57 protein-coding genes are annotated in these 51,759 nt (G+C 69.0%); 23 read left to right on the top strand and 34 right to left on the bottom strand.

All coding sequences use genetic code 11. The features are described 5' to 3' along the window. Positions 1–288: 288 nt before the first annotated feature. Positions 289–1,089: a hypothetical protein gene (locus AC0VX0_RS12130; RefSeq protein WP_475452141.1), complete on the bottom strand. Its 801-nt coding sequence runs from the start codon at positions 1,087–1,089 to the stop codon at positions 289–291. A 260-nt stretch (positions 1,090–1,349) separates the two neighbouring features. Here AC0VX0_RS12130 and AC0VX0_RS12125 point away from each other — a divergent pair, with 260 nt between their 5' ends. The 8 genes from AC0VX0_RS12125 (at position 1,350) to AC0VX0_RS12090 (ending at position 10,496) form a co-directional block, all read left to right on the top strand. Then, the gene (locus AC0VX0_RS12125; protein WP_356972856.1) at positions 1,350–1,601 is read left to right on the top strand and encodes a hypothetical protein; all 252 of its coding nucleotides are present in this window, start codon (positions 1,350–1,352) and stop codon (positions 1,599–1,601) included. Between the two features lie 179 nt (positions 1,602–1,780). Beyond that, positions 1,781–2,644 carry a conjugal transfer protein gene (locus tag AC0VX0_RS12120; protein WP_356972858.1) on the top strand — a complete coding sequence of 288 codons (864 nt, stop codon included), beginning with the start codon at positions 1,781–1,783 and terminating at the stop codon, positions 2,642–2,644. 25 nt (positions 2,645–2,669) lie between these two features. Continuing rightward, positions 2,670–2,954 (top strand): hypothetical protein, encoded by a 285-nt coding sequence (locus AC0VX0_RS12115; RefSeq protein ID WP_356972860.1) that lies wholly within the window; start codon positions 2,670–2,672, stop codon positions 2,952–2,954. 19 nt (positions 2,955–2,973) lie between these two features. Then, positions 2,974–3,501, top strand: a complete 528-nt coding sequence (locus tag AC0VX0_RS12110; protein WP_475452138.1) for a hypothetical protein — start codon at positions 2,974–2,976, stop codon at positions 3,499–3,501. Then, entirely contained in the window at positions 3,498–6,062 is a 2,565-nt protein-coding gene (locus AC0VX0_RS12105) for an ATP-binding protein (protein WP_475452136.1), read from the top strand. Before AC0VX0_RS12110 ends, AC0VX0_RS12105 begins: the two co-directional genes overlap by 4 nt. After that, complete coding sequence (locus AC0VX0_RS12100) at positions 6,059–7,930, top strand: hypothetical protein (RefSeq protein WP_475452134.1); 1,872 nt, start codon at positions 6,059–6,061, stop codon at positions 7,928–7,930. Before AC0VX0_RS12105 ends, AC0VX0_RS12100 begins: the two co-directional genes overlap by 4 nt. Further along, complete coding sequence (locus AC0VX0_RS12095) at positions 7,927–9,693, top strand: peptidoglycan DD-metalloendopeptidase family protein (RefSeq protein WP_475452132.1); 1,767 nt, start codon at positions 7,927–7,929, stop codon at positions 9,691–9,693. The genes AC0VX0_RS12100 and AC0VX0_RS12095 overlap by 4 nt, the downstream gene beginning before the upstream one ends. Before the next feature lie 257 nt (positions 9,694–9,950). Next, on the top strand, positions 9,951–10,496 hold the full coding sequence (locus AC0VX0_RS12090; protein ID WP_475452130.1) for a hypothetical protein: 546 nt from the start codon (positions 9,951–9,953) through the stop codon (positions 10,494–10,496). Between the two features lie 93 nt (positions 10,497–10,589). On the opposite strand, the gene AC0VX0_RS12085 is transcribed toward AC0VX0_RS12090, so the two are convergent. After that, a complete protein-coding gene (locus AC0VX0_RS12085) occupies positions 10,590–11,504 on the bottom strand; it encodes a LysR family transcriptional regulator (RefSeq protein ID WP_036316261.1) in 915 nt (304 codons plus the stop codon). Positions 11,505–11,520: 16 nt separating this feature from the next. Here AC0VX0_RS12085 and AC0VX0_RS12080 point away from each other — a divergent pair, with 16 nt between their 5' ends. From AC0VX0_RS12080 to AC0VX0_RS12045, 8 genes are all read left to right on the top strand, one after another. Then, complete coding sequence (locus tag AC0VX0_RS12080) at positions 11,521–12,462, top strand: EamA family transporter (RefSeq protein ID WP_475452143.1); 942 nt, start codon at positions 11,521–11,523, stop codon at positions 12,460–12,462. Continuing rightward, positions 12,459–13,112 (top strand): NAD(P)-dependent oxidoreductase, encoded by a 654-nt coding sequence (locus AC0VX0_RS12075; RefSeq protein WP_036316262.1) that lies wholly within the window; start codon positions 12,459–12,461, stop codon positions 13,110–13,112. The genes AC0VX0_RS12080 and AC0VX0_RS12075 overlap by 4 nt, the downstream gene beginning before the upstream one ends. Before the next feature lie 86 nt (positions 13,113–13,198). Further along, positions 13,199–14,185, top strand: a complete 987-nt coding sequence (locus AC0VX0_RS12070) for an IS481 family transposase (protein WP_475452127.1) — start codon at positions 13,199–13,201, stop codon at positions 14,183–14,185. Positions 14,186–14,725: 540 nt separating this feature from the next. After that, entirely contained in the window at positions 14,726–14,977 is a 252-nt protein-coding gene (locus AC0VX0_RS12065; RefSeq protein ID WP_036314761.1) for a hypothetical protein, read from the top strand. 83 nt (positions 14,978–15,060) lie between these two features. Beyond that, on the top strand, positions 15,061–16,053 hold the full coding sequence (locus AC0VX0_RS12060; RefSeq protein WP_475452125.1) for a hypothetical protein: 993 nt from the start codon (positions 15,061–15,063) through the stop codon (positions 16,051–16,053). 83 nt (positions 16,054–16,136) lie between these two features. Continuing rightward, complete coding sequence (locus AC0VX0_RS12055) at positions 16,137–16,445, top strand: hypothetical protein (protein ID WP_152634141.1); 309 nt, start codon at positions 16,137–16,139, stop codon at positions 16,443–16,445. Positions 16,446–16,547: 102 nt separating this feature from the next. Then, positions 16,548–17,171 carry a hypothetical protein gene (locus AC0VX0_RS12050; protein ID WP_036314755.1) on the top strand — a complete coding sequence of 208 codons (624 nt, stop codon included), beginning with the start codon at positions 16,548–16,550 and terminating at the stop codon, positions 17,169–17,171. A 110-nt stretch (positions 17,172–17,281) separates the two neighbouring features. Next, on the top strand, positions 17,282–17,818 hold the full coding sequence (locus AC0VX0_RS12045; RefSeq protein ID WP_051995253.1) for a hypothetical protein: 537 nt from the start codon (positions 17,282–17,284) through the stop codon (positions 17,816–17,818). Positions 17,819–17,906: 88 nt separating this feature from the next. Here the strand turns inward: AC0VX0_RS12045 and AC0VX0_RS12040 are convergent, their stop codons facing one another. The 8 genes from AC0VX0_RS12040 to AC0VX0_RS12005 form a co-directional block, all read right to left on the bottom strand. Then, positions 17,907–18,377, bottom strand: coding sequence for a hypothetical protein (locus AC0VX0_RS12040; protein ID WP_143739919.1), 471 nt, complete (start codon positions 18,375–18,377; stop codon positions 17,907–17,909). A 94-nt stretch (positions 18,378–18,471) separates the two neighbouring features. Next, the gene (locus AC0VX0_RS12035; RefSeq protein ID WP_475452122.1) at positions 18,472–19,077 is read right to left on the bottom strand and encodes an HNH endonuclease family protein; all 606 of its coding nucleotides are present in this window, start codon (positions 19,075–19,077) and stop codon (positions 18,472–18,474) included. A 286-nt stretch (positions 19,078–19,363) separates the two neighbouring features. After that, positions 19,364–19,801 carry a helix-turn-helix domain-containing protein gene (locus tag AC0VX0_RS12030; protein ID WP_036314730.1) on the bottom strand — a complete coding sequence of 146 codons (438 nt, stop codon included), beginning with the start codon at positions 19,799–19,801 and terminating at the stop codon, positions 19,364–19,366. 3 nt (positions 19,802–19,804) lie between these two features. Next, positions 19,805–20,074, bottom strand: coding sequence for a hypothetical protein (locus AC0VX0_RS12025; protein ID WP_036314728.1), 270 nt, complete (start codon positions 20,072–20,074; stop codon positions 19,805–19,807). Positions 20,075–20,372: 298 nt separating this feature from the next. Continuing rightward, on the bottom strand, positions 20,373–21,359 hold the full coding sequence (locus tag AC0VX0_RS12020; RefSeq protein ID WP_475452119.1) for an IS481 family transposase: 987 nt from the start codon (positions 21,357–21,359) through the stop codon (positions 20,373–20,375). 100 nt (positions 21,360–21,459) lie between these two features. Then, on the bottom strand, positions 21,460–22,272 hold the full coding sequence (locus AC0VX0_RS12015; RefSeq protein WP_475452117.1) for an NAD(P)H-binding protein: 813 nt from the start codon (positions 22,270–22,272) through the stop codon (positions 21,460–21,462). Between the two features lie 29 nt (positions 22,273–22,301). Then, positions 22,302–23,066 (bottom strand): ABC transporter permease, encoded by a 765-nt coding sequence (locus AC0VX0_RS12010; protein WP_475452115.1) that lies wholly within the window; start codon positions 23,064–23,066, stop codon positions 22,302–22,304. Beyond that, positions 23,063–24,034: an ABC transporter ATP-binding protein gene (locus AC0VX0_RS12005; RefSeq protein WP_475452113.1), complete on the bottom strand. Its 972-nt coding sequence runs from the start codon at positions 24,032–24,034 to the stop codon at positions 23,063–23,065. The genes AC0VX0_RS12010 and AC0VX0_RS12005 overlap by 4 nt, the downstream gene beginning before the upstream one ends. A gap of 82 nt (positions 24,035–24,116) precedes the next feature. Between AC0VX0_RS12005 and AC0VX0_RS12000 the strand changes: the two genes are divergently transcribed. The 4 genes from AC0VX0_RS12000 (at position 24,117) to AC0VX0_RS11985 (ending at position 26,172) form a co-directional block, all read left to right on the top strand. Further along, positions 24,117–25,091, top strand: coding sequence for a helix-turn-helix transcriptional regulator (locus AC0VX0_RS12000; RefSeq protein ID WP_475452110.1), 975 nt, complete (start codon positions 24,117–24,119; stop codon positions 25,089–25,091). A gap of 244 nt (positions 25,092–25,335) precedes the next feature. Continuing rightward, positions 25,336–25,599: a hypothetical protein gene (locus AC0VX0_RS11995; protein ID WP_143739926.1), complete on the top strand. Its 264-nt coding sequence runs from the start codon at positions 25,336–25,338 to the stop codon at positions 25,597–25,599. Next, positions 25,596–25,772: a hypothetical protein gene (locus AC0VX0_RS11990; RefSeq protein WP_161664791.1), complete on the top strand. Its 177-nt coding sequence runs from the start codon at positions 25,596–25,598 to the stop codon at positions 25,770–25,772. Before AC0VX0_RS11995 ends, AC0VX0_RS11990 begins: the two co-directional genes overlap by 4 nt. Positions 25,773–25,917: 145 nt before the next feature. After that, a complete protein-coding gene (locus tag AC0VX0_RS11985) occupies positions 25,918–26,172 on the top strand; it encodes a hypothetical protein (protein WP_475452108.1) in 255 nt (84 codons plus the stop codon). Here the strand turns inward: AC0VX0_RS11985 and AC0VX0_RS11980 are convergent. The 23 genes from AC0VX0_RS11980 to AC0VX0_RS11870 all read right to left on the bottom strand — a co-directional run bounded on the left by AC0VX0_RS11980 (position 26,169) and on the right by AC0VX0_RS11870 (position 48,575). After that, positions 26,169–26,456, bottom strand: coding sequence for a hypothetical protein (locus tag AC0VX0_RS11980; RefSeq protein ID WP_406891718.1), 288 nt, complete (start codon positions 26,454–26,456; stop codon positions 26,169–26,171). The two genes, AC0VX0_RS11985 and AC0VX0_RS11980, sit on opposite strands and share 4 nt — an antisense overlap. Further along, the gene (locus AC0VX0_RS11975; protein WP_406891720.1) at positions 26,453–29,218 is read right to left on the bottom strand and encodes a class I SAM-dependent DNA methyltransferase; all 2,766 of its coding nucleotides are present in this window, start codon (positions 29,216–29,218) and stop codon (positions 26,453–26,455) included. The genes AC0VX0_RS11980 and AC0VX0_RS11975 overlap by 4 nt, the downstream gene beginning before the upstream one ends. 79 nt (positions 29,219–29,297) lie before the next feature. Continuing rightward, on the bottom strand, positions 29,298–29,984 hold the full coding sequence (locus AC0VX0_RS11970; protein ID WP_406891722.1) for a DUF4145 domain-containing protein: 687 nt from the start codon (positions 29,982–29,984) through the stop codon (positions 29,298–29,300). Beyond that, positions 29,981–30,433: a hypothetical protein gene (locus AC0VX0_RS11965; RefSeq protein WP_406891725.1), complete on the bottom strand. Its 453-nt coding sequence runs from the start codon at positions 30,431–30,433 to the stop codon at positions 29,981–29,983. Before AC0VX0_RS11965 ends, AC0VX0_RS11970 begins: the two co-directional genes overlap by 4 nt. Continuing rightward, on the bottom strand, positions 30,424–31,215 hold the full coding sequence (locus AC0VX0_RS11960) for a hypothetical protein (RefSeq protein WP_406891726.1): 792 nt from the start codon (positions 31,213–31,215) through the stop codon (positions 30,424–30,426). Before AC0VX0_RS11960 ends, AC0VX0_RS11965 begins: the two co-directional genes overlap by 10 nt. Beyond that, complete coding sequence (locus tag AC0VX0_RS11955) at positions 31,208–32,962, bottom strand: hypothetical protein (protein ID WP_475452104.1); 1,755 nt, start codon at positions 32,960–32,962, stop codon at positions 31,208–31,210. Before AC0VX0_RS11955 ends, AC0VX0_RS11960 begins: the two co-directional genes overlap by 8 nt. 146 nt (positions 32,963–33,108) lie before the next feature. Further along, positions 33,109–33,957 carry a glutaredoxin domain-containing protein gene (locus tag AC0VX0_RS11950; protein WP_475452102.1) on the bottom strand — a complete coding sequence of 283 codons (849 nt, stop codon included), beginning with the start codon at positions 33,955–33,957 and terminating at the stop codon, positions 33,109–33,111. Positions 33,958–34,032: 75 nt separating this feature from the next. Further along, positions 34,033–34,674 (bottom strand): hypothetical protein, encoded by a 642-nt coding sequence (locus tag AC0VX0_RS11945; protein ID WP_406891734.1) that lies wholly within the window; start codon positions 34,672–34,674, stop codon positions 34,033–34,035. A 14-nt stretch (positions 34,675–34,688) separates the two neighbouring features. Next, positions 34,689–35,297 carry an A24 family peptidase gene (locus tag AC0VX0_RS11940; protein ID WP_406891735.1) on the bottom strand — a complete coding sequence of 203 codons (609 nt, stop codon included), beginning with the start codon at positions 35,295–35,297 and terminating at the stop codon, positions 34,689–34,691. After that, positions 35,284–38,610, bottom strand: coding sequence for a BTAD domain-containing putative transcriptional regulator (locus AC0VX0_RS11935; RefSeq protein WP_475452100.1), 3,327 nt, complete (start codon positions 38,608–38,610; stop codon positions 35,284–35,286). The genes AC0VX0_RS11940 and AC0VX0_RS11935 overlap by 14 nt, the downstream gene beginning before the upstream one ends. Before the next feature lie 94 nt (positions 38,611–38,704). Continuing rightward, the gene (locus AC0VX0_RS11930) at positions 38,705–39,772 is read right to left on the bottom strand and encodes a hypothetical protein (protein WP_475452098.1); all 1,068 of its coding nucleotides are present in this window, start codon (positions 39,770–39,772) and stop codon (positions 38,705–38,707) included. Positions 39,773–40,206: 434 nt separating this feature from the next. Further along, positions 40,207–40,440: a hypothetical protein gene (locus AC0VX0_RS11925; RefSeq protein ID WP_036314654.1), complete on the bottom strand. Its 234-nt coding sequence runs from the start codon at positions 40,438–40,440 to the stop codon at positions 40,207–40,209. Between the two features lie 55 nt (positions 40,441–40,495). After that, entirely contained in the window at positions 40,496–41,458 is a 963-nt protein-coding gene (locus tag AC0VX0_RS11920; RefSeq protein ID WP_475452096.1) for a hypothetical protein, read from the bottom strand. After that, on the bottom strand, positions 41,452–42,168 hold the full coding sequence (locus tag AC0VX0_RS11915; protein WP_396752207.1) for a hypothetical protein: 717 nt from the start codon (positions 42,166–42,168) through the stop codon (positions 41,452–41,454). The genes AC0VX0_RS11920 and AC0VX0_RS11915 overlap by 7 nt, the downstream gene beginning before the upstream one ends. A gap of 2 nt (positions 42,169–42,170) precedes the next feature. Further along, positions 42,171–42,599 (bottom strand): hypothetical protein, encoded by a 429-nt coding sequence (locus AC0VX0_RS11910; protein WP_051995245.1) that lies wholly within the window; start codon positions 42,597–42,599, stop codon positions 42,171–42,173. After that, a complete protein-coding gene (locus tag AC0VX0_RS11905; protein WP_475452093.1) occupies positions 42,599–43,057 on the bottom strand; it encodes a TadE/TadG family type IV pilus assembly protein in 459 nt (152 codons plus the stop codon). Before AC0VX0_RS11905 ends, AC0VX0_RS11910 begins: the two co-directional genes overlap by 1 nt. Next, entirely contained in the window at positions 43,054–43,455 is a 402-nt protein-coding gene (locus tag AC0VX0_RS11900; protein ID WP_036314650.1) for a hypothetical protein, read from the bottom strand. The genes AC0VX0_RS11905 and AC0VX0_RS11900 overlap by 4 nt, the downstream gene beginning before the upstream one ends. A 35-nt stretch (positions 43,456–43,490) precedes the next feature. Beyond that, positions 43,491–43,673 (bottom strand): hypothetical protein, encoded by a 183-nt coding sequence (locus AC0VX0_RS11895; RefSeq protein WP_036314648.1) that lies wholly within the window; start codon positions 43,671–43,673, stop codon positions 43,491–43,493. 88 nt (positions 43,674–43,761) lie between these two features. After that, a complete protein-coding gene (locus AC0VX0_RS11890) occupies positions 43,762–44,631 on the bottom strand; it encodes a hypothetical protein (RefSeq protein WP_095347661.1) in 870 nt (289 codons plus the stop codon). Next, a complete protein-coding gene (locus tag AC0VX0_RS11885) occupies positions 44,628–45,494 on the bottom strand; it encodes a type II secretion system F family protein (RefSeq protein ID WP_475452090.1) in 867 nt (288 codons plus the stop codon). Before AC0VX0_RS11885 ends, AC0VX0_RS11890 begins: the two co-directional genes overlap by 4 nt. Continuing rightward, a complete protein-coding gene (locus tag AC0VX0_RS11880) occupies positions 45,494–47,077 on the bottom strand; it encodes a CpaF family protein (protein ID WP_475452088.1) in 1,584 nt (527 codons plus the stop codon). The genes AC0VX0_RS11885 and AC0VX0_RS11880 overlap by 1 nt, the downstream gene beginning before the upstream one ends. After that, a complete protein-coding gene (locus AC0VX0_RS11875; RefSeq protein WP_475452086.1) occupies positions 47,074–47,877 on the bottom strand; it encodes a hypothetical protein in 804 nt (267 codons plus the stop codon). The genes AC0VX0_RS11880 and AC0VX0_RS11875 overlap by 4 nt, the downstream gene beginning before the upstream one ends. A 2-nt stretch (positions 47,878–47,879) precedes the next feature. Then, entirely contained in the window at positions 47,880–48,575 is a 696-nt protein-coding gene (locus AC0VX0_RS11870; protein WP_475452084.1) for an SAF domain-containing protein, read from the bottom strand. Positions 48,576–48,716: 141 nt separating this feature from the next. Here AC0VX0_RS11870 and AC0VX0_RS11865 point away from each other — a divergent pair, with 141 nt between their 5' ends. From AC0VX0_RS11865 to AC0VX0_RS11855, 3 genes are all read left to right on the top strand, one after another. After that, positions 48,717–49,019, top strand: coding sequence for a winged helix-turn-helix domain-containing protein (locus AC0VX0_RS11865; protein WP_095347666.1), 303 nt, complete (start codon positions 48,717–48,719; stop codon positions 49,017–49,019). Between the two features lie 178 nt (positions 49,020–49,197). Next, positions 49,198–50,115, top strand: coding sequence for a ParA family protein (locus tag AC0VX0_RS11860; RefSeq protein WP_475452082.1), 918 nt, complete (start codon positions 49,198–49,200; stop codon positions 50,113–50,115). A 206-nt stretch (positions 50,116–50,321) separates the two neighbouring features. Then, complete coding sequence (locus AC0VX0_RS11855) at positions 50,322–50,696, top strand: hypothetical protein (protein WP_475452080.1); 375 nt, start codon at positions 50,322–50,324, stop codon at positions 50,694–50,696. A gap of 55 nt (positions 50,697–50,751) precedes the next feature. Here the strand turns inward: AC0VX0_RS11855 and AC0VX0_RS11850 are convergent, their stop codons facing one another. Beyond that, positions 50,752–51,675 (bottom strand): replication protein RepA, encoded by a 924-nt coding sequence (locus AC0VX0_RS11850; RefSeq protein ID WP_475452078.1) that lies wholly within the window; start codon positions 51,673–51,675, stop codon positions 50,752–50,754. Between the last annotated feature and the right edge of the window lie 84 nt (positions 51,676–51,759).

The raw sequence follows: 51,759 nt of genomic DNA, 5'->3' as shown, positions 1-51,759 counted from the left end.
CTTGTGACACCCGGGGGTGAGAGCCGGCGAGGGCGTCGGTGGGGGCCGAAAAGGGCGTAATCATGCGGATCGAGCATGTGCATCTTGTGACGCCCACCCGGTGAGGGCCGGAGTTATCCACGTGCATCTTGTGACGGTGGGCGTGTGCATCTTGTGACGCCCACCCCCTTAGATTCCGCGCCAGCACTGGGATCGGAGGGGGTCCCCATATAGGAAAACCCATGTAGTTCTCTCCTGTAGTAGGCCCGCTTGTGGTTGGGGATTGGTGGAGAACTCGACGAGTGGGGGTCATGCGGCGCCCTGCTGCATGAGCGACTCCCAGTCGACGGTGAGATCAGAGCGCTGCAGGGCGTAGTCCTTCACGGCCTTGGTCAGCCGACTGCGCAGGACCGAGACGCGCTTGCACAGGGCGCGACCGTTGTAGCCGTACTCCTGGCTCAGTGCAGCGCGCTCCTGGTCGTTGGCCAGCTGGTAGCGCAGGAACACCGACGCGTCTCGACTGGAGAACACGGCCGTGTCGCGGGCCCAGGCGACCAGAGCACACAGCTCCAGCGTTGCCCGGTCGCCGTCCTGTTCTTCGCCGGAGGTGGTGGCGAGCTCGGGCAGCCAGTCAGGCAGGGTGTCGTTGCCGTCGTGGATGTCGTAGATCCGGCGCTCCAGCAGGGAGTCCTTCATCACGTCCATGGCCAGGTTGCCGATGCACGAGCCGGGCCGGTGCAGGGAGGGCTTACGCACCCAGCGCCAGGCGGCGGCGATCACCGCGGCCGCCACCTCCTCCTGAGCGCTTGAGTCTCCGTGGACGGTGGCCAAGCGCATGCGTGTGTGGCGGGCGGCGATCAGGGTGAACCGCGGGAGCATGAGCTGCAGTACCGCGCGCCCGCAGTGCTCATCGCCCTGCGCTGCCTGTTCCAGCAGCCCGCGCATCAGCTGCTCGCGCTCCTCTCGAGGTGCTTCGCTCACGCTCTGGCGCAGCTGGTCGCCGGTCTGCTCCCCGTGCGGCCAAGCGTGCGGGACATCGGCGTAGCGCACAGCCCACTCGGCGTTGAGTCGGTCGATCACGGTGGGGGCGTAGGCCTGGGTGATGGTCATGGGGTTACCTCCTGAAGCGGTGGTCCCGGGCGGGGCCGGGCGGATCGGAATCCAGTCCACTCAGGGGGTCGGGATACGAGTCTGGACATGAGCCAGCGCAGCGAAGATCAGCAGATTTCCAGAAGTGACGGGTCTGGAAATCCCTGCATTCATGCGGATCTGAGGGTGCAGGCGAAAATCTTGGTCGCGCGGGAGGGACACCTGTGCTGCAGGGGGGCCTTTAGGGCAGTGAGAGACCATCCCCCGCTAGGAGAGCTGTCATGCCCGAGCAGTGCCCCCACTCCGTGTCCGACCAGGACCAGATCCCGACGCTGACCGATCAGCAGTGGACGGAGTTCGTCAGTGATGCGCACGCGATGCGTCAGGCCGAGACCACCTTGGAGGCCGGCATGGCCGATCTGCTGGCCCGTCCGTTCGACGAGAGCGCTCAGCTGCAGCTGCGCCAGGTGCTCGACTCGGACCAGCTGCGTCGGGCCACCCAGATCGCGCGGAGCATGCAGGGGGGCCGATGATGGCGTGGGCACGGAAGAAGCGGCCTCGGCAGGAACCGGGTGAGCTGGCGCAGGAGCAGATTCCGACGCCGGCCCGAACCAAGGTCAACGACCTGGGGTCCAAGCTTCTGGTGGGGGGCGTCTATGGCGCCATCGGGCTGGGGTTGCTGTCCGGGTGTGGCGCCCTGGGGATGTCCGTGATGTCCTCTGGCGCTGAGAAGGCTCCGGTGGTGGAGACGGTGAACACGGCCACCGCCGAGGGCACCGCGGTCTCCTACGTGACGGCGTGGCTCACGGCCTCCCGGCAGGACCAGAGTCTGCTGAGCGCGTACGTCAAGGAGGACTCCCGGAAGGTCCCCGAGACGCCGTTGGCCGTGCGCGACGTCGCCGTGGCCGGTGTGGAGAAGACAAAGGACCCGGACGTGATCTCCGTGCTCGTCGCCGCCCACGTCGAGCAGCGCACTGAGCTCGAGCAGGACGGGCAGACGCCCGAGAACACGACGAGCTCGGCTCCAGCCTCCGCCAGCACGGAGGCCAAGACCAGCGCCAAGCCGGCGCCCACCACGTACGCGCTGCGCTACTACCAGGTGGCGGTCAAGCAGACGGAGGGCACGGTCCAGGTGATCGGATACCCCACACCTGCGCCTGGGCCACGTCAGGGCGAGGCGGTCTCGTTGGGATACCCGCACCGGATCTCCACGACCACCGATCTGGGGACCACGCTGGAGGGCTTCCTGCAGTCCTACGGCGCCGGCAAGGGGGACGTCACCCGGTACCTGGCGGCCACCGGCACGCTCCAGACGATCACACCGGCCCCCTACACCGAACTGGTGATCGAGGATCTGCGCACGAGCAAGAAGCTCGAGGAACTTCCCGACGGCGAAGCCGTCCGGGTGCTCATTCAGGCCGAGGGGGTGCTGCCGGATGCGAGCCAGTCACGCATGGGCGCCACCTTCCCGGTCACGGTCGCTCGGCGAGACGGCCGATGGGAGGTGATCTCTCTGGACCCTGCTCCTCTGCTGGCCCCTGAATCCGAGTCCCGCTCAGCTACCCCCACTTCTTGAACAGCCTGTCTGAAAGGAACACCCCATGAACACCTCCCTCACCCAGACCGCCCTGGACGGCATGGTCGTCGGCAACATCTTCGACACCGTCAACGACCTCACCTCCGAGGCGATGATCGCGCTGAAGGCCGTCATCGTCCTGTTCGGCGTCGTGGTCTTCCTGATCGGTGCCGTCGCCGCCAAGGGCAAGACCGCCGGCACGATCATGGCCGGCATCGGCGGCGGCTTCTTCATCTGGCTGGGCCTGTTCGGCGTGGAGTGGCTGGCCGACGAGTTCGGCTCCACCGTCGCCGGCGTGCTGCTGGTCTGAGCCAGGAAGGACACGACCGATGGCCGAGACCGGACGGTTCTACAGCAGCATCCGCCGCATCCCCACCACCTTGCACCGACTGCCCGACGGCACTCGGATCTGGGGCGGGCCCTACACGCTCGTGCAGGGCGCCGGGGCGGCGGCGGTCCTTGCTCTGCTGTGGTCCTTCCGCGGTGTCTGGGGCACCCAGACGCTGATCGTCGACGTCGTCATCTCGCTGGGCTGGGCCGCCGCCGCGGTCTGGGCCCTGCGGTACGCCCCGGACAACATCCACGAACTGATCATGCTCTTCACCGGCGCGATCAACGCCTGGTCCAAGCCTAAGAACGGGCAGTACGAGGGCGTGAAGTTTGAGCTGACCCGACCGCCGAGGCGTCCGCAGGCCGACACCTCAGAGAACGCGCCCACCGCGGCGGCGCCCCCCTCCCAGGGAGCCACTCCTGACGAGACACCCCAGCGCCCCACCTACCGGCCCCTGGGCACCTCCTCGGTGACCCGCCTCCTCCACCAGGCCACCGCCCCCACAGACCGCAAGGACCACGCATGAAGAACCCGATCTTGTACATGACACAGAACCTGGTCTGGACCACCTCCGGCACGGTCTGGGCGATGTGGCGTCTGCGCGGTCTGCCTTACGGCTTCGGCAAGGGTGACCACAAGGAGCGGGCGATGCTCGCCCATCAGGCGCTGTTCCAGGGTCTGCGCGGGGAGGCACTGCTGATGGGCCTGTGCGCCGAGATCGAGCCGGCCTCCGTCGTCGAGCGGATGCTCGAGGGTCTGGACCTGAGCGAGTGCGAGCACTATCTGCACGAGGCCGAGCTCGTCCTGGACGAACTGGAGCAGATCCCCGTCGGGGAACGCGCCTACTGGCTGGCCGTCCCGCTGCCGGCCCGCTCGGTCATGGACCGGGTTCGGACCCTCGCCAAGGCCGCGGACGGCAAGCTGCGCGAACAGCTGGCCCTGCCTTCCCGCCGCCCCGACGCCAACGAGATCGACGCGCTGCTCAAGGCCGCCCACCAGGTCGCCCGCAACATCCCTGAGGTCTTCCACGCCAAACCCTCCAGCCCTGCGGAGGTCCTGTGGATCTACTCCCACTCCCACAACCGCGGGCTGGGCTCTGACCCCACGGCGCCGGCCGGGGAATCTTCAGCGCAGCACCTCACCGGCCGCGGGGTGATCCCCGAACCCTGGCTCGACGAGGGCGGCCAGTCCGAGGTCAGCGCCAAGGAGCGGCTCAACCCCTTCCGGCGCCGCTACCTCAAGGTCCGTTCCGATGCCACCGCCGGAGAGGCCAGCTACCAGGTGCTGTTGGCGCTGACCGGCGGGCCGGCTGAGGGCTTCAACTTCCCGGACGATGAGTTCATCAGCTACCTGGACAGCCTGAACGTCAACGCGGACTGGGTCATGCGGATGAACATCCTGCCGGCCAAGAAGGCCGCCTCCAGGAACAAGCGCGCTGAAGAGAAGCTCAACGACGAGTACAACCAGCAGTCCGGGGACTCCCACGCCATCACCGGCGGCTCCACCCGACTGGACCGGATCGCTGAGGACCTCACCGCCTACCACGCGGCCCTGAACAGCTCAGAGTCCGAGGTCTCTGTCGACGCCGCGGTGATCTTCGCTGTCGGCGCGCCCACGGCAGAGATCGCCCAGGACCATGCCAACGCCATCGTGCGCGCCTACGAGTCCCGCGAGTTCAAGGTCACCACCCCCCTTGGATACCAGGAGGAGCTGTGGTGGGCCGCTCTGCCTGGCACCCCGAGCTCGGCGACGGTGAAGAAGCTGGAGCTGCTGGCCACCGGCCGGCACCTGGCCTTCGGGGTCCCGCTGGTCACCGACGCGCTGGGCACCCGCAAGGGTTTCCGCCTGGGAGTGAACATCTCCAGCTCGCGCCGCTCCCCGGTCTTCATGGACATCGGCGGTCTGATGGAGGCCGACATGTCCGGCTCCTTCGCTGTCACCGGGGAGAACGGCTCCGGCAAGTCCACCCTGCTCAAGATCGTCGCCGGCAACGTCTTCGACCGTGGCGGTCAGGTGGTGGCCATCGACCGCTCGGACAACACGGAGTGGGCAGAGCTGGGAATACTGCTCACCGAGGCCACCGGCATCGAACCGACCGTGGTGGAGCTGAGCGACACCCATTGGTCCCTGGACCCCCTGCGTCTGTTCCCGCCGGCTAACGCCGCACGCGTGACGCGGTCCCTGTGCTCGGTCCTGCTGGGCTTCGAGGCCAACTCCCCCGAGGGGCGTCTTCTGGGTCAGGTGCTGCACCCCGATTACGCGGCCACCCATCAGATCACCTCCATGGGCGCCCTGGTGGCGCACCTGCATTCCGGTCAGGGGCTGGCCGGCACCGACCCGCAGCAGGCCCGCGACATCGCCTTCGGCCTGCAGAACGTCGAATCCACGGAGTTCGGCCCCCTGCTGTTCGACGAGCAGCTTCCGACCCTGGATCTGGCCTCCCGCTTCCTGACCTTCTGCACCCGCGGGGTGGAGCTGCCCCGACGCGAAGAGCTCGAGTCCGCCGCCCTCAAAGCGGAGCTGCCGGTGGAGAAGGTCATCGGCCGCGCCCTGTACTCCCTGATCGTGGCCATCAGCCGTCTGGTGCTCTACGCCGACGACGCCATCGAGTCCCTGATGATCGTGGACGAGGCCCACCACGCCACCGGCTCGCCCGAGACCGAGCTGGAGCTGTCGAACGTCGTGCGCTACGGCCGCAAGCACAAGGCCGCGGTCGCCCTGGGCTCGCATGACGCCTCCACCGACTTCGGTTCCGAGACCCTGCGCGGGCTGATCCCGGTGCGCATCGTCTGCCGGGCCCGGGACGCCGCCATGGCACGGCGGAACCTGGAGTGGCTGGGCGACATGGTCCAGGAGCAGTGGGTGGAGCTGGTCACCTCCGGGCTCTCGCCCATGGGCTCGGACGACAAGGTCCCTGTGGAGCGCCGCGGTGAGGCCCTGATGCGAGACGCCCACGGCAACATCGCCAAGATCAAGGTGCTGCCCCCGCTGACCCCCGAGCGAGCCAAGGCCGTGATGACGACCCCGCCCAAGCGAGGGACCCCCGCAGCCTCCGCGGCACAGGATCGAGAGCTGGTGCAGGCATGATTCACGCCCGCACACTGACGTTGGCCGCCGGGGTCACCGTCCTGGCCGCCCAGCTCTGGGCCGCTCCGGCCGCCCTCGCAGCCCCCAGGGACGGGGCGCCCGCGCAGGGCTCGGGGGTGATGGGCCTGGACGAGTGGCGCGCGCAGGTCACGGACACCGCCGGCGTGCCCATCGAGAAGTACCGTGCTCTGCCTCTGGACCACGGAACCGCGATCGAGCTCGACATCGAGCACTCCATGAAGCGTTCGGCTCTGGTCTCCATCCTGGACCTGCTGTGGGGGATCCACTACGAGATCGTCACCACCGTGATGTGGCTGTTGCACACCCTGCTCTCCTTCGAGTGGGTCGGCTGGTTCGCCGCCCCCATGGAGTCCTTCGGGGCTGCGGTGGGCCAGATGGTCGCACAGATCCACTGGATTCCCCTGGCCTCGATGATCAGCGGTCTGGCGATTGCGTTGCTCTTCGCTGCCCGCAGGCGCGGAGCGGCATGGGGAGAGCTGGCTCTGAGCGTGACGATGGTCATCGTGGCCACCAACATGGCATTGAACCCGGTGGCCTACGTCACCGGCGACAACGGCGTGCTCACCAAGGCCGAGGAGGCCGCCGGCCAGATCAGCGTCGAGATCGCCGGCGGCGCCGACCAGCTGGATTCCGGGGCCAGCGCCTCGGAGGTCATGGGGCAGACGCTCACCGCGGATCTGACCGACATGCTCATGCGCGGGCCCTCGCAGGCAGTGGCGTTCGGTGAGTCCCTCACCGGGGAATGCGATGCCGTCTTCACCCAGACCATGAGCGAGTCGGATCCGATGAAGGTCGAGGAGAAGACGGTGATGGACCCGGTCAAGGACTGCAGCGAGTCCGCGGCCAGCTGGTCCGAGTCCATCTCCTTCACCCGCATCGCCCCGATGGTGATGATCAACCTGGGGTCCCTGGCGTTCAGTGCCATGGCCTTCGTGCTCGGTCTCGTACTGATCGTGGCTGTGCTGATGGCGCTGTTCTACGCCCTCTACCAAGGGTTGGCGGTGCTGGTGGCGATCCTGCCCCTCCGCAGCCGACTGGGTTTCTTCAACGCCTTCATCGGCGTGCTGGCCTGCGCGGTGGGCATCGTGGCCGCGATCGTCACCGTGAGCCTGTGCCTGCAGCTGCTCAAGGAGCTCCTGGCGGTCACCGCGGGGCTGGGCGTGACGGTGCAGATGCTGCTGATGGTCATCGTGCTCGTCGTGCTGTGCTTCCTGATCTTCCGCTCCTATGTGGCCTCCCGGGCCAAGGGGCGCACTCTGGCCCGGTGGCTGTCGGGGCTGGGCCTGTCCAAGCAGGGCGGCAGCAACAAGGTCAAGGCACTGGCCGGCGCCGGCGGCGCCGCTGCGGCCGGATACAAGGCCCGCAAGTGGATCGAGCAGCGCAGAGGCAAGGCCGAGACCGAGGAGACCGGCCGGCCTCGGGTGGGCCTGCGCACGGCCGGCGGAGGACCAGATGCCGCAGCCCAGCCTGGCGCTGGACCACGGCGCCTAGGGCCTGGGCCCACCCGTCCGGGGCTGCCGACAGCCCCGGTGCTGCGGGCCGTCGGCACGGGCGCGGCCGGAGTGGGCGGCCCCTGGGGAGCGGCTGCCGGCGCAGCCGCTCACCTTGCAGCGTCTCGCCTCGAGAGGGGGGCGCACCGTCGTGAGCTGGCGGCCCCGCGGCCGCGCAAGGTCGAGCGCTTCTCCCGCATCCAGATCGACAAGAACGGGCAGGCGGTCGTGAGCCCTCCTCGCCGCGAGGTCGTCGAAGGCACTGTCGTGCCCCCGCATCAGGGACCGCGGCCGCGGCAACGGTCCTCTGAGGCGACTCGGCGCATGCGTGAGCGGTTGCAACAGGGGCAGCCGTGAGCACAGGTGAGCAGGAAGAGCACCACGAGCCAGCCGGTGCCGCCGGGGCACGAGGGCGCCGTGCGGTGATCATGGTCGCCGTGTCGATCGTCCTCTGCATCGGACTGCTCATCGTGCTGGTGTTGGGCCTGGTCATGTTCACCGGTGCCGGCCTGGAGAAGAAGCGGCAGCAGGATCTGGCCGCGAGCACCTGTCTGGCCCCGGAGGTGGCAACCGGGGTCGCCGGCGACGGCTCGGTAGCGGTGCCCGTCGCAGGCACCGTCACCAGTCTCTTCGGAAGGCGGGACAACCCTTTCGGAGAGGGCGGTGGTGGCGGGGGTGCCGGCCTGACCAGCCACACGGGTCTGGACATCGGGGCACCGGAGGGCACTCCGATCTACGCGGCCATGGACGGCACCGTAGACGTGGTCTCTCTCGGTGGGCAGCAGGACGGCAACGGGGTGCTCATCGACAGCGGGGGAGGAGTGAAGATCCTGTACTGGCACGCGGCCAACAACACCATCAGGGTCAAGCAAGGCGACGTCGTCAAGGCCGGTCAGCACATCGCCGGAGTCGGAGACACTGGCGTCGCCACCGGCTACCACCTGCACATGGAGGTGCGCGTCAACGGCGAGAAGATCGACCCCGCGGCCTTCTTCCGGGAGCGCGGCCTGATCTTCGAGTTGCGCAAGCCTCCCCGGCTGGTGGAGACCGCACGCAAGACGGGCGCCAGCGCCTCATCCTCGGCCACGTCCGCCTCGGCTGAACCCTCTCAGGGGCGGGACGATCCCACCCAGTTGCAGACCGATCAGGTGAAGGTGATGTTGCCCGAGGGCATCGAGTACGAGCTCAAGCCCGAGCAGATCCGCAACGCCGCGGCCATCATCGGCGCCGGCCAGGCCGCAGAGGTCTCCGACCAGGCGATCATCGTGGCGCTGATGACGGCGCTGCAGGAGAGCATGCTCTACAACCTCGCCTCCCCTGCGGTCCCGGAGTCGCTGGCCTACCCCCACGACCGGCAAGCGGTGAACAAGGCCTCGGTCGGTCTGTTCCAGCAGCAGCACACGATGGGGTGGGGTCCGGTGGCGGACCTGATGCAGCCGTCGATCTCGGCGCGCACCTTCTTCCTCGGACACGAGAACCCGGGGGCCGCACCGGCACTGGGGCTGCTGGCCTACCCCGGATGGGAGAGCATGCACCCGGGTGTGGCCGCGCAGGTCGTGCAGAAGAGCGCCCACCCTGACGGCTACATCAAGTGGGAGCAGACCGCCACGCAGATCCTCTCGCAGGTGACCGGGACTGCGCCGGTGCCCTCGGGCTGTTCAGGTCCGGCGGTGCCTGCGGGCGAACAGCCCGGCCCAGCCGATGGAGCTCGGGCCCGGGACGAGGACACCCTGGATCTGCAGATCCCTGCGGGTCTCACCCGTGAGGACATCGTCGCGGCTGCCGAGTCCGGCGTGGGAGGGGCCTTCACGTACGGTGCCGCCGACTTCCAGTCCTGGGACTCCAGCGGGTTCGTCTACTGGGTCTACCGAGATCAGGGAATCGAGATGCCGCGCACCTCCCCATGGGCGGCCGGTGAGCGCACGCAGACACCCCAGCCCGGCGACCTGGTCGCTCAGCAGTGGAACGCCCAGCGCCAACGGTGGGACCACGTCGGGATCTACGTGGGCGACGGGATGATGATCTCCGCCATCAACGAGGACGCCGGCACCCGCAAGCACCCCGTCACCCAGACCGGTGAGTCTCCCGTCTACTTCACCATCATCAAGGAGCAGCAGTGACGGATCAGAGTCCTACCCCCCAGGAACCTGCTGGCCATAACCGCGTGTGGCCCTACCTTGCCGGGGCCGCCGCCGCGGCGGCCCTTGGGGTCAGCCTGTTCGCCATGGGATCAGACCCGGAACCCTCACCCACCCCAGTGGCTTCCGCGGGGTCAGCGCAGGCGCGCGCCAGCTCGGCGCCAGCGGCACCGGTGACCTCCCCGGCGACCGCGGCCGCCCCGCCCAGCTCCCCCTCCCCGGCCTCCAACAGTCGGGACATGGGCCGGGAAAAAAGCTCGCAGACCCCGATCGACCTGTCTGGAAAAGACCAGGTCAGCGAGGAATCGGTCAGTCCTGAGCGGGAGGCTCAGATTCAGGTGGAACAGCAGGCTCAGACCCGAGCCGTGGAAGGTATGGACGCTTCGAGCCGGCAGCGGGCGGAGCAGGTGGCCGAGGCCTTCGTGCTCGCCTCGAATGACCGCACCTGGCAGACCGAGAGGCAGCAGTGGGTGCAGCGACTGCAGCAGCTGGCTACCCCTGGGGTGGTGGAGAGCGTGAACGTGGACCAGGACTGGGAATCGGACATGCAGCTCCGCTACGTCGAAGCCAAGGCCGAGACCACCACACAGATCCAGCAAGTCCAGGCGCAGACGCTCACCAGCGACGGGCAGGTCGAGGTGGAGGTCGAGTTCGTCACCGAGACCGACAGCGAGGACCCCTGGGTGAGCAACCCTCCGGTGCGCAGGTCCTTGGTCCTGGTGGTCGATCCGGCCCAGGGCATGGTCATCGACCAGCTGGACATGACCCCCAGAGGCGGCTTGTGACCGAAGACTGAGGCCCTGCGTCTAGGGCGCCCGCTCGCACGAGGTGGGCGCCCTAGATGTACGGACCGGAGACGTTGATCGATGGGACCGGCATCAGCCGACCATGTGCAGGGCGATTGATTCCTTGACCTGTTCGATGAACGCCCGAGACGCGGGGCTCGGATTGAAAGAGCCCCACGCGACGTACTCGGCCCGGCAGGGGCCATCGGCCACGGGAACTGCTCGCAGCGCTGGGTTAGCCGGCACACATTCGACGGGCAGCAGGCAGACGCCCAACCCACGTTCGACGAGGGCGAGCATGAACTCGGTCGACATCGCCTCGAAGCCCACGCGGCGCTGAAGGCCTGCGGCAGCGAATGCCCGATCGCCTTGGAGTCTGCCTGGTGACCCGGCCGGGAAGTCGATGAACGTCTCGTCGACCAAGTCAGCCAGGGCCAGGGTGCCCGTGTGCGCTAGCCGGTGTTGTGACGCCATGACGGCGACGAGACGCCCTCGGGCGATCTCGTGCGCGGTGAGTCCGGACGCTGGGGCGACGTCGGCGTCCACGCCGAGAAAGGCCACGTCGAGTCTCCCGCTGCCGAGGTCGCGCATGAACTCATTGCTTCCCCCGCCCCGCACGGTGAGGTCCACGTGGGGATGGCTGGCGTGGAAGGCCGCGATGATGTCGGGCACGCTGACGGCTGTGACCGTCGGGATGACACCTACCGATAGGCTTCCGCGGACCTGGCCCACGGCCTCGGCAGCGACCGCCACGGCACGGTCGGCGGCTGCGAGGCTGGCGCGTGCTTCCGTGAGGAAGGCTTCGCCGGCGGCGGTCAGCTCCACCCGACGGGATGAGCGCACGAACAGTGCCGTGCCGAGTTCCTGTTCGAGGGCCTTGATCTGGTGGCTCAGTGCTGATTGCACGACGAAGCAGCGTTCTGCTGCTCGCGTGAAGTTGCGCTCCTCGGCGATCGCCACGACGTACCTGAGCTGTTGGAGTTCCACTAAACCATGATTGCAGGTCATTGTTTGGGTGAGAACAATGTGTTGGACTCACCGCTGGTGGGCGACTGACGATGGATCGGTGAACACTTCTTCCCATGGGGCCCGCAGTGCGTTGCTGTGGACCTGTCTGACGGCGCTGGCCCCCGCTACGTGGGGGACAACGTACATCGTGACCACCCACCTCCTCCCAGCCGGACACCCCTTGTTCGCCGCGTTCATGAGGACGCTGCCGGCAGGGATCATCGCGGTGGGCCTGTCGAGGCAGCTGCCGCGCGGCTCGTGGTGGTGGAAGAGCTTCGTGTTGGGCGGTCTGAACATGGCCGCGTTCTTCCCCCTGCTGTTCTTGTCGGCGCAGCGTCTTCCGGGCGGGGTCGCGGCCACGCTGGGTGCGGTGCAGCCCATCATCGTTGCCCTGCTGGCCGTGGCTGTCCTCCACGAGCAACTCTCCGGCTGGCGCCTGGGATGGGGTGTCGTGGGTGTCGTGGGGGTGGCTCTCGTGGTCCTTGGGCCGAGCGCCGCCCTGGACCCGGTGGGTGTGGCTGCAGGACTCGGTGGCGCAGGGGCCATGGCCACGGGCGTGGTCCTGACCAAGAAGTGGAAGCTCCCCCAAGGTGTCTCGCCCATCGCATTGGCCGGTTGGCAGCTGACGGCCGCCGGCCTTCTGCTGGCGATCCCGGCGCTGCTGGTGGAGGGGCCACCGGCAGTGATTTCCGGTCGTGGCTGGCTTGGGTACGCCTGGCTCGGCCTGGTCGGGGCACTGGTCTCTTACAGCCTCTGGTTCACCGGCATCCGACGCCTGCCCGTCACGTCCACAGCCCTCCTGGGACTTCTCTCGCCGTTGGTCGCCGCCCTGCTCGGCGCCCTGATCGCGCACGAACACCTCGGAGCCGAGCAGTACCTCGGCTTCGCGATCGCCCTGGCCGCCATGGTCTGTGGCCAGCTCCCCGCACCCACCCATCGTCGAAAGGACAATTCATGAACATCACGGTTCTCGGAGCCACCGGCATGGCCGGCGCAGCGATCGCGCAGGAGGCCACACGCCGCGGCCACCACGTCACTGCCGTATCGCGGAACCCACAGGAGACCAACGACCCGCATACCACCGTCACTCGTCTCGATCTGACAGACCTCGAGGCACCCCTGCAGCCCGTCCTGAACGACGCAGACGCCGTCGTGCTCGCCGTGCGCATGGCCCCCGGCGACGAAAGCCGTGTGGCTCCGCTGACCAGCCGTGTCCTCGACCACGCCGCCGTCGCGGGGGTCCGGGTCTTGGTCGTGGGAGGAGCAGCGCCCTTGCGCTCACCTCACGATCGAGAGTTGCTCGTCCTGGACGACCCCGCCTTCGTGCCGACCCAGTGGCGTGACGTCGCGTCGGCCAGCCTCGACCAGTTCAACGCGTGTACCGAACATCCGAACCAGAACTGGATCTACCTGAGTCCGTCGGCAGTCTTCGAGCCCGGACAGGGAACCGGCGCCTATCGCCGTAGCGGTGACACGCTCCTCATCAACCACGATGGCACGTCGCGGATCACCCCTGCGGACCTGGCCCTAGCGGTGCTCGACGAGCTCGAGCAGCCCAGCGCCGTACATCACTTCACCGCCATCGAGCTGGCAAAGGGTCTGGCCTAGGGCCAGCGGTCCACAGAGGAATCCACGCTAACAACCGTGAGGGGGTCGAGCTATCGGCCCCCTCCGTCTATTCCAAGGGGACGCTCTTGCTCCACGCCAACGCAGCACTGACCCCGCGCCACCGCTTGATCGTCGGCCAGCTCGTGGTCGACCAGGGCTGGCCGATCAGCGAGGTCGCCGCCCGGTTCCAGGTTTCCTGGCCCACTGTGAAGCGCTGGGCCGACCGCTATCGCGCCGGCCAGTCGATGCAGGACCGCTCGTCACGGCCGCATCACTCGCCGAACAAGACCAACGCGAAGACGACGAAGCGCTGCATCCAGCTCCGTCTCCGTCTTCGAGAAGGACCCGTGCAGCTCGCTTGCCGGCTGGGGATCGCTCCGTCGACGGTTCACCGGATCCTCGTCGACGCGCACCTGAACCGGCTTTCGCATGTCGACCGGGCAACCGGGGAGCCGGTCCGCCGCTACGAGCACGACCACCCCGGGGCGATGCTGCACGTCGACGTGAAGAAGCTCGGCAACATCCCCGACGGCGGCGGCTGGCGCTACGTCGGCCGCCAGCAGGGCGAGAAGAACCGCGCCGCCACCCCGGGCAAGCCCAAGAACAAGTACAGCGACCCGTTGATGGGCAAGGCCTACGTCCACACCGTCATCGACGACCATTCCCGCGTCGCCTACGCCGAGATCCACGACGACGAAACCGCCCTCACCGCCACCGCGGTCCTCGTTCGGGCCGTCGAGTGGTTCAACGCACGCGGGGTGACCGTTGAGCGGGTCCTGTCCGACAACGGCGGCGCGTACCGCTCACACCTGTGGCGAGACACCTGCCACGAGCTCGGCATCCGGCACAAGCGCACCAGGCCCTATCGGCCGCAGACCAACGGGAAGATCGAACGCTTCCACCGCACCCTGGCCGACGGCTGGGCCTACGCCCGCTGCTACACCAGCGAGACCGAACGCCGCGGAGAACTCGACGGCTGGCTGCACTACTACAACCACCACCGGCCCCACACCGCTTGCGGGAACCAGCCGCCCTTCTCACGCTTGACCAACGTACCCGGTCAGTACACCTAGATGCTGTCCGGGCCGTGTCGATAGGGAACGGGCGGTGTGGTGCCGGCGGTGATGGCCAGGGCTGCCAGGGGGGCGGTCCTGAGACCGGTGTCGAGCTGCAGCGAAGATTGCACGACCGTGTCATCCCGCAAGCTCCATCACGGCGTCGGTTAGTCCCCCACTCGCACGGACTCGTCTCACCGGGCAGGCGAAGGCAGTCCACGTCTTAAGTCGAACTGCGTATCTGCCGCTTCCAAGATCTGTGCCCACTCCCCGTGCGTTGGGTGGTGACCCATCCCGGCGACCTCGAACAGTGCGCTTGCCGGGGTCAAGCCGTGCGGTACACCACCCAGAGCGCTACCAGACCAGTAATCGCTGCACTGACAAGATTCGGCCCCACACCCTGCCAAACGATCTCCGGTCCCATGCTTCCAGGGTATGACGGCACCCCGCGCCACCCCCACGGGCGCATGGAGTTGGACCACTTCCACCCATTGTGTATGGTTAGACACGTCGCAGGGGGCACGAGGCCCCCGGCACCCCGAGCAAGGGAGAGCCACCATGGCCACCATCAAGTCCCCCGGCACCTGGGTCGACCTCAACGGGCAGATCACCTGCCTCACCCACGCCCCCATGTCCCTGACCGCCCGCCTCGAGGAGCGCCCGCGCCTGCGCACGGTCACCACGACCACCACCGTCTGGACGAAGATCACCCCCGCCATCCTCGGCAAGTGGGCCAAGGGCCTCGGCCTCACCGAAGCCACCAACCTGGCGACCTGCGAGGTGTGCCGCCACCACGGCGCCGCCCGCTGACCAACTCCCACACCCGTGAGCGCCCCCCGGGGGCGCTCGCGGACCCCCGATACGGAGTCCCCGCGATGACGAAGATGGACCACATGAACTACCTCCCCCTCGGCGCCCACCGGACGAACAAGGGCGCGCCCGCCTATGCCTACCTGCGCACCCCCGCCCGTCCGGGCCAGACCCCCCAGGACGGCCGCATCCTCCTCTTCGAGGAGCCCTGGCCCGCGGAGCTCGACTCGAAGCTGATGGTCAGCGAGGACGGGTGGAACAAGAGCGTCGGGACGATCGCCTGGTCCTCCGGCGAGACGACCGGCCTGAACGTCCCGAAGCAGGCTCAGCACAAGGGGTACGGAGCACTGCTGGTCGAGTTGGCCCTGCAGTGCAACCCGGACCTGCGCGACGACGGCAAGGTCACCACCGAGGGGCAGGGGCTGCTGGCCACCCTGGGGCTGCGGGCCTCGAACGCCCCTGTCGCGGAGTCCGCGGCACCCCCCGCGCCTGCGCCGGCCGTCGTGCCCTACTCGACGGAGACGGGGGTGTGGCTGGTCGCCGACACCCCCGAGGGTCGGGAGCTGATGCGCCAGGTGCCTGAGCACCCCGCGATGTGGCAGCTCGACGCCACCCGGCGCCCCTCCATGGGCGCAGGCCGGCTCTACGGTGCCCTGGCCTTCGGCGCGGCCGTGTTCCTGGCAACCGGCATCGCCGCCAGCCACTGGGTCAGCGGAGCGGTCATGGCCGGTCTCCTCCTGGTCCTGCTGGCGCTATTGGAGGTGGTGCGCCGCCGCGCCACGCGGGACTGGCAGCGGATGCAGGACAGCGCTCTGGCCGTCCCGGCACCCCTGGAGCTGTGGAGCGAGGCCGAGCAGAAGCAGCTGTTCCGGCGCCGGCGGGTCGCCCCCGGCCGGCTGGAGTCCCTGCCGATGCTCAACGGCGTGCCCGCCCTGTCCCTGCTGTGGCAGGCCGGCCGACGTGGCGCCACCGCCGCCACCCTGGACGCCCTCGGCGTGCCCCACACCCAGACCCCCGCCACCGCCGTCGAGCGGCGGCGCCAGCGTGAAGTGGTGAACGAGCTCCTCGGCAGGTGATCTGCACCCCGGGGTTGCACACCCCTCCCCTTGGGTGTATGGTTTGACATGTCAGCGGGGGGCATGAGGCCCCCGGCACCCCGATGAAGGAGACCCCCATGGACGACTACTGGGAGCAGATCGAGCTCACCCAGGCGATGCTCCGCCTGCAGGCCCCCACGACCGCCCAGGGCGTGATCGACGTCCTCAAGACCTACGACCCCCAGGCCACCAGCTTCTCCGGCGACGCCTTCTACTCCGGCGCCAACGCCGACCACTCCCTGGCCGGTGCGCTCGCGGAGGCCGGCTGGAGCACCTACGACTACAACGCCCACTACAACTACCGGCTCCGCTGCGGCCGCAACGAGCGCCTGCACTACTGCGAGGGCGACGTGTTCATCGTCCGCCCCTGACCCCCAGGTGGTGGGGCCCCGCGGGGACCCACCACCACCCTGCTTCACCCCTCTCGCGGGAGGCATCCGGCCTCCTGCACCCCTTGTCGAAGGAGACCCCTCATGTCCGCGATGACGTTCCTGGCCGATGACCTGCTCCACGCGCTCACCCTCGGCTCGCTCACGGCCCGCCACACCCGCAACGGCGACCCGGACGACCTCCCGGCCGCCCGCCACGTCCACCTCGTGCAGCCGGTCGGCAGCACCCGCCTGCGCGTGTGCAGCGCTCGCGGGGACGAGTTCTCGATGGCCGCGGCCCGGTCCTGGCCGCCGGTGCCTCCGATCGTCGATGCGCCCACGCTGGCCCCGGTGGCGCTGCACGTGTTCGAGACCGCCGCGCTGATCGCCCGCCTGCGGCCCCTCGGTCCGCTCGGGGCGCGGGTGATCCTGGCGGTCCAGGACGGCCAGCTCACCCTGCACGACGCGGCCGCGGCCGATCATCCGCTGGCCGTGGCCCGCAGCTACGCCCACGAACACCAGGCCCCGGCGATCCCCTGCGCCCCGGAGCCGCGGGGCACCCCCGCCCCCGAGGTCGTCACGGTGCCGGCCGGCGTGCTGGCCGACCTCGCGGGTTCCACAGCCTCCCGCACGCCCGTGAGCTTCACCGGCACCCCGGGCCAGCCCGGGATGCTCACCTGGACCTGCGGCCCGGACGCCCACGGCCGGCTGCGCATGCCCACCCCCTGACCCTCCCCGCGGGGGCCGGCCCCGGCCGGTCCCCGCGGCGGGGCAGGATGGACCTGACCTCCTGCCCCGCACCCTCGCCCCGCCCCTCAACCCCTGTAGGAGAGCCCCTCGTGCGCATCCGCCCCCTGCTCCTGGCCCCGCTGGCCGCCGCCGCCCTGCTCCTGTCCGGGTGCATGGCCGAGCCCGCCCCGGCGCCCTCGTCGACGACCCCGTCCTCGACGACGCCGGCGCCCGCGAGCACCTCCGCGGCGGCACCGTCCTCGAGCTCGGCCGCCAGCAGCTCCACCTCCGCACCCAAGCCGGTGAAGCTGCGCGTGCAGGTCTCCTGGATCCCCGAAGGCGAGGCCCCCGCGGAGAACGTCACCGGCGGCATCAACCTCTTCGTCAACGGCTCCGCCGTGGACACCCACACGTCCCAGAACTTCCCCGCCGCCGGCACCGCCCCGCTGACCCTGCAGCCCACGGTCTACCCCGGCGACCAGGTCCTCGTGCTCGTGAGCCCCAACCCCTCCCGCACCCCCGGCAAGGCCCGCTGCCAGATCCTCACCGACACCCAGACCGCTCCCCTGGACGCGCGTACCGGCGGCGCCGGCACCGACGCCGTCGTCCAGTGCAAGGCCACCGTGCCGGCCACCCCCGCACCCTGATCCCAGCAGTCCGGCGCACGAGCAGGGGGGCGGGGACACCTTCCGGTGCCCCCGCCCCCCTGCTCGTGTGCCGAGGCGCCCTCCGCGCTCAGGGCCGACGGCGCAGCCCGAACACCCCACGCAGACCCTTCTCCTCGGCCTTCTCCTGCACCTCGGGTGCCTTCGGGGCCGGCGCCTCGGAGCCCATGAGCAGATCGTCGATCAGGCGCACCGCCTCCCGCTGCACATGGGTGTACCGCTCCTGCCCATCCTTCGACGCATCCAGAGCGCCCCGAGTCGAATGCGCCTGCAGGATCGCGCTCGTCAGCTCGGTGATGTCCCCACCCGCAGCCCGGAAGAACACCCGGTAGCGACTGTCATGGGGCTCAAGCTGCGCCTCTTCATTTCGCCGGCCCATCCTGAATCCCCCGTCGACCACTAGGGCCAGCTGATTCCCCGAGGCCAGGTCGAACCACCACGCGCCCTGCTGGTCCTGCTTGAGCAAGGCGAACTGCACGGCGGCCTCATTCGCCACCCAGTCCTGGTCCCAGCCGGTGCCGTCCATACGGATCCACTTCATGCCGTACTCCCTCACGCTCACCCGGGCACGACCACTCCGCGCCACCCCTCCAGTCTCCACGGCACCCCCTCTCAGCGACACCCCCACGCCCAGCTCAGGAACAGCCGGCCAGGACCTTGCGCATCGCCGCGCGCTCGCGGTCGGTGACGGTGAGCTGCCAGTCGGTCTTCACCTTGATCTGCGTCTTCACCATCAGGCAGCGCCCGGCCGCGGTCTCGGGCAGCCACTGCGCGGCGTTCTTGTCGCCCTTGGACTGGTTCGTGGGCCCGTCGACGGCGAGCAGGTTCTGTGCGGAGTTGGCGAACTGCTCGCGACGGTCCGGGCTCCACTGCCAGGCCCCCGAGCTCCAGGCATCGGAGAGGGAGACGACATGGTCGATCTGCACCGCCTGGGGGTCCGTGGAGGTAAAGGCCAGCACACGGCCGCTGTAGGGGTCAGTGAGGGTGCCGGCCAGGACCTTGCACCCGCCGGTGCCGGGCTTGAGCTGCACCTCCCCCAGCTGAGTGCGCAGCGTGTCGTTGCGCTGGTCGCAGCCGTTGCGGTCGATGTCCGCCCAGCGCTGGCCGAACTCGTCCCGGTCGTAGTCGCCGGCCGACGTCGCCGCCGGGGTGGCGCCGAGATGCTCCAGAGCATCGCCCATCTCGCCCGGCACAGGCTCGACCGGGGCGCGGAGCTGGTCCAGCCCGGTGCGCTCGAGCACCTGCTCCAGCCCAGGTACCCGGGAGGCGTCCGCGGTGCTGAGCCCATCCAGTGGCCCCACGCCAGCGGCACCGGCCACGCCGAGGCCAAGCACGCCCACCACCACACCGGCCACCCATCCACGCATCCTGCTCACCAACGATGCCCCCATCGGCCGGAGACCAGCGGGCGTACCGTCGAGACGGCGACACGTCCAGCACGCGGATGCAGCACTGCATCCAAGACGGTCAGCTTCACGGTCATCTCCTTGCAGATCGTGGGCGCACGAAAAGTCACGAGACCCAGGTTCAGTCCTTCGGAGCCGGCTTGGGCACGGCCTCGATCAGCGGGTGCAGATCGTGCTCCACACGCAGCCGACGCGCCGCTTCCGCCACAGCGGAGCGATGCAACTCCACCGGGATCACCGCGACTCCATCCCCAAGCTCAGGAGACTCCATCTCCGGCAACCAGCGGTAGAACGAGCCACGGTCCGCATAGGTGATCAGCAGCGCCGCCCCCGACTCCGCATGCTCCCGCAGCGTCTGCTCGACCAACTCGACGACCAGGCGCTCGCGGTAGTCCTCGAGCGCGGTGAGGGCCTGGTCGATCCAGGTCCAGTCGCGCGGGGGATTCTTACCGAACTCCCACCGGGTGATGTTCTGCTCTCGCACGTCCAGGGTGTCCGCCAGCGCATCGCGGGAGAGCCCGAGGGCTTCTCGGCGGCACTTCATCTCGATCGCGTTCATCGCTCAGCCCTCCGTGGACATGTAGGAGCGCAGCAGCTCGACCTCGCGGTCGCGCAATCGGCCGATGGCTTCGCGGAGCGGCTCTTGGCGGGCGGGGACCTGCTTGTGAAGGTTCGCCTCCCAGGTGTTCAGGGTCCAGCCGGCGGCGGGGATCTTGCTGACCATGACGCAGTCGGGGGCGGGCATGGCCTCTCGCATGCGGGTCCAGCTGGCCGGGGATGGGAATCCGGCTTGGCGGCCGATTTCGTTGGCCGAGTAGTAGAACTCAGGCATGGTGGTCTCCTTCGTCTGTGGGTCGGGGTACGCCACCCCGTTATGTCTAACCTAACATGTCTGGATGCACATATTACAAGTCGCGTCACACCGCCGGCCTCGACGTGTGGACAGCAGTGGCCCTCACCCCTCGAGGTGCCTGTCTAGGGATGGCTATACACAGGGGCGCCCCGGCCGCTGTGGTGCGTTGATACGGTGAGGGCACGGCCGGTTGAGCAAATCCCGTTGAACTCCTGGCCCAGAGGCCCCCAGGTCATCCCCCCTCCGACCTGGGGGCTTCGCCCTACCCGGAACCCGGCTAGGTGTACTGACCGGAGACGTTGGTCAATCGTGAGAAGGGCGGCTGGTTCCCGCAGGCGGTGTGAGGACGGTGGTGGTTGTAGTAGTGCAGCCAACCGTCAAGCTCACCGCAGCGCTCCGTCTCGGAGGTGTAGCAACGGGCGTAGGCCCAGCCGTCGGCCAAGGTCCGGTGGAACCACTCGATCTTCCCATTGGCCTGCGGACGATACGGCCTCGTGTGCTTATGCCGAATGTCCAACTTCGCGCAGGTGTCGCGCCACAGGTGTGAGCGGTAGGCGCCACCGTTGTCGGAGAGGACCCGCTCGACGGTGACCCCGCGCTGGTTGAACCACTCGACAGCCCGGACCAGGACTGCGGTGGCGGTGAGGGCGGTTTCGTCGTCGTGGATCTCGGCGTAGGCGACACGGGAGTGGTCGTCGATGACGGTGTGGACATAGGCCCTGCCCATGAGCGGGTCCCGCCACTTGTTGCGGGGCTTGTCCGGGGTGGCGGCCCGGTTGCGATCGCCCTGCTGCCGGCCGACGTAGCGCCAGCCTCCGCCATCGGGGATGTTCCCGAGCTTCTTCACATCGACGTGCAGCATCCCCCCGGGATGGTCATGCTCGTAACGGCGGACAGGTTCACCGGTGGCGCGATCGGCGTGCGAGAGCCGGTTCAAGTGCGCGTCGACCAAGATCCGGTGGACCGTGGATGGCGCAATGTTGAGCCGGCACGCGAGCTGGACCGGGCCTTCGCGCAAGCGCAGCCGGAGCCGGATGCAGCGCCTGGCCGTGATCTGATCGGTCTTGTTCGGTGAGCGGTACGGCCGCGAGGAGCGGTCCTGCATGGACTGGCCGGTTCGGTACCGGTCGGCCCAGCGCTTCACAGTGGGCCAGGAGACTTGGAACCGGGCAGCGACCTCGCTGACCGCCCACCCGTCGTCTACGACGAGTTGGGCAACCCGCAGTCGGTGACGTGGGGTGAGGGTAGCGTTCGGGTGCGACATTTAGTGATCCAAGATCAAGCGGGCGGCGGCCTTGAGGCCACCGCCCGCGTTGGGCGAGGGGACTAGATCCTTGCTGGCGCCGAGGGGATGCCTGCCAGCGTCACCAGGTGGCGGCGTGGCTGCGGGCCCACTCCTCGAAGGTCCGCCCGGCGTGCTGTGTGAGTCGGGGAACGGTGTCCAAGACGCGCCCGGCTCCTTCGGGCGGGTTGGTGGCGAGTTGGATGCCGAACTCGACGTAGTCATCGCCGAGACCATGGGTTGCGAGTCGTGCCCGCTCCTGGGCCTCGGTGAGCTGGACGTGGCGGATCGGACGGCCAACTGCTGCGGACAGGACGGCGACACGCTCGCCCGGGGTCAGGGCCTGTGGGCCAGTGACTCGGTAGTTCTGCCCCGCGTGTCCTTCCTGAGTGAGAACACACGCGAGCACATCGGCGACATCCGCCTCGTGGACGAGTGCGCTCGGGTAGGTCGCCAAAGTGGACACCGTGTCGTGGTCACGGATCTCCTCGGCCCAGTCGGTGGTGTTGTACATGACTTCGACCGGCTCGACACGACTCCAGGCCAGACCACTGTCCTCGAGGGCTTCTTCGATGCTGGTGGGCGCCCAACCAGCGAGGACGCTTGCACGTCGCACGCCAGCTTGCTGTGCGAGCGCAATGATGTCGGCACCGTTGGCAAGGGGTTCGCCATGCTCCCCTCCGAAGGTGATGAGGTGCACTGCTTCGATGTCACGGAGGGGATTCCGCAGCGATTCGATGTCCGTGAGGTCACCCTGCACGACCTCCACGCCCTGAGGGAGCCGCGCCTGTTCAGGGTGTCGTGTGAGAGCGCGGACGTGGTGGCCCTCGGCGATGAGCTGGTGGACGAGGTGGCTGCCGATGCGGCCGGTGGCGCCCGTGACCAGGATGTTCATGGTGATGCGTCCTTTCGCGGTGGGGTTGGCTATGCGGTGCTGCGGGTCAGGGAGCGGAGCCCGACGAGGGCGCCGATCGCGGCGGTGAGGAGGGCTGCGGTGAAGCCCCAGCCGACATTGGCAGTGGCCAACTGTCCAGCGAACAGGTCCCGTTCGGCGTTGACCACGTGGGTGAGGGGGTTGGCCGTGGCCAGTGCCCTCATCCACTGGGGTGCGGCGTCGAGGGGTAGGAGCATGCCGGACAGGATCATCAGCGGGAAGAGCAGGGTCTGGTGCACGGTCCAGAACAGCCAGTCCTGCTCGCGTACAGCCAGGGCGAGGGCGTAGCTGAGGGATCCGATGCCGAGGCCGAGTATCCCCAGGAGAAGGAGACCGATGAGGGCGCCAACGGGGTGGGGTCGAAATCCGAAGGGGAGCATGACCAGGATGATCACCAGGGCCTGGGCGACCAGTGGGGCGAACTCCTTGAGCGATTTGCCCAGGAAGAGTGCCGGTCGTGCCAGTGGGGTGACCAAGAGGCGCTCGTGGGTTCCGCTGACGAGGTCCATCTGGAGGTTCGAGCCGGCACCGGCAGTGCCGAACAGGGCGATCATCACCAGGACACCGGGCACAAACCATGCCCAGGAGCCGCCCCCAGCGTTCAGCAGGGGACCGAACAGAAGCAGGAAGAAGAGGGGTTGGACGAGTCCGACCACCAAGGAGAAGGGGTCGCTCGCCACTGGCTTGAGCTCGCGGGCGGCAACCAAGAACGTGTCGGTAGCGATGTTGTGCCGAGCCGTGCGGGGGATGGTCATGCGGCCTCCTCGGTCGTGGCGTCGCGCAGGCTGCGCCCGGTCAGGGTGAGGAAGACATCGTCGAGAGTGGCTTCCTCGTCGTGCGCCCGGGTGATGCTAATGCCGTGGCTGGCGGCCAAGCTGAACAGCTTGGGCATGGCCGAGCCGCTATCGCTGGCCCGGACTCGCACGGCACAGCCATTCGCGGAGACGTGCTCCACCTCGCGCACATCGCGAATGTGTGCAGCCAACACCTGGGCCGAAGGCTGGTCGCTGGTTACGAGGGTGACGTGGCTGCCGACGTGGCGCTCCTTGAGCTCCCGGGCGGATCCGTCCGCCAGGATTCGCCCACGATCCACGATGACGATGCGTTCGGCCATGGCGTCGGCCTCGTCGAGGTAGTGCGTGGTGAGCACGACCGTCATGCTGGTTTCCTCGCGGATCCGGCGGATGTGCTCCCACAGGTTGGCGCGGTTCTGTGGGTCGAGGCCGGTGGTCGGTTCATCGAGGAACAGCAGGCTCGGGTTGTGAACCAGCCCCATGGCGAGGTCGAGGCGGCGGCGTTGGCCTCCCGACATCTCGCGGGTGCGTCGCCGCTCCATGCCTTCGAGGCCGAAGGTGGCGAACACCTCTTCGGCACGTCGGATCGCCTCCTCGCGGCCGGCGCCGTAGATCCTGGCCTGACTGATGACCTCGTCCTTGGCGCGCTGGGCATGTCCAGCACTGTTGCCCTGACCGACGTAGCCGATCGCCGATCGCACGCGACGTGCTTGGCTAACGACGTCGAAGCCAGCCACGTGGGCGGCGCCTGCGGACGGAGGCAGCAACGTGGTGAGCATCCGGATCAACGTGGACTTGCCAGCACCGTTCGGGCCGAGGATGGCGACGGTCTCGCCTCGGGGTACCGACAGTGAGATGTCGTCAACGGCGACTACGTCCTCCCCGCCACGGACAGCGAAGACGCGACGCAGGCCGTCGATGGAGATCATGGGTGGTGACTTATGAACCATGCGTTCAGCCAACCAATCAATGTGGACAGGATATGACCACAAGTGTTCGTAGCATGGTGCCATGTCGACGACCAGTGCTCGGGTGTTGGAGCTGCTCACGCTCCTCCAGAGCCGACGCCAGTGGTCCGGCGAGGAGCTGGCCGGACGACTGGAGGTGAGCCCCCGGACCTTGCGCCGCGATGTCGAAAGCCTGGTGGACCTGGGCTACCCGATCGTCACGAAGCGAGGAACCGGGGGAGGCTACCAACTCGCACCCGGGGGATGTCTTCCGCCCTTGGTGCTCAGCGAGGAGGAGGCGGCAGCCGTGGTCCTGGCCTTGAAGGACGCGGCCACGGGCGCCCACTCCACCGACTCAACCGCTGCCGTGACCGCACTGTCCAAGATCGTCCAGGTCCTGCCCACCAAGATCCGCCGACGCATCGACTCCCTCCGGCACCTCTCCACCCTGCCCGGCCCCTATGGAGCCGTGCCCCCTGTGGACACAGGCGTTCTCACGACACTCTCGCTGGCAGCACGCGACCATGAGACCGTCGTATTCGCCTACACAGACGCCCACGACAACCGCTCACAGCGCACGACGCAACCTCATCACGTGATCTCCCTGCACCAGCGCCTGTACCTGGTCGCCTACGACCTGGAGCGTCTGGACTGGCGCACGTTCCGCATGGACCGGATCACGAAGACCCAGCGCACAAGGCAGAGCTTCGCCCCGCGACGGCTTCCCGTGGCCGATCCTGCCGAGTATGTCCGCACGAGCGTGATGAGGACCCAGACGGTCCACGACGTGACCGCCACTGTCCAGATCACCGCAGAAGCAGCGCAAAGCGCGCTCGGAGAGTGGGGCACCGCCACCCCGATCAACTCAGGGACCTGCATCGTGCACATCCCAGCCACCGATCTGGACTGGGCCACATTCGCCGTGGTGTCGATCGGCGCCCCCTTCACCATCAGCGGCCCCGAGGAAGCAGTCGTCCACGCGAGGGACTGGGCAACAAGGCTGGCCCTCGCCACCGAGCCAGGCGGAGCCAGCTCCTGAGAGTCCCCACGCCGACTCCGGCGGAAACATGATGCGTGGTCGAGGAGTCACCTCATGCCAGATCGCTCGATCAACGTCTCCGGTCAGTACAGCTAGGGACACAGGGGAGCGCAGACGGCCTTCTGGTAGTGAAAGCCCGCCCCCTGCCCCGGAGATGCTCATGTCGCCCACCTCATTCCCCCAGCGCCCTCCTCGCGCCAGCGAGCCGGCCACCGCCCAGGAGGTCGATGCGGAGGCGGAGGCGTTGATCCACGCCCTGCGCGCGGCGCGTTGGCAGGCTGAGCGTGTACGGATGGGCTACGTCCGGGTGGATGCCGCCGGAGGCTTCACCGGCCCGGACTACATCGACCCGATCGACTTGCGCGCGTTCGAGAACCAGCTGCAAGGCGCCTGGGCGGTCTTGGACGAGCTGGCAGATCTGCTGGACCGGCACTGGTCCGCAGCCTCGCCGGCAGGTCTGCGCTGCTCTAGCCGGGCACCAGAGCGGGAGGGCGAGGTGCAGGCATGAGCATCGAGCGGGAGCATCTGGAAGCCGCACTGGCCGAGGCCGAGGCCGTTGTCCAGGAGAGCGAGCGCATGCACGCTCGCTCGGCGGCGGCCAGCTGGTGGCGATGCTGCGTGATCCTGCGACGGTTCCTGGACCACCCCGACGCCTTCCCGACCGCTCCGCCTGTGCAGTAGGCTGGAGTGCAGTAGCGCCCCGCACCTCCTGGTTGATCTGACAGTCGCCGGACCCCGCGGGGCGCTTCTTCGTGTCCAAGGCATTGCAGGCCCCTCCCCCGCACACCTACTATGTTTAGGTCAGATCAACATAGGAGGGCCCGTCATGGTCCAGGTGTCCTGGTGGGGGCGGATGAGCACGTCCCTGCCCATCACGGATGAGGACGTCGCCGCATGGGCGGCAGCACGCCCCGATCTTCTTCTCGCTCGCAGGGCCGACGGCGTCACCGAACGTCCAGACGTCGAGCGTGTGGTGGCCTTCATGGCCGCTCAGCCGCACTTCGCCCAGGCGATGCGCTTCCAGTTCGCCCAGGCCCACGGGCTCGTGCCGGCCGCGGCTCGGCAGGTGATGGCCGCCTAGTCATCCCAGGGGCCGCGCTGGTGGTAGGAGTCCTTCCAGGCCGATTCCTCGAACGGAATCCGCTTCACCCAGCCGGCCGGGACCCACGCCTGGCGCCGCTCCCCTCCAGGCGTGTCCTCCCAGGAGATCAGCACGTGGGTCGGCGACCACCGGGTCACCATCGCGTCCACACGCCCTTCATCGGGCAGCGTGACTCGGACGTAGGGCTCCCGGTTGTAGGGCGTGGAGTGCACCTGCTGCGGGGTCGTGAAGGCCGGGCCCTCGTACACCTGGATCGACTTCACGGCCGGGAGGGCGCTTCGCCTGACTGGCGCCGGACGTACAGCTCGATCAGGCGGGTCTGCCGTTCCTTCTCGTCGGCTCCCGGCCGCAGGCCGAGGATGCCGTCCATGACGCGGTCCAAGCGCTGATGGGCCTTCACCAGCGCGGGGTCCATAGCGAGCGGAGCGTAGTGCTGCGCCAGGGATCGCTCCGGGTGCTCGGCCCGCGCCGCCAGCACACCCGCGCCGGCCTCGATCAGCTTGTCCCGGTCGGTCTCGGAGATCTCCGGCAGGGGCAGCGTGTTCCACACCAGCGTGTTCGAGAACCGAAGCCTCGATTCCAAGGCACCGCCGACCATGCGCTGCCAGGCAATGAACGCCGACGAGGAGATCACCGCGAAGGCCACCCCGTCAGGGTCGACCACCACGAAGTTGGCGTCGCCGGAGATGACCTCGGGGCCGAACCTGGCGGCCGTGAAGAACGCGCGTGTCTCGGAGACGTGCCGTGGGATGCAGAGGTAGTCCGTGCGCGGGGCCCGCCGTTCGGTGAACAGGTGCGGGGAGGCCGCCAGATCCCGTGTCGCCTGCTTCGTGCTATCGGAGCGAAACAGGCGCACCGCTTCGAGGCGCTCCCGCAGCACGCGAGAGTGCGCCAGGTCGGCAGGGTCAAGATCTTCCAGCCACAGGCACCAACGCGGGGTGTCGTGGATCAGCTCACGCGCACCGACGTAGCGGCGCAGGTACTTCGCGGCCGCGGGATCAGCGGCTACCTCCTCGTGCGCAGCCGCTTCCACGATCAGGTTGCCCCCGTCCGTGGGCTGAGATCCCTTGACCGCGGCCGGCAGGTTCGCCAGCGGCTTGCTGCGCTTGGACACGAGCACCCAGGGCCCCTCGACCAGGTACGGGCTGATCCCGGTCACCGGCTCCTCGACCGGATGCCCCTGGGGGCGTTGGTAGGAGAACAGCCGCGCCCCCTTCGAGGACACCCCCTTGGAGAGGCCGACGATGACACAGTGAACGGCAGCCGCCCCGGGCGCCTCGGAGGTCCACGCGAAGGTGCGGTGCGCGAATGGGATGGACCAGCCCTCCCGGCGCAGCGGTCCGAACAGGGCCGGCACAGGCTGACCCTGAGCAATGGAGTTCGTCGTGACGAAAGCGAACCGGCCCACCGGCTGGCCGGCGAAGTAGTGCATGGCCTGGGCGTGCCAGCCGGTGACGTAGTCCAGGTACCCGTCGTAGTCGGCGCCCCAGACGGCCTTCATGTCCGCGGTCTGCTCGGCGGTCTTGGTGTACTGGCCGATGAACGGCGGGTTGCCCATCACGTACACGTGCTCGGATGCCGGCACGACCTCGTTCCAGTCCATGCGCAGCGCGTTGCCGACCACGATGTGAGCCGACTCGGTCAACGGCAGCTGCTCCGGGGACACCCCGATCTTCAGCGACATGTCCTGGTTCGCCTGATGGTCCACCAGGAACATCGCGGTGCGGGCGATGGTCGCCGGCCACTCCTCCAGCTCGATCCCGTTGAAGTGCGACATCCGCACCCGCACTCTCTCGTCCTCGTCCATCACCAGCGAGGTCTGCGCCTGCTTGCCCGAGAGCTCCTGCAGACGCACCAGGATCTGAAGCTCCAGGGCGCGCAGCTCCCGGTAGGCCACGATCAGGAAGTTCCCGCACCCGCACGCCGGGTCAAGGAACCGCATGCCCCCCATGCGGTCCTGGAGCTTGCGCAGCCCGGGACGGGAGTGGATGTTCGCCACGAACTCCGCCCGCAACTCGTCCAGGAACAGTGGCCCGATCAGCTTGAGTATGTTCTCCTCGGTCGTGTAGTGCTCCCCCAGCTCCCGGCGGGCTTCCTTGGACTTCACGGCCTGGAACAGCGAGCCGAAGATCGCCGGGGAGATCGACCCCCAGTTGAAGTGGCATGCCGCCAGCAGCTTCTCCCGCATGGAGCTCGTGAAGTACGGGATCGACACCGCCTCCCCGAACACGGAGCCGTTCACATACGGGAAACGCAGCATCAGCTCGTCCGTGCCGGCCATGCGCTTGTTCACCGGCCGGTTCAGCACCTGGAAAAGCGCGGTCAGCTGGGCGCCCAGGTCTGAGCCGTCCTCGGCGGTGCGGGTCTGGATGAACTCCAGGAACAGGTCCCGCTCCCACAGCCCAGAGTCGTCGGCGAACAGGGCGAACAGGGTGCGCACGAGGAACACGGAGGCCTCGTGCTCGTCATAGCCCGAGCCCTCCAGCTCGACGTAGAGGTCGGCCATCAGCTGCGCGGCCTTCACGGAGGCCGCGGCCTGCTCGGCGGAGCCGAAAGTGCGCTTCTGGTAGCCGGCGATGAACCCGAACCGCTCGGCCTCGGTCGGCAGGTCCACCAGGGGGAACTCAATGACCGCGTCCTCGGCGCCAGCGGCCGCCTCGAGGTCACGCAGGCGGAAGGTCTCGAAGTCACACGTGATCACGTAGCGCGGCTGCTCAGCCTCCGGGACGTTTGCCAGGTACGCCAGGGCCTGGTCCTCGGCCGTTTGGAGGTCCTTGCCCAGGGACTTCTGCTCGGCGATGAGCATGCCGGGCCAGAACACGTCGATGAAGCCGCCGCCGCCGTCGGCCTTGCGCGCACGGGCCTCGAACCGGGCCACTGCCCGCCGGCGCACTCCGTACACGGCGAACAGGTCTGTCCAGAACGACTGGGACTCGCCCCTCTCGTAGGACTCCCCGGCCCACTCGTGCACGAACGTGGCAGCGTTGGCACGGATCTGGTCCCAGGACAGGGGCTTGGTCTGCATGGGCGGCACTCTTCTCTCTGCGGCGGTCGTCCCATGATGACCTACCACCGCGGCGGCCGCTCCCTCCGCCGGCTCGTGCTCAGCGTTTCCCCTTGCGCGCCTGCACCCGCGCCGCCCGCTGGGCGCGATAGCGCTGTCGCTGTGCTGGAACCTCGTAGAGCACGCGGCATGCCTCCTGGAGCGCCGACGCCAGGTCCCCGATCTCCTCGGTCTCGAAGGTCACGCCGTGGTGGACGCTCTCGTTGCCGATGACTCTGGACTCGTGGAGATCCTCGAGCAGGTCCTCCTCGAGTCGGCCCTGCAGGCTGTCGATCTGGTGGAACAGGTCCTTGCCCGTGCCCCCTTGGTCCTTGACGAGCTCCTCGACGACGGCCCGGTAGAGCACGCCAGCGGCGCGCAGCGCCCCGGCAGCCTCGCAGACGCTGGCTTCCTGGAACAGGGACTTCACGGCTTCGGGTGTCTCGGCCGGCAATGCACGGGTGGCGGTGGCGGGGGCGATCATCTTGCGGACGATCGGCTGGCTCTGGTCCTCATCCTTGCCCCAGATGTCCATCAGGACGACTGCGTCTCCACACGCCTTGCAGCTGACCACGATGACTTCGGTGGCGCCGGCCCGGTGCTCACGCTGGGCGGTGATGGCCTCGTAGTCCTCATCACCCCACTCGCCCAGGTCGGGGAGGACCTGGACGCGGGAATCGACCCCGAATCCGGCGAGCTGTCCGCAGTGCGGGCAGACGGCGATGTCGTTCTTGAAGATGAGGCTCATGGGCGCAGGCCCTCCTGGGTCTTCTCTCGGTGGGCGACGCGGGCACTGCGCAACGCCCCGGGACGCGGAGAGGTCTCTTGGCGGTGCGCGAGGTAGTCGATGACGTCCGGCTCACACCACAGGCGCCCGCGCACGACGGCACGCGGGAAGGCCTTGTCACGCTGGCGGGTGGAGCGGCCGGTGGTCTCGGACACCCCCATCAACTCGGTGATCCGCGGTTCGGCGACCAGACCGATCACGCGCGGGTCCAGGCCGGCGGAGCGGATCTGTTCGGCGGTCGCACGGATACGACGTCGCCGGGGCTCGTCGGCGGCCGCGTAGGACTCGGCCCCCAACAGGCGGGCCAGCAGGTCCAGCAGCACCACGGGGGGTTGGTAGGGGCCGAGCTGAGCGGCCGGGTCGAGCTCCTCCTGCCAGCGCCTGACCGGTGGGTGGGGCGTCACTTCCATCTACTGGTGCCTCCTCGGCGTCCCCACCGGCGGGTGCCGGCGGCGTCCTGGGCCACGCGCTCCTCCTTGGAGCGGGTGGCGTTGAAGGTGGTCAGGGACAAGCCAACCAGCTGTCCTTGGGCCACGGAGTCCTGGGCGTAGCGGTCTCCGACCTGGGAGGAGACCCAGGCCTTCACGCTGCCTCCGCTGCGGGAGCGGATGTCCGCGACGATGTCGTTGGAGAGGTACCCGCCCTTGGAGCCGACGTCGAAGGTGCGGGTCTGACCGCCTCCGATGTCGACGGTGGCCCGCACGCGCACGCGCTTGTCCGCCCATCGGGTGCCGCGGGCGATGTTGGTCAGCTTGGTGCGCATCTCCCGGTCCGCAGCATCCCGGGCAGCCTGGCCGCGGCCCTTGGGCACCACGATGTGGTGGATGCGGTTGCCGTCGGGCAGGTGGACGGTCTCGGAGCGGTAGGCGCCCACGGAGCGCCCGGTGCCGCCCGGGCGGGTGTCCCTGGGGGTGATCGTGGGCTTCTTGGCCCCCGCCTTGGCTCGCACGGGCACCAGCTTGCCGGCGGCGTTGCGGCGTCGGGGCGGGGCCGCGGAGACGGTGCCTCGCTCGTAGAGCTCGGTCAGCGCCCCGCGGTAGGACTCCCCGGAGCTCTCCCCGCGGGCGATCTTCTGGATCATGCGAGGGGAGCGGTTCATGGCCGCGCCCATCTCCTTCCAGGTCAGCCCGTAGGCTTCGCGGGAGCGCTGGACGAGCTCTGCAGGGCTGAGCTGCTCGGTGGGCTCACTCACCGGCGTCCTCCTCCCCCGGCAGGTAGCCGGCGCCGTCGTCGTCGGGGCGACTCTGCAGCTCGAACTCGGAGTAGGCGGCGTCCACGCCGGTGGCCGCGGCCTTGCGGCGCAGCTTGTTGCGTTCGGCTTCGTTGGTGGGGATCTTCATCGGACCCTCGAGGTAGCCCTGCAGGCGCATTCGCCCCACCCGGCCGTCGTCGGCGCCGCCGCGCTCCACGGGCAGGGACCACTGCGGGATCTGCGTGGTGTAGATCGCGTCTCCGCGCACCCCGAGCAGGGTCTGGGGCGGCACGTGCAGGGCACCGCCGTACTGCCCGTCGGCCATGGGCCCGGAGAGCATGCGCGCCCGGGCCCGGCCCCAGACCTGCATGGCCAGCTCGGGGTGGTAGTAGCGCTCGGCCTGGGAGTTCCAACGGGCCTTCTCCGTCCAGATGAAGGCCTTGCCGCGCTGGTTGACGTCGGCGGCGTCGGCGGGGATCTCCTTGGGGTCAAAGGTGACATGGGTCTGATCGCGGCCTCGGGAGGCGAAGTTGCCGACGGTGTTGATCAGGATTGAACGCAGCGCCGCGGTGACGGCGGCCTTGATGGTCTCGGACATCATTGCATCGGCCGCGACCGCGGCACGGGCCTCGGTCAGGCGCGCCTGCCAGGTGTCCAGGGGGCGGGCAGCGGTGAGGCGGTTGCGATCGCGTGCGGCCGGGGTACGGGTGTTGAACACCACCGACTCGATCGGGTCGACCTGCCAGCCGAAGCGCTGGGCAACGTGCCACTCGGCCGCGTCGATCCAGGTGTGTCCGGTGGCTCCGGGGCGGTTGGGCCAGTACCAGCCCTCGCGCACGCTCTCGTGACGGACCCCGAAGATCCCGATGTGGTTCCAGTCCTGGGGGACGGTGAAGCTCACGTGGATGCGGGCGCGGGCGTAGGGGTTCTCCCGCAGCAGGTCCGCGGTGGCGGCCCGGTTCAGCCGTTCCCCGGGGCCCACGCCGAGCTCGGAGCAGACGGCGGCGTACATGAACCTGCCGTCGACGTAGGCGAACCCGTCGATCTTGGGGGTCGTGTCTGGGTCGAGCAGGGGGATGCAGTCCTCGTGAGGGTCGGAGGACTCCCCGGCCACGAGGTGCTCGACGTGGTGCTGCCCGGAGGTGCGGTGCATCTCCTCTGCGATGTCCGGGGCCAGCGGATAGGGCTCGAGGTTCTTCGGCAGGGACAGGGCCCAGAGGTTGCTGCCGGTGGCTGTGGGGGTGTCCATCAGCTTCCCGTCCCGGAACTTGGCCTCGATGATGTTCCCGAGCGCCTGCCAGGCCAGGCGGGCCTGCTCGGGCGTCAGGGGGGTGTCGCCGAACCAGGTGCTGGCCGCGGCGACTTGGATGCGCTTGCCGGTCTGTCGGTGCTCGAACCGGCCCACTGGCGGCGAGCCCATGAAGTGGCCCGCGTCGATCCAACCGGGAGTCTGCACGAGCAGCCAGTGGCGCTGGCCGCGGTCGATCATGGGGACCTTGCCGGTGAACATGATCCGGTCCACCCCGACGGCTGCGGCGGTGTCGAGCATGTCGGTCAGGTTCGGGTTCTTCCGGCGCGGGCCGATCTTGGGGGGCACGGTGGTGCCGTTGTCGAGCACGCCGCGTCCAGTGACGTAGTCCGCCCAGAGGTTTTTGCGCTCGCCCAGATGACGGTACGGCGCCGGGCGGAAGGTGGGGTGGCGCTCCTGCTCGCGCATCGCGCCGCCCTGGAACTTGCGGTAGGCCATGGGGGACCCCTCCTCGGCGATCTGACAGTTAGAACAACTCTACATTGTCCTAATGCCAGTCGGGTAGTAGTTCCAGGGCATCGAGCTGGCCGGCGAGCACCGGGGTGGGCTCGCCGGCCGGCTGCTGTTCGGTCTCGGGGTGTTTCTCAGTGCGCATGGGCCAGGTCTGCGAGCGGGACGGTGCCCCACAGGGAGGTGTGGACCACCGTGGAGCCGCAGTCGACCATAGTCGGGCCGAGGTGGTGGGCGATGCCCCGGCAGGCGACGGCCAGGTGCAGGCCCGCGGCCCGTCCCAGTCGGGCGATGCTGATCAGAGCAGCTTCGGCCTGGTCAGCCCCGGGATGGCCCTGAGCGCCCAGATCGGCCCAGCGCTGGCGCAGGTCCTCGTAGTCGTCCAGGACCAGGACGATCGGCTGCACCTGCTGCGGACACTCCTGGGCCAGCTGAGCCTGCTCCATCAGCTGGTAGCGCTGCTCCATCAGCTCGTAGGCGCTGGTGATCCGCTCGAGCTGGTCTTCGACGTCGGCGGTGCACACCTGCACGCGGTGATCTCTCGGGGCGCAGCAGCGGGCGTCGACTCCGACGGCCCACCCCTGCCAACCGGCGCCGGCGACTGCCTGCAGGACCCGGCCGAGCATGGCTGACTTGCCACTGCCCCGGTCACCGACCACCAGCAGGTTGCCGCTGGTCGGAGTCCACTGCAGGGGCTCGTCAGCCTCGATCTGACCGAGCTCGAAGCAGGGGTTCACGGCCTGGGCACGGTCGTGGCGCCGCTTGGCCTCGGTGAGCTTCTCGGTGTCCACTCCCGGCCACATCTGCCCGGTGGCGGTGTCCTCCAGGACCGGGACGGTGGTGAACCCTGCCTCCTTGAGCCGGGCGGCGGCGGCCGGGTCCTGGGTGATGTCCACCTCGGTGAAGGGCAGGTCCATGGTGGTCAGGCGGCGCTTGAGGCCGGCGCAGGGGCCGCAGCCGGGGCGGGTGTAGAGCATCAGCATGATCGTGCCTTTCGGTGGGGCAGGCGTCGGGGGTCGGGGCCTGCTGATGGCGGGCGCCTCGTCCGGGGCGCCTCATCATGCAGAAGGCCCGTCGGGGGCGCGGATGTCCCTTCCTGGGCGGTGGTGTTCTTCGGCAGGGGGTGTCGCCGAGAGCACCAGGTGCCCGGCTGGGGCCTGATCGGTGCTGGGGAGCACCTGCACGCCAGCGTCCACGAGGATGGCCACGATGGGGTGGTCCATCTCAAGGCCATCCAGCGTGAGCACCGGCAACGCCGAGCGCTCCTGGGGCTCGATCTCCGCGGCAGGGGTGTCGCCGAGCTCGACGGCGGGGGTGTCGTCGAGGTGGGGTGTCGGCTCGGGGTCCGGGTCGGCGGCTGGCGTGGGACCGGGGGCGCCGGGCGGGGTGGGGGTCTCGGCGGCGGGGACGTCTCCGGCCTTGGTGCGCAGTCGTTGCAGGGCGGGCCCGTGGCCGGCGGAGATGACCTTGGTGGTGTCGGCCATGGTCAGGGCTTGGGCCAGTCCGGTGTGGTCGCTCCTGGCCAGCAGCGTGGCGGTGAGCAGTCCGACGCGGCCGGCCTTGCCTGCGTCGTGCCCGGGGTCCCCCGGCACGGGGTGAGAGTGGATGATCGTGTCGATGTCGGTGTGGCGCAGCCCGGCCGTGAGCACCGCGGTCAGTGCGCGTCGGTCGCGGACGGTGAAGATCCGGGTCCGAGGCATGGGCTGATCGTAGGTCAGGCGGTCAGCAGCAGCACGAGAAGCACGATCAGGTGCCCGGCGACCAGGTAGGGGCCCAGGGGGATCTTCTCGTGGCGGCGGCCGGTGAGCAGCCGCGGGATGGCCGCGAGTGTCGCGGCGAGCAGGTAGGACAGGGTCACGGCCAGCACCCACGCTCCGGGACCATGGACGCCCAGGCCGGCAGCGGCGGCGGTGACGAACTTGACGTCGCCCATGCCGGTGCCCCCGAGCAGGTGCAGGGAGGTGAAGATGACCGCTGCTGCCCCGGTCAGCGCCAGGGCCGTGAGCGCGGCGGCCTGCCCGCCGGCGGCGGCCACCCCCGCCGCGGCGCCGAGGTGGATCAGGGCCAGGGCGGCGACGGCCCAGTTCGGTATCCGGTGCACGGACCGGTCGACCCGCCCGATGTAGATGCCCAGTGGGACCAGGGCGATCAGGCAGATGAGCAGGTGTGACTGGGCGAGACTGAGCTGCTCGGTCGCGGCGAGGGCGGGCACGCCGGCCGCGGCCGTCAACGCCCCGCCGGCACCGATCCCGCGCCGTACGGCCGTGGGGGGCAGCGGGTACGGCGCCGGGCCGGTGGCGGCGGGGGCCTCAGGATGCGACACGGTAGCCGTGGTTCCTGAGCTGCTCGATGAGCTCGGCGGTCTCTTCCTCCGGCTCCAGCCCGTCCTCGAAGTCCTCGAGGTAGGCGTGGAGCCCCTCGACCAGGCGGGCGACCTCGTCGCGGCGGCCGGCGGCGGCCTCGGCGAGCATCGCATCGCGCCAGGCGGCCTCGTTGGCCGGGTCCGCGGCGCGCGCGGCGCGCGCGGCCAGGCGGGCATGCTCGGTGTTGCCGGAGGCCAGGGAGCGGGCGACGAGCTCGTGAGCGGCGTCGCAGATGCGCTGGGTCATCTGCTGCACCAACTCGTCCGCCCAGGCGATGTTCCTGGGCTTGGCGTGAGCGAAGGGCTCTCCGCGGACCAGCTGCATCGCTGCCAGCAGCGAGGGCGTGGAGGCGGTGACCGGGTCGGCGCCGACGAGCTCCTGGAAGACCTGCCAGTCAGTCAGCACGGACTCGTCCAGCCGGTAGCCCTCGGTGGTGGTCACGGCCGGGAAGTACACGGTCCCGTCCTCGGCCTGGCCCAGCAGGCGCCGGGTGTGCGTGGCCAGCTTGTTCCGGTTCGAGGAGGCTGCACTGCCCTCGGGGCGGGCGTTGGGCCAGAACGCGGCGTGGACCTGCTCAGCGGTGGCCCCGGGGTGCAGCGACAAGAACGCGGCCAGCGCCACACACCGGGCTTCCTGGGCCTGGGAGACCTTGCCGTTGGACGCGCTGATCGGCGCGGTGCCGCGGGCGCCGATGACCTTCATCTCGCCCAGCAGCCGGATCATCGGCGCGCCGGAGTGCTTCTGCTCGAGCATCTGGGCGGCGTCCCGTTCGAGGTCGTCCTTGGGGCTCTGGGCAGAGAGCTGGCTGACCGTGGCCGCAGGAGCACGCTGTTCCTGGTCGGCAGTGTCCGGCTGACCCGCCGGCGCCTGGTCCTGGGCGTCTTCCTCGGCCGACTCGCGGGTGGCCTGCTCGGGCTCCTGCTGATGGCCCGCGGCATCCGGGGCTGCGTCGTCCTCGGGCTCGAGGGCACCTTCGGTCGCCGCCTGCTCGGCAGGGGTGTCGTCGGGCTCGTCCTGGGCTGGCTGCTCCGCGGTGGTCTCGAGCTGGGGGGCAGTCTTCTCAGGGGTCTGCTCCTCGACCACGGGCTGCAGGTCCTGGTCGTCGAGCTCGCCGGCCGGGTCGTGGGCGTCTTCTGTCTGCTCAGCGGGGATCAGGTACTGATCCAGGGTGCGCTCGTCGGCGACACTGATGCTCACCTGCGGGGTCTGCCCGGTCGGCTCTTCGTCCTGGTCAGCTGCGGGCTCGTGCGGGTCAGGGACCGCCGTCAGGTGCTTGCTCGGGTTCAGCACCTCGGCCGGGTCGATGCGTGTGGAGGTCTTCCCGGTGTCCTGGGGCTGCTGCAGGGCGGTGGCCAGCACCTGGGTGATCTGCTCGGTCTCCTCGGGGGTGACCAGCTGCGGGCGCAGGTGCTGGCCGGTGGGCTGCAGGTCAGCGTTGCGCTCGTCCTCCAGGGTCAGCACCCACTGTGCGTCCAGGGGGTTCGAGGTCGTCACTGCCGCGATGCCCAGATGCGGGATCGCCGCGGCCAGCTCGTTGATCTGTCGGGCCTGGTCCTGGTCCGGGTGCAGTCCCAGCAGCACGATCTCGGGGGCCCAATCGCCCTCAGCGCTCATGGACTTGGCCTCGTCCAGGTTCGCGGCGCCCTGCTCGGTGAGCGCGGCACGGGTGTCCTCGGCCTTGCCCTGGAGCAGGCGGATCAGGTGGTCCAGGTCGTCGATCTGACGCACCCGGTCTCCGCCGACGACCGAGGCCAAGCCCGGGGCGACGCCGACCAGCGTGACCTGCACGTTCTCGCTCCAGGCTGCCGTGGCCAGCTCCACGGCCATGGCATCGAGTACCTGCGGTGCCAGCTGCGGGTCGCCCTCGATGCCCAGCGTGCCCAGCCGCTCCAGGTCCAGCAGGACCTGAGCGTCCGTGTCGTCCTGGCCCACGGTGACCAGGCCCGGCCAGGGGGCGCTGGGCAGATCCGCATCCAACTCGATCGCCCCGGACTGCAGGGTCCACACCGTGCCGTCCTCAGCGGCGGCCACGAACGGGGCCGGCAGCTGCGCCGGTCCCATCAGGTACAGCGCGATCTCCTGGGCCGAGACGCGTACCAGAAACAGCTCGGGCAAGGTCGTGCCGGACTGCTGGGCCCAGCGGGCCAGCCATCGCTGCACGACGTCGAGCTCGTCTGCCTGCTCAGCTTCGGCGACGACCTTCAGCTGCGCCTCGATCTGGGCATGCTCTGCCTCGGGCATCGGCACCTGCTGGCCCGGACGCCGGCGCCGGCGCTGCATCGCCCGACGTGCGCCCAGCACACCAAGCAGTCCCGCAGCGGCGAAGGCGCCGATCCCGCCCAGGGTGGACCACTCCACCTGTTCGGGCTGCGCGGTCTCTGCCTCGGCCCGATCTGAGGCCGGCTGATCCGGGGCGACCACGAACGCTGCCCCGGGTACCGGCGAGGCCTCCTGGTCCGGGGCCGGGGACTGTTCGCGCTCGCTCTGCGGGACGACTTCGCCGGGGACACTTGCCGGCGGCGTTGCCGGTGCCTGCTCGGATGCAGGAGCCTGCTCCGTGGCCGGGGCCGACTCGCTGGCCGGGGCCTCGGGTGCGATGTCGGGCTGGTCCGTGGCCTGATCGGTGGGAGCCGTCCTCTGCCCATTGGAGGCGGTCTGATCGCCGGGCAGTTCCACGGTCCATCCGGCGTAAATGAGGTTGGGGTCGCTCATCGTTGTGCCGTCAGCCTGGGGGCGGTTCTTGAGCCCTTCGGCCAACTCGCTCCACCGTGAGCCGTCGCCAAGCTTCTGTTCGGCCACGCCCCAGAGGGTGTCTCCGGTCTGGATGGTGTACTGCCGCGCGTCGGCCTGGTCGGTGGGCTGTGTCGGGGTGTCCTCGAGCTGGGTGGAGATCGAGGACCCGTTGGTGCTCGGCTGGGCAGTCATGGCCGTGGCCGGGGTACCTGCTCCGATGGCCAGCACGGCCGCCACGAGGGCGCCAGCCAGGGCCTGCTGCGGGCGGAGCCCCGCCAGCTGCGGGGCCGTGACGTTGTTCAGGGCTGCACGGGCCTCCACGAGCACGGAGAACACGAACGAAGCCCAGAAGCCCCAGCCGATCAGCGGCAGGATGGTGCCGAGCAGGAAGGTGCCGCCGAAGTCGACGCCGGTCAGTGCCTGCTGCAGCTCGGGCATGGTGGGGATCGGGTTGCCGGCGAACAGGATCAGGGCTGCTGGGATGCCGACCATGAGCAGCAGCAGCACCAGCAGTGCTCCCAGGCCTTTGAGAGTGCGCATCGTCGTGTCTCCGCCTCAAGATGGTGGTTTCAGGGGTCTCATCAGGCAGTAGGCATAGCCTGCTCCCCCATGTCCCTCTTGTGTTTATCTCACCTCAGTTTAGGGGAGGTGGGGTGGCGCGGGCCAGACGTGACTCCCGCTCCAGCCGACGTCGAGCGAAATCCGCCCGGATCTTCTTCAACGCGGCCTGCCTGAGCGCCGATGACGGGGACGCCGCCGCCGTTCGAGCATGTGCTGCCGCCTCGCGCTGGGCCTTCTGCTCGAGGAGATCGCGCTGACGGCGTCGCTGCAGCCGCTGAGAGATCGAGGTACTCACCTGGCCGTCTGCCTCCAGCCAGTGTCCCAGGCGCCATCGCACATGCCCGCGCACACGCGAGGTGTCCTGCCCGACTCCCAAGCTGTCCAGGTGGTGGGCACCGGCAGGTGCATGCTCGAGCCCGTGCAGCACATCAGCGACCGTCCAGCCAGCCTCGAAGAACCCCCGGACCAGGGAACGAACATCCCGGGCCGACAGCGCACGCAGGCTCAGGACCCGATCCTGCAATGCTCTGGCTGCTGCGAGCTGCTGACGACGAGTGCGCACCGATGCATGCACCGGCCAGAGCTCCGTCTGCGGCCTTTCCCGCGCGTGCGTGGTTTGTTCTAGAACTACTGGTGTGTCCTCTAACGAGGTAGGGGTCCAACTTCTCTCCACACCCAGCGCCACGTCGATGAACCGCCGCACCCGCACCTGCTGATCCGTTATCGCTCCCCCACTGCTCTGGGACCGCCGCATCAGCCGAGCCACCTGCAGCGCCACCGTCTTGCACAGCACATAGACCGCGGCCTCGTTGATCCGCTTCCCGTCTGGCCCCGGGGCCGCGTACCGGGCAGAGCGCCCGCCTGCGACCAGGCCCAGCACACCCTGCTCACGCAGCCACCGGATCGCCGCGGACACGGTGCTGCTCTTGCGCCCCACCATCACCTCCAGGCGGGCATGCCCAGGCCGGGATGTCATGGACCTGACATCCGCGGCGGCCACCAGGGCGGCCATCAGCCGGCGCATCAGCTGACGACGTCGCGGGCCCAGCTGATCGAACGCCGGCAGGGCCTCGAGCGCGGGGATGGCCTCGTCCAGGGCGGCTACGCGTTGGGAGCCGGCCGGCACGCGGGAGAGCACCACGGCCGGGTCGGTCTCACGGGCCCGGTTCACCCGCCGCCAGTCCGCGCGGTTCGGGTTCGTGATCCTCCCCCTGCGGCGCCGACGAGCGCCGCGGGGTGGCCGTGCTGGTGAGGGCGCGGGGTGCCGCGGAGTCGGCCCGCCCCCCAGGGGGGACGTGCCATGGAGAAACAGATTCGGTAGACTAGGGCACGTCAAGATCGACGTACCTCCTTCCGGGGGATACGACGTGGGCCTCCTGCGGGAGGTTGACGGCGCCGACTGATCTCTTGGCGGAGCAGAAGTCGGCGCGAGACTTCACAACAGAATCAGCTGAAACAAATCCTTTCTGAAGGGTGGGTTTCTTCAATCGACTAGATGCGATTCGTGGGGATGAGAATCTAGTCAAGCTTCAGACGACGAAGGCGGATCCGTTGGCGCGGGTCCGCCTTCGTCATTCATGCGATCTTCAAATCGAGGGTCTCCTGCTCGGGGGAATCAGTAAGGTCCACAGAGTCCAGGAACCCAATGGTGCTGCGAGCAATGATCTCTGCCATTGAGTCGCCCGTGGCTTCGGCGTAGGCCTCGAGCTTCTCCTTGTAGGGCCGCGGCAGCTTTGTCGTCACAGGCACGCGGTCACCCCTGTAGTCACTCCTCCGCCCTCGCGGCTTGCTCTTCGAGGTCATGCTCATGGGGGCAGTCTAGCGCTAACCGTCAGACACATACGGGTATCTTGGGTGCGGCGCGTCACGGCTTCACGTTCAGGGCGTGGAACTCGCCGATCTTCACCGGCTGAGAGCTCCGCGTGAGGGTCTCGATCACCCCGGACTCACCCCCGGCCGACCACTCCACGCTCCATGTGGTGATCGCGGTGACCGTGTAGTTGCCCATCTCCATGTAGGTGTGCCCGCAGGTCGGGGACTCCTTCTTCCCGAACGACCTCTCGTACGGGGTGCCAGGGCCCTCGCAGACCACCTGCGTCCCATCACCCATGTCCCAGGTGACGAACAACGGCGTGGCCGTGGCCGTCACCTCCAACCCGTCCACTGTCTCCGTGGCCGTGTATGGCCCCCACGCGGCCGGGTCATCCGTGTTCTTCACCCACATCCACGCGGGCAGCCCGACCGCCCCAACTCCGTCCTCTGCCTCGGGCTTGGGCACCATCCCAATCTCGATCCCCTCCAACGGCAGCCGCGCCACCACCGTCCGGGCCGCCTCCGCCGGAGACGCCGACCCAGCCGCCGTGGACTCCCACCACCGCACATCGGCCTGCTGGCCCAGCAGCAGCGTGCCCCCCAGGGGCTTGCACTCCTCCCACGCGCCCCGGGTCGGATCAGCCCCGGGCGGAGGGGCAGGCTGCGGGGACATCGTTGTCCAGATGCACTCATTCACCGGATCCCAGTTGGCCTCACAACTCAGTGGCAACTTCCAGTCCCGCGTGCTCCCCTCCGGGATGTTGATCTCGCAGAAGTTGGCCCGCTTGGGCTCCCCGCTGACCGGCTGCGCCGGGGCGGTGCCACCCTCCGGGGCGGTACCACCCGGCATCACCGGCTGCGTCGCCTCGAACACGCATTCCGAACCGCCCCCTCCTCTCGCGCACCGGGCGTCAACCTCGACGGCCGACGCCGCCGGGGCCGCCGTCAGCGCCCCCAGCCCGAGCACCAGGGCCGCCCCCGCCGCCCCCCACCTGTCCCGCGTACGCATCAGCATTCCGTCTCCTCCGGCCCATCCAGCTTCGGCAGCGACGTGGACACCACCGCCCACGTCTCCGCCCGCTCATTCCACGACACCCGGTAGTTCACCCGGAATCGGTCATCACCGGTGTTCTTGGCCTCCCCGTCCTTGCCGGTGATCTTCACCTGCGAGTTGTCCTCGCACACCACCAGGTGCACCGTCGCCCGCTCGATCAGCGTCCCGTCCTGCCGAGCCGACGGGGCCACCTCCGACTCGATCAGCTCCACCGTGGACTCGCCCTCATAGGTGACCCCCTTGCCTAGGACGCCCTCTACCAGCTCCATCTCACGCTCGAGCATCCCTCCCGTGGCGGCCACGGACAGCTCGCCAGCATTCTCCGGGTCACCACTGCGCAGCGCCTCACCTGACACCTCGTACATCAGCTCCACCGTCTCGAACGCGCGCGCGGTGGCCTCCTTGTCCGTGGCCGGCTGCTCCGAGGTCACCGGCTCGAAGTCCGGGAACCCGTTGTCCAACGGGTTCTCCGGGATCGGCGCCGCCGAGGACGACAACGGGTTCTCCGGGATCGGTGCCGGCGACGACTCCGACGCGCTCGCTGGCGTCGTCTCGCTGGTGGGGCTCTCCTGTCCCCCGTCGGTGCAGCCGGTCAGGAGCAGAGCAGCAGACAGGGCCGCGCCTGCGGTGGCGGTGAGCTTCTTCTGACGGATCATGGTGGTCTCCTTCATGGTCAGATCGTGTTCTGGCTGATGCTTGAGGTCCCGGTTCCCTGTCCGGTGAGGACGCCGACGGGAATGAACTTGGGGTGGTACTCGACGGTGACGTCGACGGTCACCTTCGTGTTCGTGGTCCTGACGGTGCCGGTGGCCCCTGACTGGGCGAGGAACTGCTGGGCGGCCCGGGCCGCTTCTGCGCGATCCAGCTGCACCTCTTCCCCCTCGGCGGCCGCGGCCTGCACGCCGGCGTTGGCGCCGGAGCGGGCGGCCTGCAGTGCGATGGTCACGGCCTCCTCGGAGGCGCGGACCTTGCCGGCCCAGTCGACGCTGAGGCCGAAGCCGACGAGCACGATCACGGGCACCAGCAGCAGGACCAGGAAGGAGCTCTCGCCGTCCTCGCGGCGCAGCCAGTCTCTGATCGAGGTCAGGGTCGTGGTGCTCATCAGCGCCTCTCTCGGTAGGTGTCCACGGGGGACGCGGCTTCGGCGGTCAGGGTCCAGGAGCCGGGGACGCCGGGGACGGCGAGGTTGGCCAGCGGAACGGAGCACTCGATGGTGGCGGTGACCTCTCCCGGGACCCCGGGGGCGTTGTTGAGCGCGGAGGTGTCCATGACCAGGCTCTGACCGCCGCAGGTGAAGTCGGCCTGGTCCAGGGTCATCCGCGCAGAGGACTGGGCGTTGGACTGGGCCTGCCCCGGGGTGTCGGCCAAGGTGGCCTCGCGGACGGCGACGCCCACAGCAGCCTCCAGTGAGGTCTGGGCCGCGCCCAGGCGGCCGGCGACCAGGGCCATGAGGATCAGCATGCCGATGGCCGGGGCGATGTAGAGCAGCCCGATGCCGGACTCCCCTCGCTCCTGACGGACCAGAGCACGCAGCGAACAGAGCAGACCGGTCATAGTCATCTCACCACCTTCTCGACGGGGCCGGTGATGGATCGGGTGACCGGGGGGCTGAGCCACTCCCCGGTGAACGTGGGGGCGGTGCCCGAGACGGTGACCGTCATGCGGTCCCCGCTGGCGGAGATGCTCACCTCGGCTCCTCGCAGGCTGCCTTCGTGCTGGGCCAGGACCTGCTGGGCGGCCTGGCGGCCTTCGGCGGCAGAGCCCTCCATCAGGCGGGAGGCGCTGTAGGCGGCGTTGGCCGCCGCCTGGGCCACCGTGGAGGCCTGGTAGTAGGCCCCCGCCTGCGGGACGGCGAGCACGAGCAGGAGGGCGACGGGGGTGATCAACGCGCTGGCGATGCTCGAGGCACCGGCCTCGTTCTCGCGCAGGCGCTGGATCAGTGCTGCGGGGTGGATCATCTGCCCTCCTGCTCGTGTCGTTCTCGGGTCCGGGATCAGCCGAGATCCCCGATCTTTCCCTGGCCGTAGGCGTTGATGCCGGCCCAGATTGCCGCGGCCAGCGCGACGGCGCCGATGACGCCCAGGATGATCTCGATGGTCTCGGCCCCGGTCTCGTCCTCGGCCTTCTCGGTGAGCATGGAGCGCAGGACCAGGTACTGCTGCATCAGGGTGTTCATGGTGGGTCCTCATGTCCTTTCATCGGCACCGAGTCGGTCTCGGCGCTCTCCTGTCGGGTTCTTCTGCCTCGGGTGAGGCGGAAGCGTCTCACGCTGAGATCAACGTCAACATCATCGGCGTAAGGACGATCACGGTGAACATCAAAGCGATGAGCATGATGATGTTCTTCATGCGGCCAGAGGCCTCGTGTTCTCGGGCGGCTTCCTCGTTGAGCATGCGCACCCGCAGGTTCCGGCCCAGGGCTCGAAGCGGTTCGTAGACGCTGGCTCCATTGTCTCCTGACAGGCGCATCACACGGGCTGCTTCGGCGAGGTCTGGGACCTGGAGCTGCACGGAGAGCTCTTCGAGCGCGACCCAGGGCTGGACCTTGGAGAAGCGGGCCCGGACGAGTTCCTGGCGGATGCGCTGGAAGGCCCAGGAGTCCCCGATGGCGGCCGCGTTCTCCAGCGCCACGGTGGGCTGGGCGTTGCGGCTGCGCTCGGCCGCCATCAGCTCCACGTACACGGCGACCGCGCGGGCGAACTCGCGTCGGGCCTTGGTTGCCTGCTTGCGGGCCTCTGCGTCCGGGGCGAGCCACACGACGGCGACGAGCAGGCCCACCAGCACCAGCGACAGCCACAGGGGCATGGAGTAGAACACCTGCGCACCCACGCTCAGGGACAGGCCGACCACCAGCATCAGGGCCGCGCCGTAGATCTTGGCCCAGGTGTGCCGTGACCGGGTGGTCCCCAGCACATCCAGGTCGGCGTCGCTGAGGCCGTGGATCATGCTGGCGGGCAGGTGCGCCATGGCCCACTGGGAAGCCCGCTCCTTCCACGAGAGCGCGGCGCTGGGGGTGATCTCCGGCCCGGGGGCCCCGGGCAGGGCGGCCAGGGACAGGCGCGGGCGCTCCGGCAGCAGAGGCCAGAGCAGGGCGGTCAGGGCCAGCCCGAAGAGCATGCCGGCGATGATCATCATGCGGAGCTCCTTGCGGTGAGCAGCCGGATCTGGGGCTGGGGGGCGACCACGCGGGTCATCCAGAAGATCAACAGCGCGGTGATCGAGGCCAGGGCGATGAAGATGATCTGCCCGGCCGGGCTCTGGTAGGCGGCCATCGGTCCTCCCATCATCGGTGTCACGCACAGGGCGCCGACCACGAACAGGATCACGATCCGGGCTTCGCGGCGTGCGCCGGCGCGGTCCGAGACGATCGAGCGGCGCTTGGCCACCTCTTCCTCGACCGCGGCGGCCAGGTCCTCCAGGGCATTGACCAGGCCGCGGCCGCGCTGCATGGCGGCCAGGTTCAGGTGCATGACGATCAGGTCTCCGGTCTGGTCGGCCAGGTCGTAGCCGAGGTGGCGCAGCGCGTCCGTGGTGCTCCAGCTGGCCCGGATGCGCGCCACGAGGCGGCCGATGTCCTCCCGGATCAGGGGGCCGGCGTTGGGCAGGGAGGCGATCAGGGCGGTCTCCAGGCCGGCGCCGGAGGTGAGCAGGCCGGACAGGGAGCGGGTCCACATCTCCATCTGGGCGAGCTTGTCGATCTGGTTGGTGGTCGAGACGGCACTGAACCCCAAGCGGACCAGGATCACGCAGGCCGGGAGGATCAGCAGGTACACCAGCAAGTGAGTGAACAGGGCCAGGAAGAAGCCGGCGGCGGCAGCGATGCCGACCGCGATCCAGGTCTTGCGGTCGAATCGGGCGGCCAAGCGCTTGGCCATGGCGGTCAGACGGGAGTCCGGGGCGGCCACCTTCGGCTCCGCCGGCCACCGCCAGTTGACCACGGCCAGGCCGAGTCCGAGCACGGCCAGTGCAGTGCCCAGGGTGATGAGCAGGGTGTGCATCAGGCGCCTCCTGCCACTCGGGTCAGGTCGAAGCCCACACGCTCGAGGTCAGCGCGCAGCCGGGTGTCCCCGGGGGGCTGCACAGGCTGGGCGTGGTCGTCGCCCGGGCGCATCTCGAACAGCGGTGCGACGGAGATGCCGTCGGCGCTGTCTCCAGGCATGACCTCAGCGATGGTCACGACCTTGCGGCGCCACAGACCCTGGGCGTCCTGGATCTTGCGCATCTGCAGGACGATGTCCAGGTGGTGGCCCAGCTGCCGGGTCATGAAGGCCTCGGAGAACTCATTCATGCCCAGACCCACCAGACGGTGGACCGCTTCCTGGGCACTGTAGGAGTGGACGGTGCAGAACGTGCCGGCGCCGGTCTGCATGGCTTGGATCATCGCGGTGATCTCGGTGCCGCGGACCTCGCCGACGAGGATGCGACGGCTGTTCAGTCGCAGGGCCTTCTCCATGGCCTGGGCCAGGGTGTACTCCCCGATCCGAGAGCCGTCCGCGGTGCGCTCCCCCACCCCCGGGCGGTACTGCAGCTCGATCGGGGGGACCATCAGCGAGTCCAGGCGGTCCAGGTGCAGCTCGCGCTCCTTCTCGATGGTCACGATCTGCTCCATGGGAGGGATGCGCCCGGCCAGGGAGCGCATCAGGGTCGTCTTGCCGTCACCGCCGAAGCCTGAGATCACGATGGTCTTCTGCGCCTTCACGCAGGCGGTGAGGAAGTCGCAGGCCAACGGGGAGATCACGCCGGTCTCGACCATCTGGTCCAGAGTCACGTTCACGAAGCGGTGGACGCGGAAGACCGCGGTCGGACGCTTGGAGATCGGGGGGGCGGTAGCGGCCAGACGGACCGCGCCGCGCAGGTCCATGTCCAGGTCCGGGGAGGCGGCGCTGAAGGATCGGGACTCCTCCCCCGCGTGGGATGCCAGGTACTGCAGATCGGCCATCAGCTGCTCGTCGCTGTCGGCCACCGGGGGGCGAGGTTCCATGCGTCCGCCGGCGAGCTCGACCCAGACGCGGTCGCAGCCGTTGATGTGCACGTTCTCGACCTCGGGCTCGTCCAGAAGGGCCTGGAACCGGCCCAGGCCGAACATGTCGTCTCGCAGGGCCTGGCGCAGCGCTTGGCGCTCCTGGGAGCTCCAGGCGGCGGCCTGACCGCCGGTCTGCATGTTCTCCCGGTCCATCTCGTCGATGACGGAGTCGATGTGCTTCCAGCCCATGGACTGCCGCTCGTCCTCGGAGATGCCCTCCCGGCCGGCCAGCTCATCGGCGTAGCGATCCGAGGCCCGGTCGCGCAGGGTCTTGACGATCGACCAGAACGCGCTCATCTCGGTGTCCGGGGAGTTCCGGGCGGCCTCCGGTGCCGGCGAGGTCTCCAGGGTCGGCTCCTGCGCGGCGGAGGGCGCCGGGATGGTGCGTTCCGTGAGGGGCGTGACCGAGTCCAGCTGAGATCCGAGTGGGCGGCTCAGATGGGCCCCAGCCGCAGCTGGGATCAGTGAGACCCGATCGGTCTTCTGCGCCGGAGCCCCGGTCAGGTACGGGCTGTTGAGCAGGTCCAGGGAGGTGTCGTCGCGGCCGGTGTTGCTCATCGCTCCCCCTGCATGGGCTCAGTCTTCTCGATAATCTCTCGTCGGCTCAGCAACGCGTCCCCGAGCGAGGCGTTCAGGGCCTGGACCGCGCGGGTGTAGGGGCGCAGGCGCAGGGTGGGCACTCGGGCTCCCCCGCCGAAGTGCGCCGCGGCCTCAGCTGCATGGGGCAGTCGTCCACGCACCGGGGTGCCCAGGACGGTGGCAACGTCCTTGGAGGGCAGCCGCTGGGCTCGATCCTCCACGAGCGTCAGTGACACCGAGTCCCCGATCCCTCGCTCCGTGCGGGCGGTGACCAGCTCGGGCAGGTAGGAGCGTGTAGCGGCCACGGAGACCAGATCGCTGCGCAGAACCACGTTCAGGTGATCGGCGTCGGCCCACAGGCTCTCTCGCCCGTAAGGGGCCTCGGCGCGGCCGGCGTCGATAATCACGTCGACGTCCTGCTCGGAGATCCGGCGTAGCACGGCGAACAGGTCGGCCCAGAACGAGCGCATCCCGCGCGCGGCACGGGGCTCAGCGATCGCCGGCAGCACCCACCGAGCGGTGGTGGCCTCGGCCCCGGAGAGCTCCACCGCCTGGTCCCAGACGTCCTGCTCCGAGATCGTGCGGTGGAACGAGGCCTGGGCCACACCGATCAGCCCACTGTCAGCGGGGATCGACCCCTGCAGCCAGCCGGCCAACACCGAGGAGGGCTTGGAAGCGTCAGCCTCGACCAGCAACACCGGACGGGGCCAGGACAGGGTCATCGCCACGGCAGCGGTCGTCACGCCGGGGCTGGTCCCGAAGGAAGCCAGGGTCAGCACACTCACTTCTTCGCTCCCTGCATGACCACGCTGGCGGAGTCCGTGGCGGCCCACGAGGCCACCGTGGGTGCGTCCTTGGCACTGAGGCGCACATCCACGGTGATCTTGCCGCTGGCCTCGTTGACGCCACTGGTCTCCACGACGGCGGCGACCGACTCTCCCCGCTTGTCCTTGTCGGCGTTGTCATTGCCCGGCGTGAACACCACCAGGACCGGATCGCCCGCCTTCAAGTCGCGGGAGGGAGTGCGTCCGGCCTCGAGGGCCAGGCCCACCAGGGCCTGCCCGTCGTCGACACCGACGCGGGCTGCTGTGGAGGTTCGGGTGATGGTGCTGCCCGACTCCAGGTCAGTCACGGCCACCTGGCCGATCACGGTCCCCGACTCGTCGGCGGGCACCAGGGACCCGGGGTCTCCGGCGACATCGACCGTGGTCAGCATCGAGGACTCGATGCGGTCGCCTCGTTCGATCGCCTGGTTGGCCACCAGGTAGGGGCGTGCGTCATTGGTCAGGGAGGCTGAGTACGCGACCACTCCGCCCACCACGGCCAGCGCAGCAGCGACAGCCACTCCCCCGACCCGGCGCTTGGCCACCGGTGTGGCGGTGGCCCGGCCGCGGCGGACGGTACCGCCTGCCAGCGTGCCCTCCTGGGGGGCGTCCTCAGTCGCTGTGACCGAGGTGCTGCGCGTCTTCAATGCCACCGTGGGCGTCCTTTCCCGAATGTGTCCCTACGCCGTGAAGCGTACCGCACCTGCCATAATTCATGGCAGGTTGGCGCCTCTTCACTCTGGATAAGGCCGCTGCGCAGGGATGGTGTCCCTTCCAGAGGGTAGAAAAGTCCCATGACCCGCCCGCCTGCCCCCACGGACCCCCTGGATGTCGCCGCCGCGGCGTTCAGCTCCCGCCTCCGACTCGACATCCTGTCCGCCCTCGCCCACTCTCCTGGCTCCACAGCCCAGCAACTCGCGACGGAGCTCGGGGTGATCCGCTCCACGCTGGGGGTGAACCTGCGTGCGCTGGAGGCGGCCGGAGTGGTCCTGGCCGATGATCCCTCAGCTGACCGCAGTGGGCGTCGGCTCCGTTACCGCGTGAATCGGGCGGCCTACGAGGGCGCCGTGGCCGCCATTCGCCGTCTCATCGCCTGACTCAACGCCATAATCTGTGCCAGTCGGCGCACCATGCCAGCAGGAGTTCGCCTGAGTCTCCCATGCCATAACGCGGGCCATACCTAGACCACAACTCACTCGGTAAATCTCTCGTGTTTTGCCGATGGATGCGGTAGGCTGATCGCACTGTCAGATCACCGAGTTCAGGAGGCCCCTCGTGTCCACCCCTACCCCCACGCACCTTGGCCTTGAAGGCGTCATCGCCGTCGCCAACAACAAGGGCGGCTGCGGCAAGACATCCGTCTGCGCGAACCTGGCCGGACTGACCGCCGCTGCCGGCATTCGCACCCTCGTTGTCGACTTCGACCCCCAGGGCAACCTGGGGCGAGACCTTGGCCTCGAGTCGCAGGATGGCCTTCAGCTTCGCCGGGCACTTGAAGACGGAGCTCCGTTGCCTGTCACGCTGGACCCGCGGCGCGAGAACCTGGGGGTCGTGCAGAGCGGACCCCGCTTGGAGGAGATCATCAGCCTCCAGGTCGCCCGCGGATACGGCGCCCCCAGCCTGGCTGAACTGCTGCACCAGAGCCTGTCAGCTGTCCTGCCGGACTGGGACCTGATCATCTTCGACACCTCCCCGGGACACCGTCCCCTGGTGGAGGCCGTGTTCAGCAACGCCCAGGCCGTCGTGCTGGTATCCAGGGCCGATGAGCGCAACTACGACGGCGTCGCACAGACGGGTCAGTGGTTCCACAACGTCCACGAGACGACCAACCCTGGTGTGCAGCTGCTGGGCGTGGCCCTGTTCGACATCGACTCCCAGGCCGTGAAGATCGAGGCCGGCGCGCGGCAGGTCCTGAACGAGATGCTCGCCGGCCTGGCCTTCGACCCGGCCGTCTTCGCGGCCCGCATCCGCCACTCCTCGGCGGCGGCCGTGGATACCCGCCAGCGCGGCAAGCTCATCCACGAGCTTGAAGGCGACGTCGCCCAGGCCTACCAGGAGCGGTTCGCCGCGATCCGCGACGGGCGCCGACCGGCGTTCCACTCCAGGAGCCTGGACGGTGTGGCCGGTGACTACGCGGCTCTGGCCGAGGAGATCCTTGGCCGGCTCCAGTCCCTGGAAGGAGGGCAGCGCTGATGTCCACCTACCGCGCCAGCAACCTCGGCAACCTCTTCAACGCCCGCCGCACGGCTGACCGCCCTGCTCAGACGCCAGAAGTTGCGCCATACCCAGTGCATCATTCCATGCCAGAACCTGCACCATCAGCTACGCCAGATCTCACGCGGGAACTCACGCAGGAATCCACGGTGGAACCCACGCAGGAGTTCACGCATGCCCCTGTCTTGCCTGCCCCGACCGTCGACCCGCAGGAGGACGAGCTGGTCGTCTCCAACGTCGCTATCTACCTGCCCGCGCCCGTGCTGGACCGTCTCAAGCGCGAGCGTGGCCGCCGGAAGATGACCTACACCGACCTGCTGGTCATGGCATTCGACGAGCTCTCCCAGGAGCAGCTGCTCGAGGCGCTGGGGTACAAGCCGCAGGGCTCTGGGATGCCGCGGCGTCGTGGCGCCGGCCGCGGGCAGGGGGGTATCCAGGTGCAGTTGCGCCTTGATCAGCTGCAGCGCTCATGGCTGGATCAGCAGGTCCAGGCCTTGGGGGCGCCCTCGCGCAGCGCCTTGGTGGCCGCGGTGTTCGACTTCTGGCTCCCCAAGCGCTGACGGACCACAGCTGAGGGGCCCTCGAACCAGTGGTTCGAGGGCCCCTCGAGTGTGTTCAGCCGAGCGAGCGCAGAGGGACGTCCCGGTGTGCCGGCTTGGGGACGTGGGTGGGGGAGGGGTGCAGGCGTAGGCCCTTGTCGAGCACGGCCACCCGCGCCTTCGGGTAGATCACCTTCACCTGCTCGAGATTCTTGAGGAAGGCGGCCTTGAACTGGCGTCGCTGGCGGTACTCGGCCCCGAACTGCGCCTCCAGCTGGGCCCAGGAGACGGTCGTGGCCCGATTGAGCGTGGCCATTCGGTAGCACAGCCACACATAGAGGTCTTGTCTCATGGGGCTGCCGCCGAGGGCGCCTAGCGCGGAAGTGAGCACGGGGACGGGGGAGTGGAGGATCTCGCGGAAGTAGTCCTCGCTGAGTTCGATCACCGCATGGTTATGGCCCGTTTTATGGCCTGGCTTCTGGTATGTGAGCTGGTAGCGGGAGGAGACCAGGAAGCTCTGCCCGTTGATCGTCTGCGTAGTGCCCTGGTCGCGGGGGGTCTCGATCAGAATCGAGGTCGTGCTCAGGCGGTGCAGCTGGTCCATCACGCGGCGCTGGTTCGCTCCTGAGGGGGCGTAGGTGCCCAGGCTGGACATGAACGAGCGCAGGGAGGGGCCGGGGTCCAGATGGCGGGAGCGGGTGCGCACCGCCTGGGTTGACATCCAGGTCAGCAGACTTCGAGCTACCACTCCGTAGGGGTAGCCGGCCGGGCCGGGGGAGAGCGTGACCGTGGTGTTCCCGTTGCGACGTGTCCAGTGCCGGACCTGCTCGCCTGGGTCCTTGTAGGGCAAGGAGAGCTGAGCCCAGATCCGGGTGGAGAAGGCCAGCTGCCCCGGGGTCTGTTCGATCTCACTGCTGGCCTCGAGCAGACGCAGTTGCCTCTGGCTGACCTGGGGCAGGCCAGCGGTGCTGAACTCGGTGAGGTCGGGGGTGTGAACCATGGGGGAGAGGTCTTTCGAGGTGACGGCCGGGCAGGCGGCAGGGGTGGGGAAAACCGGCTGCGGGCCGGAGTTATCCACGTGCAT

The sequence above is a fragment of the Micrococcus sp. iso_26 genome, from assembly GCF_056172975.1.
This window is presented reverse-complemented; position numbering and strand designations above follow the sequence as displayed.

What these genes read in the sequence shown, in the direction of transcription:
- AC0VX0_RS12130 (WP_475452141.1), bottom strand. Translation starts at nt 1,089, where the DNA reads ATGACCATCACCCAGGCCTACGCCCCCACCGTGATCGACCGACTCAAC.
- AC0VX0_RS12125 (WP_356972856.1), top strand. Translation starts at nt 1,350, where the DNA reads ATGCCCGAGCAGTGCCCCCACTCCGTGTCCGACCAGGACCAGATCCCG.
- AC0VX0_RS12120 (WP_356972858.1), top strand. Translation starts at nt 1,781, where the DNA reads ATGTCCTCTGGCGCTGAGAAGGCTCCGGTGGTGGAGACGGTGAACACG.
- AC0VX0_RS12115 (WP_356972860.1), top strand. Translation starts at nt 2,670, where the DNA reads ATGAACACCTCCCTCACCCAGACCGCCCTGGACGGCATGGTCGTCGGC.
- AC0VX0_RS12110 (WP_475452138.1), top strand. Translation starts at nt 2,974, where the DNA reads ATGGCCGAGACCGGACGGTTCTACAGCAGCATCCGCCGCATCCCCACC.
- AC0VX0_RS12105 (WP_475452136.1), top strand. Translation starts at nt 3,498, where the DNA reads ATGAAGAACCCGATCTTGTACATGACACAGAACCTGGTCTGGACCACC.
- AC0VX0_RS12100 (WP_475452134.1), top strand. Translation starts at nt 6,059, where the DNA reads ATGATTCACGCCCGCACACTGACGTTGGCCGCCGGGGTCACCGTCCTG.
- AC0VX0_RS12090 (WP_475452130.1), top strand. Translation starts at nt 9,951, where the DNA reads ATGGGCCGGGAAAAAAGCTCGCAGACCCCGATCGACCTGTCTGGAAAA.
- AC0VX0_RS12085 (WP_036316261.1), bottom strand. Translation starts at nt 11,504, where the DNA reads ATGACCTGCAATCATGGTTTAGTGGAACTCCAACAGCTCAGGTACGTC.
- AC0VX0_RS12080 (WP_475452143.1), top strand. Translation starts at nt 11,521, where the DNA reads ATGTGTTGGACTCACCGCTGGTGGGCGACTGACGATGGATCGGTGAAC.
- AC0VX0_RS12075 (WP_036316262.1), top strand. Translation starts at nt 12,459, where the DNA reads ATGAACATCACGGTTCTCGGAGCCACCGGCATGGCCGGCGCAGCGATC.
- AC0VX0_RS12065 (WP_036314761.1), top strand. Translation starts at nt 14,726, where the DNA reads ATGGCCACCATCAAGTCCCCCGGCACCTGGGTCGACCTCAACGGGCAG.
- AC0VX0_RS12060 (WP_475452125.1), top strand. Translation starts at nt 15,061, where the DNA reads ATGAACTACCTCCCCCTCGGCGCCCACCGGACGAACAAGGGCGCGCCC.
- AC0VX0_RS12055 (WP_152634141.1), top strand. Translation starts at nt 16,137, where the DNA reads ATGAAGGAGACCCCCATGGACGACTACTGGGAGCAGATCGAGCTCACC.
- AC0VX0_RS12050 (WP_036314755.1), top strand. Translation starts at nt 16,548, where the DNA reads ATGTCCGCGATGACGTTCCTGGCCGATGACCTGCTCCACGCGCTCACC.
- AC0VX0_RS12040 (WP_143739919.1), bottom strand. Translation starts at nt 18,377, where the DNA reads ATGAAGTGGATCCGTATGGACGGCACCGGCTGGGACCAGGACTGGGTG.
- AC0VX0_RS12030 (WP_036314730.1), bottom strand. Translation starts at nt 19,801, where the DNA reads ATGAACGCGATCGAGATGAAGTGCCGCCGAGAAGCCCTCGGGCTCTCC.
- AC0VX0_RS12025 (WP_036314728.1), bottom strand. Translation starts at nt 20,074, where the DNA reads ATGCCTGAGTTCTACTACTCGGCCAACGAAATCGGCCGCCAAGCCGGA.
- AC0VX0_RS12020 (WP_475452119.1), bottom strand. Translation starts at nt 21,359, where the DNA reads ATGTCGCACCCGAACGCTACCCTCACCCCACGTCACCGACTGCGGGTT.
- AC0VX0_RS12015 (WP_475452117.1), bottom strand. Translation starts at nt 22,272, where the DNA reads ATGAACATCCTGGTCACGGGCGCCACCGGCCGCATCGGCAGCCACCTC.
- AC0VX0_RS12010 (WP_475452115.1), bottom strand. Translation starts at nt 23,066, where the DNA reads ATGACCATCCCCCGCACGGCTCGGCACAACATCGCTACCGACACGTTC.
- AC0VX0_RS12005 (WP_475452113.1), bottom strand. Translation starts at nt 24,034, where the DNA reads ATGATCTCCATCGACGGCCTGCGTCGCGTCTTCGCTGTCCGTGGCGGG.
- AC0VX0_RS12000 (WP_475452110.1), top strand. Translation starts at nt 24,117, where the DNA reads ATGTCGACGACCAGTGCTCGGGTGTTGGAGCTGCTCACGCTCCTCCAG.
- AC0VX0_RS11990 (WP_161664791.1), top strand. Translation starts at nt 25,596, where the DNA reads ATGAGCATCGAGCGGGAGCATCTGGAAGCCGCACTGGCCGAGGCCGAG.
- AC0VX0_RS11985 (WP_475452108.1), top strand. Translation starts at nt 25,918, where the DNA reads ATGGTCCAGGTGTCCTGGTGGGGGCGGATGAGCACGTCCCTGCCCATC.
- AC0VX0_RS11975 (WP_406891720.1), bottom strand. Translation starts at nt 29,218, where the DNA reads ATGCAGACCAAGCCCCTGTCCTGGGACCAGATCCGTGCCAACGCTGCC.
- AC0VX0_RS11970 (WP_406891722.1), bottom strand. Translation starts at nt 29,984, where the DNA reads ATGAGCCTCATCTTCAAGAACGACATCGCCGTCTGCCCGCACTGCGGA.
- AC0VX0_RS11965 (WP_406891725.1), bottom strand. Translation starts at nt 30,433, where the DNA reads ATGGAAGTGACGCCCCACCCACCGGTCAGGCGCTGGCAGGAGGAGCTC.
- AC0VX0_RS11955 (WP_475452104.1), bottom strand. Translation starts at nt 32,962, where the DNA reads ATGGCCTACCGCAAGTTCCAGGGCGGCGCGATGCGCGAGCAGGAGCGC.
- AC0VX0_RS11950 (WP_475452102.1), bottom strand. Translation starts at nt 33,957, where the DNA reads ATGCTGATGCTCTACACCCGCCCCGGCTGCGGCCCCTGCGCCGGCCTC.
- AC0VX0_RS11945 (WP_406891734.1), bottom strand. Translation starts at nt 34,674, where the DNA reads ATGCCTCGGACCCGGATCTTCACCGTCCGCGACCGACGCGCACTGACC.
- AC0VX0_RS11935 (WP_475452100.1), bottom strand. Translation starts at nt 38,610, where the DNA reads ATGCGCACTCTCAAAGGCCTGGGAGCACTGCTGGTGCTGCTGCTGCTC.
- AC0VX0_RS11925 (WP_036314654.1), bottom strand. Translation starts at nt 40,440, where the DNA reads ATGAGCATGACCTCGAAGAGCAAGCCGCGAGGGCGGAGGAGTGACTAC.
- AC0VX0_RS11920 (WP_475452096.1), bottom strand. Translation starts at nt 41,458, where the DNA reads ATGCTGATGCGTACGCGGGACAGGTGGGGGGCGGCGGGGGCGGCCCTG.
- AC0VX0_RS11915 (WP_396752207.1), bottom strand. Translation starts at nt 42,168, where the DNA reads ATGAAGGAGACCACCATGATCCGTCAGAAGAAGCTCACCGCCACCGCA.
- AC0VX0_RS11910 (WP_051995245.1), bottom strand. Translation starts at nt 42,599, where the DNA reads ATGAGCACCACGACCCTGACCTCGATCAGAGACTGGCTGCGCCGCGAG.
- AC0VX0_RS11905 (WP_475452093.1), bottom strand. Translation starts at nt 43,057, where the DNA reads ATGACTATGACCGGTCTGCTCTGTTCGCTGCGTGCTCTGGTCCGTCAG.
- AC0VX0_RS11900 (WP_036314650.1), bottom strand. Translation starts at nt 43,455, where the DNA reads ATGATCCACCCCGCAGCACTGATCCAGCGCCTGCGCGAGAACGAGGCC.
- AC0VX0_RS11895 (WP_036314648.1), bottom strand. Translation starts at nt 43,673, where the DNA reads ATGAACACCCTGATGCAGCAGTACCTGGTCCTGCGCTCCATGCTCACC.
- AC0VX0_RS11890 (WP_095347661.1), bottom strand. Translation starts at nt 44,631, where the DNA reads ATGATGATCATCGCCGGCATGCTCTTCGGGCTGGCCCTGACCGCCCTG.
- AC0VX0_RS11885 (WP_475452090.1), bottom strand. Translation starts at nt 45,494, where the DNA reads ATGCACACCCTGCTCATCACCCTGGGCACTGCACTGGCCGTGCTCGGA.
- AC0VX0_RS11880 (WP_475452088.1), bottom strand. Translation starts at nt 47,077, where the DNA reads ATGAGCAACACCGGCCGCGACGACACCTCCCTGGACCTGCTCAACAGC.
- AC0VX0_RS11865 (WP_095347666.1), top strand. Translation starts at nt 48,717, where the DNA reads ATGACCCGCCCGCCTGCCCCCACGGACCCCCTGGATGTCGCCGCCGCG.
- AC0VX0_RS11850 (WP_475452078.1), bottom strand. Translation starts at nt 51,675, where the DNA reads ATGGTTCACACCCCCGACCTCACCGAGTTCAGCACCGCTGGCCTGCCC.